The 57,671-nt window shown below is 47.2% G+C and carries 52 protein-coding genes (2 of these 52 only partly in view); 17 read left to right on the top strand and 35 right to left on the bottom strand.

The features are described from left to right. The 4 genes from L0Y31_RS17295 to L0Y31_RS17280 form a co-directional block, all read right to left on the bottom strand. Window positions 1-54, bottom strand: partial view of a TonB-dependent receptor gene (locus L0Y31_RS17295; RefSeq protein WP_234734336.1) — the 5' end (the start) only. The gene continues 2,934 nt to the left of window position 1, outside the view; 54 of the gene's 2,988 nt are visible here — the first part of the coding sequence; its start codon is at window positions 52-54; its stop codon lies beyond the left edge, outside the window. Between the two features lie 42 nt (window positions 55-96). Then, a complete protein-coding gene (locus L0Y31_RS17290; RefSeq protein ID WP_234734335.1) occupies window positions 97-429 on the bottom strand; it encodes a hypothetical protein in 333 nt (110 codons plus the stop codon). Between the two features lie 168 nt (window positions 430-597). Beyond that, window positions 598-2,100: an ATP-binding cassette domain-containing protein gene (locus L0Y31_RS17285; RefSeq protein WP_234734334.1), complete on the bottom strand. Its 1,503-nt coding sequence runs from the start codon at window positions 2,098-2,100 to the stop codon at window positions 598-600. 152 nt (window positions 2,101-2,252) lie between these two features. Next, window positions 2,253-2,720 (bottom strand): nuclear transport factor 2 family protein, encoded by a 468-nt coding sequence (locus L0Y31_RS17280; RefSeq protein ID WP_234734333.1) that lies wholly within the window; start codon window positions 2,718-2,720, stop codon window positions 2,253-2,255. Between the two features lie 275 nt (window positions 2,721-2,995). On the opposite strand from L0Y31_RS17280, the gene L0Y31_RS17275 reads away from it, so the two are divergent. From L0Y31_RS17275 to L0Y31_RS17255, 5 genes are all read left to right on the top strand, one after another. Then, entirely contained in the window at window positions 2,996-3,709 is a 714-nt protein-coding gene (locus L0Y31_RS17275; protein ID WP_234734332.1) for an Atg14 domain-containing protein, read from the top strand. Between the two features lie 15 nt (window positions 3,710-3,724). Continuing rightward, window positions 3,725-4,747 carry a hypothetical protein gene (locus L0Y31_RS17270; RefSeq protein WP_234734331.1) on the top strand — a complete coding sequence of 341 codons (1,023 nt, stop codon included), beginning with the start codon at window positions 3,725-3,727 and terminating at the stop codon, window positions 4,745-4,747. A gap of 48 nt (window positions 4,748-4,795) precedes the next feature. Beyond that, on the top strand, window positions 4,796-5,845 hold the full coding sequence (locus L0Y31_RS17265; protein WP_234734330.1) for an acetate and sugar kinases/Hsc70/actin family protein: 1,050 nt from the start codon (window positions 4,796-4,798) through the stop codon (window positions 5,843-5,845). A 48-nt stretch (window positions 5,846-5,893) separates the two neighbouring features. After that, on the top strand, window positions 5,894-6,397 hold the full coding sequence (locus L0Y31_RS17260; protein WP_234734329.1) for a hypothetical protein: 504 nt from the start codon (window positions 5,894-5,896) through the stop codon (window positions 6,395-6,397). Between the two features lie 84 nt (window positions 6,398-6,481). Then, entirely contained in the window at window positions 6,482-6,748 is a 267-nt protein-coding gene (locus L0Y31_RS17255; protein WP_234734328.1) for a hypothetical protein, read from the top strand. A 70-nt stretch (window positions 6,749-6,818) separates the two neighbouring features. On the opposite strand, the gene alaS is transcribed toward L0Y31_RS17255, so the two are convergent. Beyond that, window positions 6,819-9,473 (bottom strand): alanine--tRNA ligase, encoded by a 2,655-nt coding sequence (alaS, locus tag L0Y31_RS17250; protein WP_234734327.1) that lies wholly within the window; start codon window positions 9,471-9,473, stop codon window positions 6,819-6,821. Between the two features lie 396 nt (window positions 9,474-9,869). On the opposite strand from alaS, the gene L0Y31_RS17245 reads away from it, so the two are divergent. After that, complete coding sequence (locus tag L0Y31_RS17245) at window positions 9,870-10,202, top strand: MerR family transcriptional regulator (protein ID WP_234734326.1); 333 nt, start codon at window positions 9,870-9,872, stop codon at window positions 10,200-10,202. 65 nt (window positions 10,203-10,267) lie between these two features. Here L0Y31_RS17245 and L0Y31_RS17240 read toward each other — a convergent pair whose 3' ends face one another. From L0Y31_RS17240 to L0Y31_RS17140, 21 genes are all read right to left on the bottom strand, one after another. Then, complete coding sequence (locus L0Y31_RS17240) at window positions 10,268-10,681, bottom strand: hypothetical protein (RefSeq protein ID WP_234734325.1); 414 nt, start codon at window positions 10,679-10,681, stop codon at window positions 10,268-10,270. Between the two features lie 109 nt (window positions 10,682-10,790). Beyond that, entirely contained in the window at window positions 10,791-11,999 is a 1,209-nt protein-coding gene (locus L0Y31_RS17235) for a glycosyltransferase family 4 protein (RefSeq protein ID WP_234734324.1), read from the bottom strand. A gap of 152 nt (window positions 12,000-12,151) precedes the next feature. After that, on the bottom strand, window positions 12,152-12,901 hold the full coding sequence (locus L0Y31_RS17230; protein WP_234734323.1) for a glycosyltransferase family 2 protein: 750 nt from the start codon (window positions 12,899-12,901) through the stop codon (window positions 12,152-12,154). Continuing rightward, complete coding sequence (locus L0Y31_RS17225; protein ID WP_407084041.1) at window positions 12,898-13,518, bottom strand: WcaF family extracellular polysaccharide biosynthesis acetyltransferase; 621 nt, start codon at window positions 13,516-13,518, stop codon at window positions 12,898-12,900. Before L0Y31_RS17225 ends, L0Y31_RS17230 begins: the two co-directional genes overlap by 4 nt. Then, complete coding sequence (locus L0Y31_RS17220) at window positions 13,436-14,395, bottom strand: glycosyltransferase family 2 protein (RefSeq protein ID WP_234734322.1); 960 nt, start codon at window positions 14,393-14,395, stop codon at window positions 13,436-13,438. The genes L0Y31_RS17225 and L0Y31_RS17220 overlap by 83 nt, the downstream gene beginning before the upstream one ends. Beyond that, complete coding sequence (locus L0Y31_RS17215) at window positions 14,392-15,576, bottom strand: glycosyltransferase (RefSeq protein WP_234734321.1); 1,185 nt, start codon at window positions 15,574-15,576, stop codon at window positions 14,392-14,394. The genes L0Y31_RS17220 and L0Y31_RS17215 overlap by 4 nt, the downstream gene beginning before the upstream one ends. Before the next feature lie 10 nt (window positions 15,577-15,586). Then, the gene (locus L0Y31_RS17210) at window positions 15,587-16,783 is read right to left on the bottom strand and encodes a glycosyltransferase family 4 protein (RefSeq protein ID WP_234734320.1); all 1,197 of its coding nucleotides are present in this window, start codon (window positions 16,781-16,783) and stop codon (window positions 15,587-15,589) included. A 1-nt stretch (window position 16,784) separates the two neighbouring features. Continuing rightward, complete coding sequence (locus L0Y31_RS17205; RefSeq protein WP_234734319.1) at window positions 16,785-18,095, bottom strand: hypothetical protein; 1,311 nt, start codon at window positions 18,093-18,095, stop codon at window positions 16,785-16,787. A gap of 4 nt (window positions 18,096-18,099) precedes the next feature. Then, window positions 18,100-18,999 (bottom strand): glycosyltransferase family 2 protein, encoded by a 900-nt coding sequence (locus L0Y31_RS17200; RefSeq protein WP_234734318.1) that lies wholly within the window; start codon window positions 18,997-18,999, stop codon window positions 18,100-18,102. A 192-nt stretch (window positions 19,000-19,191) separates the two neighbouring features. Beyond that, a complete protein-coding gene (locus tag L0Y31_RS17195; protein ID WP_234734317.1) occupies window positions 19,192-20,190 on the bottom strand; it encodes a hypothetical protein in 999 nt (332 codons plus the stop codon). A 44-nt stretch (window positions 20,191-20,234) separates the two neighbouring features. Then, window positions 20,235-21,269, bottom strand: coding sequence for a glycosyltransferase family 9 protein (locus L0Y31_RS17190; RefSeq protein WP_234734316.1), 1,035 nt, complete (start codon window positions 21,267-21,269; stop codon window positions 20,235-20,237). A 90-nt stretch (window positions 21,270-21,359) separates the two neighbouring features. After that, window positions 21,360-22,343 carry a glycosyl transferase gene (locus L0Y31_RS17185; RefSeq protein ID WP_234734315.1) on the bottom strand — a complete coding sequence of 328 codons (984 nt, stop codon included), beginning with the start codon at window positions 22,341-22,343 and terminating at the stop codon, window positions 21,360-21,362. Further along, on the bottom strand, window positions 22,340-23,536 hold the full coding sequence (locus L0Y31_RS17180; protein ID WP_234734314.1) for a glycosyltransferase family 4 protein: 1,197 nt from the start codon (window positions 23,534-23,536) through the stop codon (window positions 22,340-22,342). The genes L0Y31_RS17185 and L0Y31_RS17180 overlap by 4 nt, the downstream gene beginning before the upstream one ends. A 73-nt stretch (window positions 23,537-23,609) precedes the next feature. Further along, window positions 23,610-24,263 carry an acetyltransferase gene (locus L0Y31_RS17175; RefSeq protein ID WP_234734313.1) on the bottom strand — a complete coding sequence of 218 codons (654 nt, stop codon included), beginning with the start codon at window positions 24,261-24,263 and terminating at the stop codon, window positions 23,610-23,612. A 47-nt stretch (window positions 24,264-24,310) separates the two neighbouring features. Continuing rightward, window positions 24,311-25,012, bottom strand: a complete 702-nt coding sequence (locus tag L0Y31_RS17170; protein ID WP_234734312.1) for a WbqC family protein — start codon at window positions 25,010-25,012, stop codon at window positions 24,311-24,313. 76 nt (window positions 25,013-25,088) lie between these two features. Then, window positions 25,089-27,119: an ArnT family glycosyltransferase gene (locus L0Y31_RS17165; protein ID WP_234734311.1), complete on the bottom strand. Its 2,031-nt coding sequence runs from the start codon at window positions 27,117-27,119 to the stop codon at window positions 25,089-25,091. Between the two features lie 76 nt (window positions 27,120-27,195). Continuing rightward, window positions 27,196-28,284: a DegT/DnrJ/EryC1/StrS family aminotransferase gene (locus tag L0Y31_RS17160; RefSeq protein WP_234734309.1), complete on the bottom strand. Its 1,089-nt coding sequence runs from the start codon at window positions 28,282-28,284 to the stop codon at window positions 27,196-27,198. Continuing rightward, entirely contained in the window at window positions 28,277-29,536 is a 1,260-nt protein-coding gene (locus L0Y31_RS17155; RefSeq protein ID WP_234734308.1) for an ABC transporter ATP-binding protein, read from the bottom strand. Before L0Y31_RS17155 ends, L0Y31_RS17160 begins: the two co-directional genes overlap by 8 nt. Before the next feature lie 51 nt (window positions 29,537-29,587). Next, window positions 29,588-30,418: an ABC transporter permease gene (locus L0Y31_RS17150; protein WP_234734307.1), complete on the bottom strand. Its 831-nt coding sequence runs from the start codon at window positions 30,416-30,418 to the stop codon at window positions 29,588-29,590. 62 nt (window positions 30,419-30,480) lie between these two features. Next, on the bottom strand, window positions 30,481-31,569 hold the full coding sequence (locus L0Y31_RS17145) for a hypothetical protein (RefSeq protein ID WP_234734306.1): 1,089 nt from the start codon (window positions 31,567-31,569) through the stop codon (window positions 30,481-30,483). A 27-nt stretch (window positions 31,570-31,596) separates the two neighbouring features. Beyond that, on the bottom strand, window positions 31,597-34,152 hold the full coding sequence (locus L0Y31_RS17140) for a polysaccharide biosynthesis/export family protein (RefSeq protein WP_234734305.1): 2,556 nt from the start codon (window positions 34,150-34,152) through the stop codon (window positions 31,597-31,599). Window positions 34,153-34,503: 351 nt separating this feature from the next. On the opposite strand from L0Y31_RS17140, the gene L0Y31_RS17135 reads away from it, so the two are divergent. Beyond that, entirely contained in the window at window positions 34,504-36,390 is a 1,887-nt protein-coding gene (locus L0Y31_RS17135; protein ID WP_234734304.1) for a DNA topoisomerase IV subunit B, read from the top strand. A gap of 183 nt (window positions 36,391-36,573) precedes the next feature. Here the strand turns inward: L0Y31_RS17135 and L0Y31_RS17130 are convergent, their stop codons facing one another. Beyond that, window positions 36,574-36,912, bottom strand: a complete 339-nt coding sequence (locus L0Y31_RS17130; RefSeq protein ID WP_234734302.1) for a hypothetical protein — start codon at window positions 36,910-36,912, stop codon at window positions 36,574-36,576. Window positions 36,913-37,464: 552 nt separating this feature from the next. On the opposite strand from L0Y31_RS17130, the gene pheA reads away from it, so the two are divergent. Continuing rightward, on the top strand, window positions 37,465-38,541 hold the full coding sequence (pheA, locus tag L0Y31_RS17125) for a prephenate dehydratase (protein WP_234734301.1): 1,077 nt from the start codon (window positions 37,465-37,467) through the stop codon (window positions 38,539-38,541). A 69-nt stretch (window positions 38,542-38,610) separates the two neighbouring features. Here the strand turns inward: pheA and L0Y31_RS17120 are convergent, their stop codons facing one another. Further along, on the bottom strand, window positions 38,611-39,537 hold the full coding sequence (locus tag L0Y31_RS17120; RefSeq protein ID WP_234734300.1) for a bifunctional riboflavin kinase/FAD synthetase: 927 nt from the start codon (window positions 39,535-39,537) through the stop codon (window positions 38,611-38,613). After that, the gene (gene truB / locus L0Y31_RS17115; RefSeq protein ID WP_234734299.1) at window positions 39,534-40,247 is read right to left on the bottom strand and encodes a tRNA pseudouridine(55) synthase TruB; all 714 of its coding nucleotides are present in this window, start codon (window positions 40,245-40,247) and stop codon (window positions 39,534-39,536) included. The genes L0Y31_RS17120 and truB overlap by 4 nt, the downstream gene beginning before the upstream one ends. Window positions 40,248-40,435: 188 nt before the next feature. Here truB and L0Y31_RS17110 point away from each other — a divergent pair, with 188 nt between their 5' ends. Then, entirely contained in the window at window positions 40,436-41,131 is a 696-nt protein-coding gene (locus L0Y31_RS17110; RefSeq protein ID WP_234734298.1) for a DsbA family oxidoreductase, read from the top strand. Between the two features lie 3 nt (window positions 41,132-41,134). Here L0Y31_RS17110 and L0Y31_RS17105 read toward each other — a convergent pair whose 3' ends face one another. Continuing rightward, a complete protein-coding gene (locus L0Y31_RS17105; protein WP_234734297.1) occupies window positions 41,135-41,497 on the bottom strand; it encodes a DUF1304 domain-containing protein in 363 nt (120 codons plus the stop codon). A gap of 232 nt (window positions 41,498-41,729) precedes the next feature. Here L0Y31_RS17105 and L0Y31_RS17100 point away from each other — a divergent pair, with 232 nt between their 5' ends. The 6 genes from L0Y31_RS17100 (at window position 41,730) to L0Y31_RS17075 (ending at window position 51,280) form a co-directional block, all read left to right on the top strand. Then, window positions 41,730-43,097, top strand: coding sequence for a Gfo/Idh/MocA family protein (locus tag L0Y31_RS17100; protein WP_234737195.1), 1,368 nt, complete (start codon window positions 41,730-41,732; stop codon window positions 43,095-43,097). Window positions 43,098-43,414: 317 nt separating this feature from the next. Continuing rightward, on the top strand, window positions 43,415-45,079 hold the full coding sequence (locus tag L0Y31_RS17095; protein ID WP_234734296.1) for a CTP synthase: 1,665 nt from the start codon (window positions 43,415-43,417) through the stop codon (window positions 45,077-45,079). 102 nt (window positions 45,080-45,181) lie between these two features. Continuing rightward, window positions 45,182-47,050, top strand: a complete 1,869-nt coding sequence (gene yidC, locus L0Y31_RS17090) for a membrane protein insertase YidC (RefSeq protein ID WP_234734295.1) — start codon at window positions 45,182-45,184, stop codon at window positions 47,048-47,050. 144 nt (window positions 47,051-47,194) lie between these two features. Next, the gene (locus tag L0Y31_RS17085) at window positions 47,195-48,922 is read left to right on the top strand and encodes an ABC transporter substrate-binding protein (RefSeq protein ID WP_234734294.1); all 1,728 of its coding nucleotides are present in this window, start codon (window positions 47,195-47,197) and stop codon (window positions 48,920-48,922) included. Between the two features lie 49 nt (window positions 48,923-48,971). After that, window positions 48,972-50,264, top strand: a complete 1,293-nt coding sequence (gene hemL / locus L0Y31_RS17080) for a glutamate-1-semialdehyde 2,1-aminomutase (protein WP_234734293.1) — start codon at window positions 48,972-48,974, stop codon at window positions 50,262-50,264. Between the two features lie 8 nt (window positions 50,265-50,272). Further along, window positions 50,273-51,280 carry a glycosyltransferase family 2 protein gene (locus L0Y31_RS17075; RefSeq protein WP_234737194.1) on the top strand — a complete coding sequence of 336 codons (1,008 nt, stop codon included), beginning with the start codon at window positions 50,273-50,275 and terminating at the stop codon, window positions 51,278-51,280. 58 nt (window positions 51,281-51,338) lie between these two features. Here the strand turns inward: L0Y31_RS17075 and L0Y31_RS17070 are convergent, their stop codons facing one another. Next, the gene (locus L0Y31_RS17070; RefSeq protein ID WP_234734292.1) at window positions 51,339-52,103 is read right to left on the bottom strand and encodes a class I SAM-dependent methyltransferase; all 765 of its coding nucleotides are present in this window, start codon (window positions 52,101-52,103) and stop codon (window positions 51,339-51,341) included. Between the two features lie 117 nt (window positions 52,104-52,220). Here L0Y31_RS17070 and L0Y31_RS17065 point away from each other — a divergent pair, with 117 nt between their 5' ends. After that, a complete protein-coding gene (locus L0Y31_RS17065) occupies window positions 52,221-52,589 on the top strand; it encodes a hypothetical protein (RefSeq protein ID WP_234734291.1) in 369 nt (122 codons plus the stop codon). A gap of 49 nt (window positions 52,590-52,638) precedes the next feature. Here the strand turns inward: L0Y31_RS17065 and L0Y31_RS17060 are convergent, their stop codons facing one another. Beyond that, entirely contained in the window at window positions 52,639-52,803 is a 165-nt protein-coding gene (locus L0Y31_RS17060; RefSeq protein ID WP_234734290.1) for a hypothetical protein, read from the bottom strand. Between the two features lie 186 nt (window positions 52,804-52,989). On the opposite strand from L0Y31_RS17060, the gene hisS reads away from it, so the two are divergent. Further along, window positions 52,990-54,351 (top strand): histidine--tRNA ligase, encoded by a 1,362-nt coding sequence (gene hisS, locus L0Y31_RS17055; protein WP_234734289.1) that lies wholly within the window; start codon window positions 52,990-52,992, stop codon window positions 54,349-54,351. 74 nt (window positions 54,352-54,425) lie between these two features. Here the strand turns inward: hisS and L0Y31_RS17050 are convergent, their stop codons facing one another. From L0Y31_RS17050 to pgi, 3 genes are all read right to left on the bottom strand, one after another. Next, window positions 54,426-55,295 carry a PorT family protein gene (locus L0Y31_RS17050; RefSeq protein WP_234734288.1) on the bottom strand — a complete coding sequence of 290 codons (870 nt, stop codon included), beginning with the start codon at window positions 55,293-55,295 and terminating at the stop codon, window positions 54,426-54,428. An 81-nt stretch (window positions 55,296-55,376) separates the two neighbouring features. After that, window positions 55,377-56,078: a PorT family protein gene (locus L0Y31_RS17045; RefSeq protein WP_234734287.1), complete on the bottom strand. Its 702-nt coding sequence runs from the start codon at window positions 56,076-56,078 to the stop codon at window positions 55,377-55,379. Window positions 56,079-56,210: 132 nt separating this feature from the next. After that, window positions 56,211-57,671: the 3' portion of a glucose-6-phosphate isomerase gene (gene pgi, locus L0Y31_RS17040; protein WP_234734286.1), read on the bottom strand. It continues 192 nt past the right edge of the window; the window shows 1,461 of its 1,653 coding nt (coding positions 193-1,653); the start codon falls outside the window, past its right edge — the gene reads right to left on this strand; the stop codon is at window positions 56,211-56,213.

The raw sequence follows: 57,671 nt of genomic DNA, 5'->3' as shown, positions 1-57,671 counted from the left end.
TGAACTGAATAAAGCATTTAAACAGACTATTCCACGAATGTGGCGATCTTTCATGATGCGTGAATGTAGATAGGTAACATTTGGTAGGACAGGGTATTACTTGTTTTCGCGGGGTGGGCGCTGGCCTCCACGGCCACCTGCCTGTTCTTCTTTAAATGCACCTTTCGCATCGAAAACCAGCCGCTTCCGCGTTGAGTCAGCCGCCACAACCATGACGTGATAATTCTCTTCCTTATCCTTAAAAGTCCGGCGAACGGTTACCTGGGGATATTTCTCTTTCACATAGGTTGTGATGGGAGCAGGTATAGCACTGGCTTCAACGGGGGTCATATCCCGAAAACGGCCACCGCCGCCGCCACCTTGTTGAGCATAACTTTCACTAACGACCAGCGCCAGAAGGAGCGCAGTACCTGCGATTACTTTTTTCATGGAGAAATTTGATTAAGGTTATACGGGCTTAGGTACGGGTTTGCCAGAAAACCTGCGGGTATTCTTAAAAAAATATTATTTTTCTTTGGAGCCACTGGGAATAAGTGGCTTACGAGACCGTTGTATTGCCTACTTTGCCAAATACTTAATCAATTTAGTTTAGGGCGATCAAAAGAGTTGAGTTTCTCCTTTACCCGCTTCCAGCCGCAAAACCTGGGTAACGCAGCGGGGAATTTCTTCGGGATAATGGGAGACATAGAGGAGTGTCCGTTCTGAAGACTGACAGAGTTCATCAACCAGATCGCGGAAACGGGCAATGTGCGCAGGATCGAGGCCCTGGCAGGGTTCGTCCAGAATGAGAAGGGGCGGATTTTTAACGAGTGCCCGTGCCAGAAGAACCCAGCGTTGCTGACCTGTAGACAGTTGCTCGAGTCGCTTGTCGCGGAGGGATTGGATACGCAGTAGGCTTAGCACAAAATCGGTCGATTCAGCCTGCTCCATAGTCAGTTTTCGAAACAAACCGGCGGTATCGAATAGCCCCGACGCGACCACTTTCCAAACGGGCTGCTCGCGGGGGAAATACAAATGAAGTTCCGGCGACACAAAACCAATGTTGCGTTTAATGTCCCAAATGCTTTCTCCTGTGCCCCGTTTCCGGTCAAACAGGTCGTAATCATTTCGGTAACCCTGAGGGTTATCAGCCGTAATCAGGCTCAATAAAGTCGACTTGCCGGAGCCGTTGGGACCCAATACGGCCCATTTCTGACCACGGAGAACTTCCCAGGTCAGGTTATCCAGAACGGTCTTATCGCCGTACCGGATCGTGACGTTGCGCATCCGAATGGTAGCCTCAAACGAAGTAGGCAAATTCGACAGCCAGCGGGGGAGTAAGCTGGGGTCGGTTAGCGATTCCGGTGTCGATTCGGTCAGGGCGGGCATCTCCGTTTTGGGGCCTTGCCAGCTAATGCTTCCGTCGGTCAGCTCAAGAACATGGGTGATGCAGTCTGGAATTTCGCGGGGCGTTGTAACCAGTATCAGCGCGGTTCCGGTGGTGGCGACGCGGTTCAGGATAGCGTGTAAGCGGGCACGACTGGCGGTATCCAACCCGCCAAACGGATTATCCAGCAACAGAACGGCGGGGCGGCGCAAAAGCGAACGGGCCAGCAAGGTCCGGCGGGTTTCGCCGTTCGAAAGAGAAGTCAGGCGGCGATCCAGAAGGTGAGAAATCTGCACCCAATCCGCTATTTCTGCCAGCCAGGTTTCGTCATAGGCCAGCGGCGGCAAGGTGATCGACTCGGCGTCTAAAGTCCCATACGGGCGCACCTGATTTTGCAGAACTTCCCAGACGGTTGGCGCTTCCGCAGCCGTATCGGAGGTATAGCGCTGCTGGTAAAACTGAGCTGCCGCTGCCACATTTCGGTCAAAACTATAGTCCGTTGCTACGCGTTCCACAACCTGGCGCAGCGGCCCGGTCGGATGCTGAAACTGACCGCTGTAGACGGGTAGGTTCCCGGCCAAGGCTTCGAGAAAAGAGGATTTTCCTGAGCCGGTAGCACCCAGAATGGCCCAGTTCTGACCAGCCTGGAGTGTCCAGGTTATGTTCTGTAAAACAGTTCCGGTTGGTCGGCGGATGATAGCGTTTTCTAGCTGGAGTAACGGAGTGGCAGGCATTGAAGGAAAATTAAACACGCATAATTGAGAGGGCAAAGATGCGATCAATTTTCTCTTTTTGGAAACTCAGGATTGGCCTTAATCCCAAACTGCTCGCTTGGAGAACATTATTTATACAGGTTCAACGAAATAAAAAACCAACGAGTGAGCGGCTAAAAGGGGTTTTGCAAAATAAATGCATTCCAGTCGAGGGTGGATTGATAGGTGTATTCCCGCCAGTTGCCAATCAGGCCGTCGCGAATTCGAATGCTAACCATTCCGTGGACGGTAGCGCCGTTGGTCAACGAGAATTCGCCCGAACCAACTTGCGCCTGTTCATCGAATGCTAAATGGTGCCAGATCATTTGCATGACTTTGGGTCGGCCTTTGTAACCGCCAAAAAACTCAAAAAGCCGGTCGCGGCCGCGGTAAATCTGCTTATTGGGTGGTTCGGAATAAATGGCATCCAGGGCAAAACAGTCAGCAGCTTTTCGGGCATTGTTTTCGTTCATCCCGGCGGCCACAGTTTGCATAAGCCGCATAAATTCTGCCCGACTGACCGGCTTCTGCCTGGTTGACTGGCCGACGCAAGTCGTCAAAATTCCTAGTGAAATGGTTAAGAAAAGTACGAGTTGTTTCATCGATCGGTGGTATCTCTTGTTGAAACGTCATTTTGCAGACTACAGTATTTGTAAAAGAGCAAAGTCAGTAATTGAGTAACATTTACGCCTCAACCCGGTTTTTATCAGCATCGTCAAGGCCGGTGACCGTTCATAGCAATCACTTAGGGGAATCGGTTACAAGGCCGTAATTTTGACTCATTAATCACTGAAAAACAGTCAATATTGGGTGTTATTCCTTGATTAGTTGGAAAATAGAACAGTTTCATTCTTATTTGAATCAGCAACTTATTTCTATGCCAGAACCAGAAAAAAATACCGACCTGGAAGGATTTGGGAAGAAAATTCTGAGCTTCTTTATCAAAGAAGCACCGGAACAGCCAAAGCCCGCCGCCGCGCCGTCAACCGCCCCGCCGCAGAACCCAGGACCGGTTATGCCGACGAATGTGCCTGAACCTCAGCCCCAGTCCCAGTCGGGAACAGTCGCTGCTAAATTCATCGAACATTTTGGCAGTGTTTTAGAGAGAACCAATTTGAAAGGGCCAGATTATTTTGAGTTTCGGGAAATTCTGAGCAACCTGTCTAATCTGGGCCTAAGCGAAGAAAAGCAGTTTCAGGCTGCCTGGGCAAGTTTTAGAGCGATGGCCGGACCAGCCGCTGGTGACGTTTCGGTGTTAACAACGGCGGCAGGGCAATACGTGGCGGCCCTCAACAAGGACCGCGAAGAGTTTCTGAAAAGCGTTGATACGGCCATTGCTGAAAAAGTGGGCGGGTTGCAAAACGAGCAAAAGAATCTGAAAGCCCAGAATGAAGAACTGGCCCGACAGATTCAGGAACTTCAGCAACGCATGAAAGCAAACGACGAGCGATTGTCGCAAATAAACGGGGAAGTGGACGAACAAAGCCACAAAATTACCCAAAACAAACAAGCATACGAGATGACCTTTGACACCTTCGTGGAACAGATCAAAGCAGACATCTTGAAAATACAGACTCATTTAAAAAGCTGACTATAACTAACCAACATGGCAACAACTCCTGATTTTTCACAACTGGGTGGTAATGCAGAAGGGGATAAGCGTTCGTTCTGGAGTCGTCCGGAAGGCATCGTTGGACTGCTCTTTATGGCAGCCATTGGGGCGATGGGATTGGTATATTTTAACCGGATTGTCGAGTTTTTGATCCGTGTTACCGAAAATACCTTGTACCTGGCGGGCTTACTGGCTGTATTGGGTCTTTTGATTTTTCTCATTACCAGCAAAGATGTTCGAACGGCGGTTTTCTTCCTGTTCAAAACGTTCATGCGCAAAATTGCGGGAACGGTGATTCAGCTCAATCCGATTGCGATTATGAAAATCTATGTTGATGATCTGAAAGACAAGCGCCGAAAAATGAACAGTCAAATTGATCAATTGGCGGGTCAATTGGTGAAGCTCAATAAGAAAATTGCGGAGAACAACGAGACCATTAAGCAGAAGTTTGCCGAGGCAAATCGGGCTAACACCATGACGGATCGACCCGGCATGCGCGAGGCGGCTTCGCTGGCAACCATCGAGGGCGCGGGCTTGCAGGAAATGAACGAGAAACTATTTCCGCTTCAGCGCAACATGAAAACGGTGCTGGAGTTCATGGAAAAAGTGAACAAGAGCGCCGACTATATTATCAAAGAAACGGAGATAAAAGTAAAACTGAAAGAGGTTGAATACCAGATTGTTAAAGAAAGTTCGAATGCGTTGCGCACGGCAGTAAGCATTTTCAAAGGCAATCCGGACAAAAAGTTTTACTTCGACGAATCGATGGAATACATCCAAGATGACATGAGCCGGAAATTGGGTGAAATGAAGCGAGCCATGGATCTTTCGATGGATTTTATCAACTCGGTGGATATTCAGAATGGCGTTTTGTCGGACAAAGGCCAGGCCATGCTTCAAGCGTATAATCAAGGACAGTTCAAGTTGATTCAACTCGATCATCCAGAGCCGCCGACAAGTACGCCAAAGTCGATCAATCCGCCTAAAGACGCGGGTTACCGCAACCTTTTAGATTAAATTTCTTGATCCCCAACCACTTATTCACACAATCCTAATTTCAAATCTATGCAACGACTAACTGTAGCCGGTCGGCTTTTAATAACCCTGTTGATTCTTGCGGGTATCTATTTTGGTTTACGCACGTTTGGCGGCATCGACTTGCTGAAAAGCCTGCAAGGAAAGCCCAACACGGAGCAGGCAGACGCCACAGCCACAGACACCGAATCGCCTGATTTAGCGACTGCGGAAGAGACAGGTAATTCATCGGAAGCATCCTCTTCGGCTTCGCCTAATGTGGCTACGGCTGACCGACCCACGTTTAATTTCACGCCGCCAGCGCCACAAAATGGTAAATTAAAAGGAGTGGTTGAGTTAGGGGCCAGTGGCTTCAATTCATTCATCATTCGCGTGGATGAGCAGAAAAACTGGAAGCTGGAAAAAGCTGATTTCGGCAATAGTCTTGTTCTGGAAAACATGGCGACCGACCTCGATATTCGCGAAGGTTTGAAGAAATACATTGCCGAGATGCTCAACTTTGGCGTTAGTGGTCGCGATATACACTTTGTAGTTAGCTCTGGAGCTGTCAAGGCGGAGAATACGCAAAAAATCATCAAGGCTCTGAAATCGCTCAATTACTTCGTCAATACGGTCACGGCTGAGCAGGAAGGTCGTCTGGCCCTGCGCTCAGTTTTGCCGGATGACTACAAAGACAAAGCTTTTGTGGTGGACATTGGCTCGGGAAATACCAAAATTTCGTGGGTGAATGGTGGGCAGACAAAGGCCTTGGAATCGTACGGGGCTAAGTATTTCCAGGAAGGAACGACCGACTCAAAAGTGTATGATGCTGTAAAAGCAGAGGCAACCAAAGTGCCGGAGGCAAACCGCAAAACGTGCTTCATTATTGGTGGCGTTCCATTCGAGCTGGCGAAACAAGTTCGTAACGGTAAAGAGCGCTACACCGTATTGAATACGCCCGCCAACTATAAAGGGGATAATGCCAAAAATAAAGCCGGTCTGAATATTTACAAAGCCATTGCCGACGCCACGGGCTGTGATCAGTTTGTTTTCGACTGGGACGCAAACTTCACCATTGGGTATCTTCTTACGCTGAAATGAAGAACAGGTGGCGGGTAATTTCTTTATTCGCCACCCTCCTTAAACCCCATGACGCTCCGCGATTTCTTTCAAGCTGTTTCCGCCCAACCGGCTTTACTCATGGTCTTGCTGCTGGCGATACCGGCACTGGCTATACTGGTGAATTTATGGGCGGGAGAAACAGCGGAGGCAATTTGGCGGTGGCGTTATGTTTATGCAGCATTGGTTTATCTGGCGTGTATTCCAGGTGTTTTTGCGATTACCCTGAATGCGTATCTGTTTCTGTTTGAACGGCAAAGCATTTGGTCGATGAACCTGGTGACGCAGGTGCTTCCTATTCTCACAATGGCGGGAACGCTCCTGGTTATTCGACGAAAAATACCGTTCAAATACGTGCCGGGTTTCGGGAAAATCTCGGGCTTTATGACCTTAATTGCCGCCGTGATGGGCATTTTATGGTTTATTGACCGGACGCGCATTTACGCCGTTACTTACATTCCCTTTGCGTACATCGCCATTGGTTTTGTGGGTTTGCTGATTCTGATTCGGTTTGCGTGGAGCAAGATTTTCTAGGGGCACCGAATAAGTGCTGACCAAGCGTCAATTAACTTTTTCTTATTGGCGTAGTTTATAAAATAAACGGGACTTCAGAATACGATGGAAAGAATGTTTATTGTGCACGTTGTCGCTACGGACGAATATGGCACCCAAACTGAGTCAACTATTCCGGTTAAGCTAACCGAAGATGCAGTTCAGCAGGAAATAGAAGAAGACCTGGACGAACAGTATCCACACTTAAAGCATCGCGTGACTAACATTGAGGAATTGAAAACGCCGGATGAAGTTGAAAACTGGCACAATTCGTACCTAGGCACGATTTTAGGACCAGAAAATCACCCGGAGGACCCGAATAAAAACGATTAACAAAAAGGGGAAAGACCATTTAGACGGTCTTTCCCCTTTTTGCTTTTATGGACTGAGAGAAGATTTGAAATTATAGTAAAATTTCTCTTCCTTTCGCCAGTGCTTTGTCTAAGCCTGAGGCATCAGTGCCACCCGCTGTAGCAAAGAAAGGCTGGCCACCGCCACCGCCCCGGATTTCTTTAGCTAGCTCTTTCACTACATTACCCGCGTGAAGGTTTTTCGTTTTAACCAGTTCGTCCGGGAACATAACGGCCAGTTGGGGCTTACCATTGATGTCGGCACCCAGCACCAGGGCTAGATTATCCAGCTTTGCTTTCAGATCGTAAGCCAATTGTTTCAGTGCATCCGCTGACGAAACCTCGACGCGTTCCACCAGGACATAATGCCCGTTCGATGAATGCACTTTAGTTAGCAAATCAGCTTTAACCTGCTGTAATTTATCGTTTTCAAGGGCTTCAATTTTCTTCTGTAACTGGCTACGTTCATCAAGTAAACTCTGCACCGCTTTCACAACGTCTTTAGGCGCTTTAAGAAGCTCCTTCAGTTCACTAATGACGGCAGCCTGCTCGTTAAGCAAAGTGAGGGCTTTTTCCGCCGTTACCGCTTCAACACGCCGCACGCCAGTGGCTACTGAACCTTCAGAGATGAATTTAAACAAGCCAATTTGACCCGTCGATGGAACGTGAGTCCCACCGCAGAGTTCAACAGAGTAAGCCGGATCAAAGGTAATGACCCGCACAAAGTCGCCGTATTTTTCGCCGAACAAAGCCGTAGCGCCCAGGTTCTTCGCCTCATCGATGGGGACGTTCCGTTTTTCATCCAGCGGAATATTCTCACGGATTTTCTCGTTTACGATGCGTTCTACTTCAGCTAGTTCACTATCGGTGACTTTAGAGAAATGGGAGAAGTCGAACCGCAGTACATCAGGACTAACCAGCGATCCTTTCTGGGCTACGTGCGTACCCAGTACGTCCCGCAAGGCGGCGTGCAATAGGTGCGTAGCGGAGTGATTGTCTTCAATAGCTTCCCGACGATTCGCATCTATTTTGGCGACAACGGCTTTATGATTAGCCAATACATCATCCAGATCCGTATCGTTGGAAATATGAATAATCAGGTCATTTTCCTTTTTCGTATCCGCGATGCGAACCAGCACGGTTTCGCTGCCATACTGCACTTCCAGCACGCCCGTGTCGCCAACCTGTCCTCCTGATTCGGCGTAGAAAGGAGTCCGGTCGAGCACGATCTGGTATTGCGTTCCCTGCTTGTTCTGCACTTTGCGGAAGCGCGCAATGCGCGCATCGGCTACTACTTCGTCGTAACCCAGAAACTCAACCCGGTCGATATCGGTCAACTCAGTCCAGTCGCCGGTAGAAGAAGCGGCGTCTTTCCGCGACCGTTCTTTCTGCTGTCTCAGCGCTTTTTGGTAGCCTTCTTCATCAATAGAGAACCCTTGTTCGCGGGCAATCAATGCTGTTAAATCGACTGGAAAGCCGAACGTATCATTGAGTTCAAAAACGGTTTCGCCATCGATCACCTTTGTGCCCGTGGCGGTCAAGTCTGCCGTAATTTTGTCGAGTAGCTTAAGCCCATTTTCCAGGGTTCGCAGGAACGAAGCTTCTTCTTCCCGAATCACCGTAGCGACAAAATCACGCTGGGCGTTCAGTTCAGGGAAAACGTCGGCAAATTGCATAGCTAGTGTGGGCACTAGCTTGGTCATGAATGGCTCGGTAAAGCCGAGGTACGAATAGCCGTACCGCACGGCGCGGCGCAGAATCCGGCGAATGACGTAACCCGCCCGAGCGTTGGACGGAATCAAACCATCCGCAATGGCGAACGAAACGGCCCGGATGTGGTCGGAAATAACGCGCATGGCTACATCGCTGTATTCACGTTGCGTACCGCCGTAGGTTTTACCGGAAAGTTCTTCAATGACCCGAATCGTATGCGAGAAAACGTCGGTATCGTAGTTAGACAATTTGCTCTGAATAGCCATGCAGAGGCGCTCGAAGCCCATGCCCGTATCGACGTGGCGGGCGGGCAGTGGCTCCAGTGAACCGTCGGCTTTGCGGTTGAACTGCATGAAAACCAAGTTCCAGATTTCCACTACTTGTGGATGGTCGGCATTGACTAACTCTTTGCCCGGTTGCTGGTCAATATCAGCCTGTGGCCGCAAATCAACGTGGATTTCGGAGCAGGGGCCACAGGGACCCGTGTCACCCATTTCCCAGAAATTGTCTTTTTTATTACCTAAAATAATGCGATCCTCGCCAACAATGGGTTTCCATAAATCCCAGGCCTCCTGATCAAAAGGAACGTTATCTTTGTCATCACCCTGAAAAACAGAAACATAAAGTCGGTCTTTGGGTAGTTTATAGACTTCCGTCAAGAGTTCCCAGGCCCAGGTGATTGCCTCTTTTTTGAAGTAATCCCCAAAAGACCAGTTCCCCAGCATCTCGAACATCGTATGGTGATAGGTGTCGAAGCCGACATCTTCCAGGTCGTTATGCTTACCGGACACGCGCAGACACTTCTGGGTATCGGCAACGCGCTTTGAAGGAGGCGTACCATTTCCGAGGAAAAAATCCTTGAACTGGGCCATTCCTGAATTATTGAACATCAGCGTTGGGTCATTCTTGGCAACCAATGGCGCTGAGGAAACAATCAGGTGTTCTTTACTGCGGAAAAAATCTAAAAAATGCTGGCGAATTTCACTTGAGGTCATTGCTGATAGGGGCAAAGTTTCGCGTGCCAAAGTGCAAAAACGGTAAGCCTGTTAACCCAGCCAACCTTTAGCTTGTAACTTTGTCACTAATTAGTTGGCAAATTTAAGCCAAATCTTGATTTCAACCTTGCATTCAGCTGGCGGAGATTGATTTAGTTGGCGGTTGAGGAGTAATAAATGAGTACGATCGTTTGATGACCGGGATGAGGGTGCTCGTATTTACCCTTTATTACCTGTTTTAAGAGTTATTGAAAGGTGAGTTAAAGAGAGAGCAAGCTAATAGACTGTAGCTGCAGTGCGTATTACGCCTGATGGTTTAGCGGCGTTGCGGCAGGAAGAATGAAAATGTAATTTTTTTTGCTTGCGTTTTTTTTCGATTACCTGCAAGTTTGCTGTATGGAGGAGTTGACCAAGCGGTATTATGGCATTCGGGAAGTTGCCGATATGTTCGGGGTGAAGATCTCGAAGTTGCGTTTCTATGAAAAAGAGTTTCCCATGCTCAGTCCGCGCAAAAACCGCGCGGGCGACCGGATCTATACGAAAGAAGACATTGATCAAGTTCGCGAGATATTTGAACTAGTCGAGGAGAAAGGGTATACCCTGCCAGGCGCGCGGGAGTTTCTGAAAAGTCGGTCTTCCCGCCAGAGTGAGGTAAAACAAATGCTAAGCAAATTGCAGGAAATTCGGGGCTTTCTCGTGGAAATGCGTGACGACCTGGAAACCAAATAAGGAAAAGTAAAATAAAAGGTCTATTTACCATAGACCTTTTGGAAATATACTCAGTACTGGAAGTTCTATGAACGACTCTCCTGATCTAATTTTCTAATCTCCTCATCCGCATCAATGTCGATGGTCAAGTCATCGGCTTCGCCATCATAAGCGAGCGAATTAGAGCGTTGCTCTGCTGTATTGATTGCCGTATGCGTGTCAACGTGGAGAATCGTGTCGATTGCTTCGTCTCCTCCCTGGTTGTATGGATCTTCGCTACCCATTCCTAAATCAGTGAACATCGGAGCTGTATCAGCTTCGGTTAGGGGTGGTAGCTCATTTTCGGGCAGTTCCTCATAACGATCTTTGCCAGAGCCGTCAGAGTCTGATTGGTTTTGTCCGTAAGCTCCTGAATAAGTATCGGTTTGATAGGTACCTCCCTGTTGGATCGTTCCTTGCTCACTTGGTGGATTTGAGCTGTTGTCTTGTTGATTTTCCATAATGGGTTACATCTAAATTGAATGTTTGTTAAACCCAGTAAGGCTGAAAATGTTCACACATAAAAAAAGTCTGAAGCACAGCTCCAGACTTTTTCAATTACCTAAAAATCTATAAATGTTTTAGTAAACTTCTCCGGAAGAATGAGCTTTGCAATTGGCGTATGAGCAGTCCTTTTCGACGGGTTTTGTCGATTGCCAGCATCCGAACCCGCATTTTCAGGAGCATACCGATTAGCAGATAAAGCATAAACATTCCAATCAGGATAAAAAGTGATTCGGTATTGCTGATATCCCGATGGAGTAAGAAAAACAAGATTGTATTAAGCAACGACATGCTACACAGAACAATGGTAGCACCCGCATGAGATAAGCCATTATCAATCAGAATGTGGTGCATGTGGTTCCGGTCTGCCGAAAATGGAGACTTGCCCGACAGAATCCGTACCAGAAAGACCCGGAGCGTATCAAAAATCGGAACAATAAGCACTACAATGGCAATAATTGGAGCGTTAAAAAAGGCGGTGGGGTCGAAGCGGTAAGTATTATTTAGGTTAATGAACCGAACGGCGAAGAAAGAGAGCATGAACCCCAGAATCAGCGATCCGGTATTGCCCATAAAAATCTTGCTGGTACGCGAGAAATTAAAACGCAGGAAGCCAACCAGAGCACCTGCCAGCGTAAAGGCCAAACAAGCCATGGCGAAGTGATTGGTCAGCAGAAACCAACCACCAAACGTAACGCTAGCCAACATACCAATTCCCCCGGCCAGCCCATCAATTCCATCGATCAAGTTGATGGCGTTGATCAAGACGATGAAGATGAAGCAGGTAATGGCAATCGCAAAAAAATCATTGATGTGGTGAAAACCAAAAATGCCGTATAAGTAATCAATCCGCAGATCACCGAAGAAAATAAGAATCAGGGATGGAAGAACTTGGAAAAAGATTTTTTTATTCGGATCGATGCCAGCTAGATCATCTTTAATCCCAATAAAAAAGAGAATCGTCATGCCCACAATCGACAAATTCGACCGGTAGATATCCGTTTGATCAATGGCTGGCCAGAGAAAATAGCTAATAAGCATGGCTGCGAAGACTGCTATCCCCCCAAAGGTTGGCGTTGCTGTTTTATGCGAAGACCGCACGCCTGGTTTTTCCATCAGGTGCTTAATCTCGCTAATTTTTATAACAACGGGTATAGAAACAACAGCAACAAAACAAGCAACCAAAAAAGACAGTAAACATTGGTATAAACCAAGTTTGAACAGCTCGTCAAGTAGCTTATTCTCGATATAGGCAAATAGAAGATCTAAATTCATACGTATAATGTCTAATTGAGACAACTAGGACAAGCTACAACCACGGAAACCAACGAAATGTAACCTTTTCTCAATTTTAGTACAATGTATTCTTATCCAATGATTGCTTAAGCATTACCAATACTTTTTTTATTTAATGGTCCTGGTGGTTTTTACTTAAGTATAAACTGAAACACCTTCCTTAAAGGCTTGAGCCACAAGGTGAAAAAGTAGGGTTTTAATTGGTTAACTTCCCATGCTGCTTTGTCCTCCCGATTGGCAGCTAATCTATTTTTTACGTTGCGGTTACTAACGCCTCCGGTACGCATCACGACTAACACCTCCTTTAGGTAGCTGGTTTTGACTTTGTACTTGTGTAAAAACCGTAGCATCAGCTCGTAATCGGCAGCACTGCGAAATTGCTGGGTAAAAAAGCCGTATTGGTCGTACAACTCGCGCCGCACGAAAAAAGTAGGATGGGGCGGCATCCATCCCCACAAAAAGGCACCATCCTGATAATTGCCCGCTTTCCAATAGCGAGTTACGCGGTTTGTGTCTTTCTGATCTACATACACCAAATCGCCATATACGGCATCACTGCTGTTTTGCTTAAAAGTGGTCACTACCTTTTCAATGACGCGGTCGTGGCGATAAAAATCATCCGCATTCAGAATGCCAACCACATCGCCGGTTGCCAGCCGCAGCCCTTTGTTCATGGCATCGTATAAACCCTTATCAGGTTCCGAAACAACTTGGGCAATTTTGGGGCCAAATGATCGAATGATTTCAAGGGTGGAATCCGTAGACTGTCCATCAATGATAATGTATTCGATATTGGCATAACTCTGCTGCAACACAGACCCAATACAGTCTCGAATGGTTGCAGCTCCGTTGAAAACTACGGTAATTATAGAAACCTTCACGCGCTAATTTCTCTTGTTCGAACTTTTACCGCTGGATTACCTTGGTAGATCCCGTAAGCTTCCAGCGATTTGGTAGCTACCGAGCCAACAGCCAGCACGGCATGGGAGTGGCAAACAACCCCCGGGCAAACGACCGATTGAGCTCCAATCCAGACACCCGTTTCCAGCGTAATTGGCTTTACAATAAGATCAAACTTTTGCCGGCGGTAGTCATGATTACCAGTCAAGAGCATAGCGCCCTGGGAAAGACAGGCATTGGCGCCAATTTTGATAAGGGCCAAATTGTCAATCCAAACGTTTTCTCCTATCCAGACTGAGTTTTCAATAAAAAGTAACCACGGATATTTAATATTTACGCCCGGTTTGATCATTACGCCTTTTCCGATCGTAGCACCGAACAAACGAAGGATACTTACCTTGATAAATACCGGAATTGGCAAATGATTGTGGACGAAGAGGATATTGCAAATAGCCCAAAGTACAATTTTCCACTTTGGCCCTGGTTTGTACCAACTGTTGTCGTAAGCACTCAGATCAACCTTGCCCAGCGACGGGGTTTCGCTCGCCCGTTCGCGCTGCATCTGGGTGCCGTCCGACGGGCTGAAGGTCTTTTCCATATTCCGTTCTGAAAAATTCAATGATTGCTTCTTTATCTTTTCCTACCCGATGATACACTTCATACAGCTTGGCATCAACTAAAAATCGGTACCAAAGCCCCTGTAAAAAGTGCCAAATGAACCCTTTGCGGCCATCCAGAAAACCTAGTCGTACAAAGTAACGATAAAAAAAGTACAAAATAGGTCGGGTAAACAAAGGAAGTGAGGCATAACGGATTTTCAGAAAGCGTGTCCGCTCAGCCTGCGATCCAAAAAAGGCCGGCTTCACCCGTTCCGACTCGTCAAAGTTATAAAGTATATTCAGGATATCAATCACTTCCCGGATGGCGTAGTTGTTATGTTTTTGCGTCCACCAGGTTAAATTATTGAGTGTGTGATCGACAATATCGTGCTGAAAGTTCAGCGTGCGGCCTGAAGAAAGTTTAATGTGCTCGTCCATCCAGGACTCTTCACAAATGCCCTGACCGCTACGCCACAAACGCAATAGCCAGATCGGATAATAATCGCCGTGCCGAATCCAACGATTCATGAAAATAACCCGGCGTTTGACGTAGATGCCGCTTACATCGGTGGGAAGCGTAGCGAGGCGGTTCCGAATTTCGTCGGCTAGTTCAGGGGTGACGTATTCGTCGGCATCCATCCGCATAAGCCACTGGGTCTTGAATGGAATGTTACGAATGCCGTAATTGAACTGGGTCGCGTAATTTACCCAGGGATTTTGCACCACCACGGCGCCCATAGACCGGGCAATTTCAACAGTCTGGTCTGTTGAGTAAGAGTCAACAATGAAAATATGTTCGGTAAAAGGCTTCAGGCTGGCAATACACCGGCCAATGTGCTTTTCTTCATTATGCGTTAAAATAATAACCGAGATCATGAACGTGTGGCTGGATGGGCGGCTCGTGGTTGTTTTGTTGATAGAACCGATTCGTACTTTGCTAGTAATTGTTTCCCAACTACTTCAATATCGTATTTTTCCCGAATCAGTCGGGGGGCATTTAACCGCAATGTTTGCCGATAAGCTTCATTTTGCAGCATGTTTGATAAGCCAGCAGCAATCTGTTCAGGATTTGTCTCCACAACGCAGGCTGCCGTCTCTTCCGCTAGAATAGAACCATAACCAACCCGGTTGGAAACCAGTGACGGCACGCCAAATAGGAGCGCTTCCAGGACAGCCATGGATTGGCCTTCGGAATAGGAAGGCAGGGCAAAAATAGTAGCGTCTGTTAAGGCGGCCCGTTTAATTTCACCCGTTAAAATGCCTACAAGTCGAATGTGATCCTGTAATTGATACTGCTGGATAAAAGATTCAGTTTGAGCCAAATAGCCATCATCGGAACCCGCAATGACTAACAAGGCTTCCGGCTGACTGGAAATAATTTGCCGGAAACCTTCCAACAGAATGTCAAGCCCTTTTTTATGATTAATCCTGCTCAGAAACAGAACGATAGGGCGAGTGTCCGGGATGCTAAACTGCCGACGGAATGTTCCCTTTAACGGAGGATTATCAGCTTCGGCTAACTGAATACCGTTAGGAATTTCAATAACATTGGAAGGAAGGTAGCCAAAATAATCCGCTAATTGCTGGGCTTCTTCTGGATTGAACACATGAATCAGTTGGGCCTGAGCCAGAAATTTCTTCTGCATCAGCTTATCCATCAGGCTTTTTTTCCACTGGCTTTGCTGACGCGCCCACGGATCGAGAACGCCATGAATGGTTACAACAATCGGTGGCGTATCTTCAAAGAAAAAAGGAGCGATGCTGGCCCAGTGCCAAAGTCCGTGGCAATGAATGATATCATACTGTTTCCGGTTTTTTTTCAGAAACTGATAAAGCTCAAGCGAAAACTCCCGGAAAAAGCGACTGATGGGAAGCGTTCGTTGGCAAGTAAACAATCGGCTGCCGGTTGGGGCTGGATAAGGTTTGTCGTTGGGAGAAACCGGACTTAAAATATCGACCTGATGGCCCTGTGCTACCGCCACCTGGGTGTGGTCGTGTATCATGCGGGCCGGGCCTCCAATATCCCAGGTGTAACTACAAATATGTAAAATGCGCATGGCAGCAAGATTAGTGAGAATCAACGAGTCTGGCAGACTGAACCCCTGATTTACGCTGAATGCCCAAAAAGCCATCCGCCATTTCGTCGGCTACATTTTCGGGCGAATAGGGAGCAATCATTTGACGTGATACGGTGCCCATGGCGCCCAAATGGTGCTCTTCCGCAAAGCATTTTGCCAATAATCCCGCTAATTCTTCTTCCTTATACGGATCAAAAGTATACCCATTTTCTCCTTCCTGCACCAAGTCAGGAGCGCAGCCACAACGATTGGAAACCAGCACCGGCAGCCCACAGGCCATCGCCTCATTAACAACCAAGCCCCAAGGCTCAGAATAACTTGGCAAAACCAATACGTCGGCCAGCGCCAGATAGGCCGGAATTTGGTTCCAGCTAACACCCGGTCTGAAATTGACGTGAGGTATGGCTAGCTGGCGAACTTTTTCTTTCAAGGCATCACTGTCCTCCCCATCACCGACAATCAATAATCCCCAGTGACTAGCGTTTGGGGTTTCCTTGGCTTTTTTGAAAGCTGTAAGAAGCGTACTGATGTTCTTCAGGCGGTCAATTAACCGACCCACAAAAATGATGTTTTTCTGAGGTAGGTTCTCTTTATAAAGCGTTTCTTCCCGATTTTGTAAAGCCTGCTCATAAAGCTGTTGGTAGACCGCAATATCGATTGAGTTTTTTCGGGAAAGAATCTGTTCCGGACGCGCACCCAGACTAAGCATGTATTCAGCAGCTAAAGATCCGTAGCAAAAAAAGCCGTCTGCTTGTCGAATAATCAGCTTTTTAAATGATTCTTTGTAGGATTGCCGGTGGTTATCGGACTGGGTAGAATCAATCGATAGAATAATTTTTATGCCCTTCAGTTTAAGGATGGGAAATAGCAGGAGCATAGCCGGATCAAAATAACCCGTTAAATTAATCACATCGGGCTTAAAATCACGAATAGCCTTTAAAACACCCTCAAAGCGAGCTTTGAATGGCATATCTTCAATACTACCCGGAGAAATAACCTGATAAGGATACTGGTGAATGGAGTCATCAGGGCCGCCTAAACTGGCCCGCGAACGTTCACTAACCGCCAGATGGACCACCAACAAGTCAGAGGGGGTATTCTTGTTGCTCAAACTCTGAAAAAGCGCCGAATAAATACGGGCTTTATAGTGAGTCCAGAGGGTCGTGTGAACAATAAGAATTCTCATGTTATACGTTTGGGCTAAGTAAGCGGGCGGGAAGCAAGTTTTCAACGCCCATAAACCGGCTCATTAACAAATAAGGAAACCAGAAAGTATAATCATACGGTCGGCCATTCGTGAAAATGACGACGAACAGATAGAAGTAAAAATAGCCCAGGAAGGTGGAAAAAGGATGCAAATTCAAGCGAATGGAACGAATTGCCAGAATGAGCAATAAAACATTCAAGCCTGCAAACAGCACAAAACCGAGAATGCCGTGGTTTACCAGCGCTTCCAGCACCGGGATATCAAGGTAAATAAATTTGTAGCCCTGGCCCAGAATTAACCAGTGAAGGTGTCCCTGGTAAACTGCTTTGAAAAAGTCCAAACTAATTGTTCGTTGGACCGAAGAGGCATCAAAAGTAGCTACCTGATTATTCACTTTCATCCCAAGCAGCGCGTAAACATTGTCAATGTTCTTGGTAATGAATGTATCCACATAACCAGAAAGAATGTGGTAAATTGTCATGTTGCGGCGAATGAAAAACACAATCACGCCAAGAGCAATCGCCATGACAAACAAGGAGGCTGGCCGTCTCAGCATCCGGAGGGCTGACCGGATCTGCGGCATCCGAACATTAAAGATGCAAAAGATAAAGACCATAAGTGCCAAGGCCACAAAGCTGGATCGCACCAGGGTCAGAAGCTGAACACCAAGGTTGAAAACGGCACTCACAAGGCACAGTGTTCTAATGTAAGCCGGCGTTTTGGGCCTAGACGCCCAAACCAGCGAAGCAATCAGACCTATCAGTGCATTTTTGGCGAAAGGGTGAGGGTTACCGCTGTGATCGTCATCGGTACTATAGGAAATAGAAGCTCGCTGACCTATGTGCCAAAATGGGTCGCGTATCAGCGAGTAAATCAGCGCAAAATTGGAGACAATGGCAAAGAGAATAAAAATTGGGACTATATCTTTCAGGACTTCATTAGGAACGTTGATCAGCAAAAAGATAAAAATCAGTGAATAGGCTACATAAATCAAATCCGTTGCTTCTCGCGTATAAGCATAGCTCATAAAAAAGAAGTAATAAAGCAACGTTAGAAAAAGAAACCCCAGCGAGAGCATCAAAGCCAGGTAATTTGGCTTGTAAAGCTTACGAAGAAGAGTAAATGGAACCATTAAAATTAAGCCCAATGCTAGAAATGCAGCCGTAAAAACGCTGCTTCCCGGGGCCAGCTTCAAGGTTTCCTTAAAGAAAAAGATGAGCGGATTTCCATCAACAACGATGCAGATTCCGGCTGCCATCCGCATATAATCCAAACGGGATATGGATAACATACAATTATTTTAGAGTTAATCGGTGCCAGATGTACCGGATGTTGCCTGCCGCGACAAATGCGGTAATTTTTCGGATACGGCAGTACTGGCGCCAAAAACGTTCACTTTTAGAACTAGTCAACAGGGGTCGGTATTTTTCTTTGATGATCTTGCTTTCCTGATCGCCAACTTGTGAAATGGTCGAAGATTTGGCATTATCGTGATCGCGAAAACCGCCCCAGAGTTTTGTCAAACGTTGCATGCGCACGTCTGGCTGAAGGCCATAACGCGTAATGACTTCGTAATCAAAGGCAAACCGAAAGGATTCGTCAAAGTAGCCGTAGCGATCAAGCAACGTCCGCTTAAAAAAGAACGACTGATTATGAACCTGCATGCCTTCGTAGATTTGGCATTCGGCGCAGAAAGGAAGCTGACGCAGCTCTTCTGTAATGGAATCGTGCTCGTCAATCTTATAAATATTACCGAAAAATATATCTACATCCGGTGACTGGCGATAGGCGTCGGCAACGGTTTGAAAAGCGTCGGGTGCAAATAAATCGTCTGAGTTCTGGAAAGTAACAATCTCACCCGTTGCCCGGCGAAATCCTTTATTGATGGCATCCACCTGTCCCTTGTCTTTCTCACTAACCCATCCCGCCAGATAGCGTTCGTATTTGCGAATGACCTCCACGCTATGATCCGTTGAGCCGCCATCCATGATAAAATACTCCAGATTCGGATAGTTCTGATTCAACACGCTCAGAATGGTTCGCTCCAGAAAATCAGCCTGGTTATAGGAAGGAGTAACTACGGTCAGCTTCGGATACGAGCTATCCTTTGCCAACAACCGTTCCGGAGTAAAGAGCGGTTTGGTAACAAAGTCTCGTAGCGATCCTAACGATTTTGAAGTAGCGATGGCAGTCACGAAGCAAAAGTTAAAGCAAGCGGTTGCTGACAGAAGCGCAGAAACCAGATTGTATTTTTTGAATAACTAGGACAAAGGTAATGAACCTGATAGAGAATAACGAATCTAGCGATGCATCGGCTTCCACGAATAACAAGTCCTACCAGAAACTTTTGGAAAACAAATGCTATTCATAAGTTCTGCCGTGTTTGATTATCTTTTTCGTGGAACGTAAACCGTTTCGATATAGTGTACCGTTTGCCGTAATTTGGTAACTAGAGCGCCCCGTAAACCACTTAACGGATACCGATATTGCATTGGCTGCTTGCCATAAGCCGGTGAAATTTGGCTTAATCCCGCATCATATTGACGGAGTGTCGCCTGATAATCGCGCAAAAGCGCCTGAACGTCGGGGTACTGGCTGGGCTGAAAACGCGTTTGCTGGCTAAAAAGGACGGACTGATTGATTAATCCTTCAAAATTTACAAAAGCCAACGGGTGTTTGTTTGCCGCAAAACCATTCGCCGTTCGTTGCACGTTTCGTTCGGGAAGATTCCAAAGACCGACTTGCCAGCCTGGATTTTTAACGATCCCCACCGAATTGTAGAAAACCATGGTGAGCATAAGCCAAAGCTGGTCGAGGCACATGGCCTGGCAATAATCAATGTAAGCCCGCTCCGGCACCCGGCTAGACCACCAGCTTACAAAATGATTGGCTTCGTCTGACCGACGTAATGCCAGAAATCCGCTGTGGAACAAGCCCACATTTTGGAGGTGCTTTTCGTCGGGATGTTGCTGGTCACCGGGCGGATTAAGTAAATGCGGAGTTAGTAAAATAGCCTGATCCTTGTACGTGGTTTCTAGTTCCGTCAGAGGCTGGTACAGAAAAACAGTCGGATCGAGGTAAACAAATTGATGGATGTCCGAATAGTGTTGCCAGAAATGAGCCAGGAACAAAGGCTTACTGGCTTTTAGAAATTCAACCGGATTATATTGTTCAGATAAAGTACTCCAAGTCAGATTTTTAGGCAAAGAAATAGCCTGGAGCGCTATGATTTCCACATCTGTTTTAAAGCCAGCCGGTAAGTTCGCTGGCTCGTCGCAAAGGCCAATCACAAAACGATCATTCGGATGATAGCGCTTCAAGCTCTCGCGCAACGCCAGAGCCTGGGGTAATTGCTGAATCGTCGCTATCGAAAAAAATAAAGTCATAATGTCAGAAACGTGTGGACGACCAAAAGCCAATCCGTTCGCATTTAGTTAGCAACGGCTTGTTGCAATTTTTCTTCCACCGCCTGTTGAACCCATTCGTACGGTAAATCGGCGCAGGGGTAGCCTACCCGGTTCAAAATAGTAAGTCCTTCGCCTCGTTTGTAACGCCCGGAATACGGCATGTATTCGGTGAAATCGCGGGTTTTTCCGAGTAAAATAATGGCATCAACGCCGGTTGCATGGGCTAGGTGAGCGGGGCCACTGTCAATGCCAATAAATAACTGGCTGTGCCGAATGACCTCCGAAGTTTCCAGAATCGTAAGCTGGTTACACAGGTTGATGTAACGCGGATGGGTCAACGTAATCTGGTTTTCCAGGCCAATCTCAATAACCGGATAGGGAAACGTGTCCAGCAGCCAGGCAACCAGCTGATTCCAAAGCTCCGGACGCCAGCCGCGCTCGGCATAGCTGGGGAGGCAGTGAACCACAATGGCGTTGGTAGGTAAATTCAGTGAGGCTACTTTCTCGCGAACTGCTTTGGAAGGGTACAATTGCGGTTGTCCTTCCAGGGCAGGGAGTCCGGCGGCCTGCGAAAAGACATGCAGCAAGTCGCCGTGAAAATAATAATTGGCGTATGTCAGGTTTTTGGCGTCAGCGATGGGATTCACGTGGTCGTCGCCACAATAGTAGCAATTCCGGTGCGAAAGATGCAGGTTGTAGTACTTGTCAAAAATACCCGACTGCATTAGCTTGATCCGATGACTCACGCAATACTCAACCAGATAGCCATTGATGTGCGGATTGCGTTCGACCAGTTCAACGTAGGGTTTACGCACCACCCAGATAATATGGTCATTGGGGTGAAGCTTTCGAACTGCTTCTGCGATGGGTTCGCAGGCAACAATATCCCCAAATTGTTCACTTAACAGAATCGCGATTAATTTACGATCACCAATGCTTTCTTTAAGGCGGGATAATTCAATGTAATCTCGTCCAAAAAGGTAATATTTATTCGCAATATGGTTGATTTTCTTCCGACGGTGTGTCCATAAAGCGCTAAACCGTTGCCAACTTGTCATAAATAAACGTGCCTGCTATTTCTATCGTCTCATACCCGGTGGGCCACACAAAGGTCTTCTTTAAACACAGAGGAAGCAATAGAAATTTCCCTAATGGTTTTCTAAAGTGGAAATTAGCTTGTTCAGCGGTGATTTTAAAGCTTTTCGGATTTGTTGATAATAGAGAATCTTAGGTGGCTTGATGTAAACGCAGGGATACGTTCGGTATACATCATTGCGGTTGTTGAGTAAGCGCTGTCGGTATAAATCGAACAGAGGTGCAATGTCCGGCCGGTTTTCAAAGGTAAAGCGATTCTGGTATTTCGACACATCCTGGGGCTTGTATGGACCATAGCCGCTGTAGTGGAAAAATTGCAAATCAACTTCGCCATTAACACGCCAGACGCCCTGTTCTTCACTGAAAAACCGCTCGTGCAGGTTCCAATAGGCGGCGTTGTAGCCGGGGTGCTTTTCAATCCAGACGCCTTCGTGATAAATAGGCGCAAAATTAACCCAGTGCTGATCAACGAATAAGCCTTCGCAAAGGTCTATTCGGCACTCGTAGACGAGGCGCTGCTTCCACCAGTTGACAAACCGCTGGCTTTCCGTTGTTTTCTGTAAGCCTATGAACCCCAGATTAAAAATCCCCGTGTTAAGGTGGTGCATCTCATTGGGGTTCAGCCAGTCATTCACGGGGGAGCAAATATGGGGCGTTAAAACCATGTTATACTCCGTGAGGTGCTGGCTCAACCGAGTGAGCGGCTGAAATATAATAATATCTGGGTCGAAATAAATAACCTGGGTCGCTTCCGGGTGATTGCGGAAGAAGTAATCAATATAGAAAGGCTTGACCGCCGTATTTAATTCGGTGATGTCGTAGCGATCGCACATCCCGGCAAAATCCTCGATTTCAATCTGATCCACTTCCAGCATGGGGTAGGGCGGAATGAGTTCAGCGGGTAGATTAGCCCCATCCAGTTTGTCAACCAGCCCAATGACGTATTGCCAGTCAGGATTTGTCTGTTTCAGGGAATCGCCCAGCGTGCGCGCTTGAGCCAGGTAATTTATCGAGCAAATAGTAAATGCCAGTGTCATAGTGCTTTAGCCGTCAGTTGATGAATCAGGTCCAGGAGTTGCTGCGTACTTTGGTTGCTGGAATGGCGCTCGATTACTTTCTGTTCCAGGCGTTGGCCCATTTGCTGTTGCTGAGGGGCGTTTTCGGCTAGATGCATAATGCGCTCAGCCATTCCGGCCAGATCAAGATACGGGACCACATATCCGCCATCGTCGCCAACAAGTTCGGGAGCACCGCCTGCTTCCGTAAAGCAAAGTACCGGAACCTTACTCAAGCCCGCTTCGAGCACTACCAGCGGATACGGATCTTCGCGGGAAGTCAGGGCCAAAACAGAGAAATGCGCCATGTATTGCAGAACAGCCGGTGTGGGAGCTACCAACCGGATACGGTCGGTTAAACCTGCCTTTTGTACATCCAGCATGAGCTCGTCGTGCAGATTTCCCTCGGGCATTCCCACCCAGACAAAATAAATAGGTAGCTTACTTTTACGAGTTACTAATGCGGCAAGATTAATGAAGAGGTCATTGCCTTTCCGCCACTCGGCATTGCCGCAGCCTCCCACAATAAACGCGTCGGCCGGAATGCCCAACTGTCCCATCGGATTTGGTAACTGTCGAGCCTGAGAAATCTGCTTTTGCAGACTGGGTAGATCAATCAGCGTGAACAGCACAATTTTGTCTGCCGGAACACCGTGCTGGGTCTCATAATAACGGGCGGTGGCCTTTGAAACCGTCAGTACCCGATTGGCGCGTTGAAGCAGATGACGAAGCTCAGCCGCTTGCGTATACAAGCGCACGGACATGGCTAGTTCGTGCACAAAAGCAATAACCGGAATCTTATCGGAAAGTGCTAATTGCGCGAACCAATGTCCACTCGTAACGGTGTTGACCAGAACCAGATCAATCTGATCGAGCTGAAGCGCTTGCTGCAACTGAGCTCGTTGACGAGCCTGTTTTTTTTGCCAGAGCGGTTGCCAAAGCCCTAGTTTCCCCAAAACTTTATCCGTAAATGGTCCGGCTAGGGTTGGGCTATTAGTGGCAGGTTGAATGGTCACCGAAGCCAGTTGCTTGTATTCATCCAATAGTGGACCGCCCTCGCCCAGCAGTAAATGCATCTTGATGGACTGATTACTGAGCAACCGCATGAGTTGCAGCAAAACTAACTGCGCGCCCGCCCGGTTAGCATCGTGGCCGATAAGAAGTAGGTTCAACACAATTGAATGGAATAAGCCATAGCAGAACGAATTCTGATTAGCTTCTGTAAGCTCCGTAAATGAATGGGACTAATTAATAGACTTCGTAACTAGGCTTGGGTAACTTTTTGGGAGGGTTTCCCATGTAAACGCCCCATTCCTCGGTCGGTTTATAAATCGCGGAAGCCATACCAAGCAGCGTTCCCTGCGCCACGTGTAAATAATCGCGAATGGTGCTATTAACGCCAAAAAAGCAGTAAGGTTCAATCACGCAATGCCCCGACATAACGACGTGTGAGGTGAAAAAAACGTGATCTTTTATCTGGCCGTGGTGGCCAATGTGATTGCCGCTCCAGAGCACAACATTATTGCCAATGGTGGTGAACGGTTGAATCGTGTTATCTTCCAGAATAAAACAGTTCTCCCCAATTTCATTCCCAAACAGCGTTGCTTTTGAGCTGACGTAAGAAATAAACCGATATCCTTTTGCTTTGGCCTCCAGATACACTTTTTCCCGGTTCCGGTTCATGTTCCGAGCGGTCATCGGGGCAAAAAAGTGATACTCCTCCGGCGAATACAGATTCTCTACATCCTCGAAAGGAACAACTGGTAAGCCACGGAACTGCGTTTCTTTCAGGTATTCCTGATTGACAGTAAAGGCCACAACCTCGTGTTCAGAATCATGAGCGAGGTAAAAATGGGCCAGTTCAGCCGTATCTAAAACTCCAAAAATGACAACTTTAGCCATGTGAATAGGTATGGATTAGCGAATGAAAACAACAGGTATCTTTCTGTTTAAACAAGCTCGAACTCGTCTAACATTTTCCGAATGGCGGGCACATCGTTATGCATAAGAATGTCAATGATGGACAACCAGGGAATAAATTCGCTGGCACCAGCCTGCTGGTAGGTTACCCGCTTTGACTGCAAAAAAAACAAATCAATGCCAGAATCAGCAAATAGCGATTTATCATAAAGCTCCATCCCGCCAATTGGATTGATATACCGGTTTGCTTTTTCCTGTTTACAAATGTCCAGAATGCGTTCCTGCGCCTTCAAATGATCATTTCCATAAACAGTAGAAGTAGGAATTATTTTTGTGTTAATTCCCAGAAATTGATTCAGCGTAACAAAACCTTCCTGAATATAAGCCGCAATGTTAGGTGCTTCTTGATTAACAATTTTTTCTAACACGGGAAAAACAGCCGCATAATAAGGCGCTTTCCGGTAGCTCTGCTCCATTGTTTTCAGCAGTTTGGAGCGCCATTTAGCATCACTGCTCAGTTCAATTTCGCAGATTCGACGGTTCTGGCTAGCATCTTTGAGCGGGATGGTAAAGAGAAAATCTTTGCCATTCACCAGAATCCGGTTTCGGTTAATCCAGCCTCGGTTGATAAATGCCACGTCATCATAAAAGACAAACGTATCAACGGTATTCATTAGCTGAAGATAACCAATGTACGGCAGGAAATATGGCTGCATGATAGCCAGTGTCATAGTGTGGTGGGGCAGGTTAATCACCTAGGCCGAGTTCGAAAAACAAAGTGCTTTACGAAAGGACAAAAGTGGGAGCCTATTTTAGTTTGCGTAAATAATAATCTTCTCCGGGCACAATCAGGCCGTGGATGGTTGTATCCGTTCCAAGACGTATATCACCGGGCTGCGGTTTAATTACGTTTTTCGAGAAAAACAGGTAATCAGCCTCACGCGGAATGGGTTGAACGCCTTGTTCAAACGGATTAATTGTAATCAATCGCCGCGATAACGTTTTGCCGTATAGCGGGTACTCGAAATCATCGTTGATTGTTCCCAATGCAACCGTCGCCGAATCAGGAACTAACTCGTCGAAACGTTTATAAGGCGTATAAATGTCGGGTCGGTACAAGGTCATTTCGTAGATACGTTCCCCGGCAAATGCCGACGGGCGACCGAATGCAGGGAACGGCAGGCAACGCTCGTTCAAAAAGACTGCCAACACCCCGGAAATGCTTCCCAATATAACGACTAGACCTACGTAAATCTTGCCGAGAAGGCGACCCGGACGGCTAATATCCAGCCGGGGACTGGCGAAAATCAGTCCCAAAAATAAAGCGCCTAACAACCCTGTTCCTACAAAATACCGGCCTTTAAACGGGTCGTATGGGGCCGAATAGGAGAGGGCGGCAAAGTGTAACAGCAGGGCAGCAGCAATAAATAAATGGGCTTTTGAGCGCACCACCCCAATTAGCGTCAGAAACAGCAACGGAAAGATCAAGGCAAAGCCCAGAACACCCCAGTACGGATTGACATTATAAAAGTCAAAGCGCCGGTTAAAGGTGAAAGGAACAATGGTAAAATCGGTTTCCTCGTCCAGACGCAGATGAAGCGTATCTTCGAGCCAGACGAGCGGTTTCCGCATGGCGACATTCATGTCTAAGCCCCATTGCGTATTACGCAGACCGTCCAGATTGACATGGTCATAGCCGTAACGAACAAAATTGCGAGAGCCTTCTGCCAACAGATTACGAAAACTGCCTGCCCGCTCAACCGACTGGTGCTTCAAGGCTGTTGGTGGCCCAATGGGGTGTCCAAATGCAGAAATGTTTTTCAAATACCCCGTTGGAAACGTCCACAGGCACATGCCTACGGCAATAGACAACGCCAGGCGAAGGGTACGATTAAAGAAAATACGCAGGTCGGGTGCCCAGAATACCGTGTAAATCATGATCACAAACACCGACGGAAGCAGAAGCGTGAACGTAACCTTATGGCCATACGCAATGCCGAAAGCGGCCCCCGCCAGGTATAGATAGCGATAATCCCGACTGTTGTGGTAAGAAAACAGGAAATACAACAGAGTACCCATGTAAGCAGTCAGCACAATATCGGTTTCGGTTGTGGTAGCCTGCATCAATACGTCTGGAAACAGGGCGTAGGCAAGTGCCGCAAAAAAGCTGGCCGACAAGGAGCGTGTAAGGCGTTGGGTACTACCAAAAACCGCAACAGCGGCCATCCAATAAGCAAGGTGATGAATGAGCTTAAAGGCGTTTTCAAACTTCCCGGTGATGAGATATGAATAAATCTGAAGCGTACAGACGCTTTTAGGATAAGTATCTATATTCCAGTTTGTTCCCCCAAAATGCTTCATTGAACCCCGCTGGATATACTGCATTACCCGGTTTAAATGCCCGGTCATGCTGTCCCATTCGTTGGGAACAGTAAAGAGAACCAGCAATAGGTTCGTTATGGCGATAATGCTTAGCGCAAGAAATAAGGTACCAAAGATAATTTTCAGGTAAGTGGATAAAGAGCCGTACCAATCCCGAAAAGTCCCGCGACGTTCCTGAAGCAATTCACGAATAGCCCAGCGCTCCTGATTAGGAACCAGCTTACTAAAAGCAAGACGAAGAAGGGTTGTCGTCAGAAAAACGGAGACAGCCCAGGCAGGCGTAGTTGCCGTTAAAGAAAGCCCCGAAAGAACAAACCCAGTTAGGATAACGCTTCCAGCGAACAAGATAAACGAAACCAGAATCCATTCGGTAAGCGAACGCCGAGCGATACCGGCTGCTGTGTTGCCAATGTAGAAAAGGAAAAGGGCAAATGCGAGCAGGTAGAGGACTGTCATAGATAATGGGCAATAGTAATTAAAGACAGACTTCACGAACAGAAACTGCTGGTGAAAGCCTGTCTTTAATCACTTACTAGAAACTCTTGTTAATAATGGTACAAATTCGATCAACATCCGTTCTATCCAGATCAGGATACATTGGCAAACAAAGCACCCGTAGCGACATATCTTCCGAAACCGGACAGGGCTGATTGGAACGACTGCCGTATGCTTGAATAAAAGGCAACGTATTCAGCGACGGATAAAAATAGCGCCGAGGAAAAATCTTCACTTCATTCAGCGCATCCCGTGCTGCCAGCAACTCAGCTTCCGTTGTGAAGGTGATCGGGTAGTAGGCGTAGTTGTAATCAAGGCCTTCAGCTTGCGCAGGTTTGCTAAGCTTATCCCAGTTCAGCTGGGCATCATACCAGCTGAAACGTTCTTTTCGGGCGGCAATCAGATCAGGAACTTTTGGCAGGACACAAAGGCCCATCGCCGCGTGGAATTCCGAGTTTTTGGCGTTGATTCCAATATCGAAATAATCATCATTGCGGTGGCCAAAGCTCCGGTACAAACTCAATTTTTCGGCCAAGGCATCATCGTGGCAGATAATAATTCCACCCTCCACAGTATGAAACACCTTGGTCGCGTGAAAGCTGCACGTAGACACGTCTCCGTAAGAAAGCAGCGACTGGCCGTTATAGTTTGCTCCAAATGTATGGGCGCCGTCGTAAATAACCTTAAGATGGTGCTTATCGGCTATCTTCTGAATGGCTTCAATCTGGCAGGCGTTTCCGTAAACGTGAGTTGCCAGGATGGCTTCCGTATCCTCTGTAATAACCCGCTCAATTTGCGCCGGATCGATGGTGTAATCCGAAGGGAGTATGTCAGCAAAAACAGGCGTGCATTGCTCCCAAATAATGGTATGGGTCGTGGCACAATACGAAAAAGGCGTTGTAATCACTTCTTTCGTAATGTTCATGGCCTTAATCGCCATCTGAAGAACGACGGTACCGTTACTGCAAAAAAACAAGTGTTTTACACCCAGGTAGTTTTTGAGCTGCTCTTCTAGTTCTTGGAGAAGTGGCCCATTATTGGTTAAATGGACGCGTTCCCAGATGCCTTTTAAATAGCCGACATAATCGTCTAAATCGGGCAGGTATGATTTTGTTACGTTAATCATTCAGAATTTTTTCTTCTACCGACTCCATATGAAATTGAAACTGTGGCCGAACATAACCCGGCCATTTACCGTACCAGGCTACATTTTCGCGGTAGTCTTCGATATCAAAAACAAGTTCTTCTTCCAGATTGAACAGCGGTGTAACGGTGTCTTTCACAATCATAACCGAGACGGTGTAACTGCCATCGTTAAGGAAGTAACCCGGCACCCGCAATTCGCCACTGATCAAACCCTTGTTATACTCCTGGGAGGGTGTTCCAACGTTGAAAATACACTCGCCAGTCATGGAGTTGAGATGCAGACTCAGGTTCAGATTCGCCTTGTCCATCATATTCCAGAACTCGACCTGGATGCGGAACGGCGTGCGAACGTCAATATGGGTCAGGTTGTCTTGATAATCGGGGATTAATTCGATGCGCTTGATGCGAACCAAATCGTTGCCCGGCGCTTCACCAGGTGTATTCCAGGTACGAACCAGACGAGTTTTAGAAACTTTACTCAGGTAATTGGCAAGTACCTGGTTGGTTTCGCCCTGCTCGATCAACTGCCCCCGCTCAAAATAGAATGTTTTATTGCAAAGTGCCTGAACGGCCGTCAGGTTATGGCTAACAAACAGGATAGTTCGTCCACTGGCTGATACATCGCGCATTTTACCCAGCGATTTCCGCTGAAAATCAGCATCACCCACGGCCAGTACTTCGTCGACAATCAGAATTTCAGGATCGAGGTGGGCCGAAATAGCAAACCCCAAGCGCACATACATCCCGGACGAGTACCGCTTTACGGGTGTGTCCAGAAATTTATGCACACCAGCAAATTCAACGATTTCGTCGAAGGAGCGCCGGATTTCGCTGCGGCTCATGCCTAAAATGGCACCATTGAGAAAAATATTTTCCCGGCCCGTTAATTCGGGGTGAAAGCCGGTTCCAACTTCCAGAAGACTGGCTACCCGGCCCCGGATACGAATCTGCCCGGTAGTAGGTTCAGTGATTTTACTCAGCACTTTGAGAAGGGTAGATTTCCCCGCTCCGTTGTGCCCAATGATGCCTACACGGTCGCCCTGCTCAATTGAAAAGTTGACATCACGTAGCGCCCAGAATTCTTCTTTTGCCCTTTCCTCTTCGCTCTTTTTGCCTTTGAATAACCGATCCATCTGATCAGAAAAAGCATCCCGAATACTCTTGGGTCCCTTGCTTTTCTTATGATCAATAATGTATCGTTTGCTGATGTTTTCTGCAGAAATAACAGACATAGTTTTTGACGGCGTTAAACAAACAGAGTAGCAATAGCTACTAAGTCTGCATTAAATTTCATCCACAAATGTGTTTTCCCGTTTACGGAAAATGTAAATGGAAATGAATAAAAATACGGCAATAAAGATAGCGGAATACAAAATGCTATTAGGATCGAAAAAGGCCCGATCTCCCAAAAGCGACCAGCGAAAACCGTCGATGATACCTACCAATGGGTTTAAGATGAAGTATTTGTAATACCAATCATTGGCAATATTCCGGCTGGTATAGGCAATCGGACATAAGTAAAAACCAACCTGTACCATAAACGGGATCAGGTGGACAATGTCGCGGAAACGAACGTTTAAAACGGCAAAAAACAACCCAATCGAAACGGCCGCCATGAGAGCCATCCCAATAAAGAATGGAAGAAAAATAAGGTGCCAGTCGGGCAGATATTGATAATATATGGCCAAGAGAACAAATAAGCCCAAAGAAACCAGAAAGTCAATAAAGCTGACAACGATGGAACTTAGGGGCATGATCAGGCGCGGGAAGTATACTTTCGTTACCAGATTCGCGTTGGCGGTTATGCTGGTACTGATCTGCGTAAAGGCGTTGGCAAAGAAGGTCCAGATTGTGATACCTGCTAGTACGGTCAGCGGATAGGGGATACCAGGATCGCCTTTAAGTTTTGCAACAGAGCTAAAGACAAAAACCATGATGATCATCGTGGTCAATGGCCGAATAACGCTCCAGGATGTGCCCAGAATGGTTTGTTTGTAGCGGACCGAAATATCCCGCATGGCAAGAATGTAGAGCAGCTCCCGATTTTTCCAGAGGTCTTGCCAGTAATGTCGCTGGGCCCGGCCGGCCTGTATAACAACTTCGTGATTTTTCACGTAAAATTTAGTTTGCCGTTCCTTGCGGTAGTGAGATGGCCCCAATGCCGCAAGGAACGTAGTTATGCTTCATTCATGATACTCCGGAACGTTTCCCGGAAGAAAATAACAACAACGCCTAGAATAAGCCCTAGTATAATACCGGCTTCGGTTCCACGCGGGTCGGTTACATCTTTAACCAACGGCAAGGAAACCGGCTCAATTACGGTAAACAGGGGAGCTTCTTTGATCAATGACAAGCGCAGGTTATCAACTTGCTGGAGCGCTCCCAAGTACTGGGATTGCAGGAAGGTTGAGTTCCGGCTAAGACGGGTCTGCTGAATCTGCCCTTCCGCAACGACCATCTGCTGGTTTTGGTCGATGTAACGCGCGAGATTGCTTTCAGTACGATTTAATAGCCGCGCCAGAGAGTCGGCTCTGTGCGACAGCACATCGTACATTTCGCGCGTTTTCTTCGTTTGCTTGACTTTGTAATCTTCCTCAATGGTTGTCAGAAGATTTTCAGCAAAAACCTTAGCTAGAAATTCCTGTTCCATCCCGACCCGTAACTCAATGAAGGAGGACTTACGGTCAGGTTGGTAAAGCGTTGTTTCTCCTTTGATACGTTCGAAAATCTGCCCCATGGCGATGTTTTCGAGTAGCGTAAACTTTGCGATTGGTTTTTTAGTGAATCGAATATTACGCAGCGTATCGTCGTCTTCCCATTCATCTTCGCGAATGCCGCCTTTCTCAATGTAATAATTAACCAGTAGATTCTTTTTTCCGTTAACGGTCACTTCTTTCAGCAACGTTTTTTCAATTACCGGCCGTGAACGAGAATAAACCAGGAAGTTATCTCCCGTGAAAATGTTGGCATCGGGAGCGCCACCTGCCAGACCAAAAGCACCGGCTAATGCACCCAATTCACCAAAGGAAGAAGAGCCGGAACTACCTCCGCCAAGGTTAAATGTAAGAACAGCCGTGTATATCGTTTTCTTTTTGGTGAAATAGTCGAGGATAAAACCTCCAATTCCACCAATAACCATGAAAATAATAATAAGCTTCCAGTTACGGAGAACGGCATTCTTGATTTGAATGACCCGCATAATAACCGCTTTAGGCGAAATTTGGTCGGGCGGTAACGTATTTACGGGCGGATTTGAATTCACCATGAGTGTTTTAAATCTGGGTACGGAATGCTATCTAAGGGTTCTGAACAAGAGAACAGTTGTCAAGAGCGCCATGACCGAGCTAGCAATTCCCGTTGCTTCGGACAGAACCTGGCGGGCTGTTAACTCATTCGTTGCTTTCTGCGGGATAACGATTGATGCGCCCGGCTCAACCCGTGGGTAGATGTTAAAGAAGGCAAATTTGCGGGTCCGGTCAGCCGATCCGTTGGCGTAAACGACATAAGCACGTTTGCGGGCAGAGCGCGACGTAAAACCACCCGCCTGTGAAATGTAGTCCTGGAAAGTCTGGTTGTTCCGGAACTTAACCGTAGTTGGCAGTAAAACCTCGCCACCAACGCTTACTGTTTCCAAACGCTTTGGAACGCGAAGAACATCACCTTCCTGAAGCAGCATGTCTTCCGAAGAGCCGGGGCGTTCCATGATTCGTTTCAGGCTGATGCCAATAGGTTCCTGTTGGGCTGAATCCCGGGTAACAACATTCACCGTTGCCCGCTGGCTGTCGTTGGCTAGCTCATTGATGGTTTGCTGGCGCATGCTGGCTTCCTGTTGGCTTAACGTTACCGTCCGAAGCAGGGTAGCACCTTCTACGTAAGCATAAGGCGTCAAACCACCGGATAGTTTGATAAGATCCGATACGCGTTGATCTTTGCTTCGAATCGGGTAAGCGCCCGGCGTGATTACTTCGCCTTCAATGGTTGCAAAAGTTTGCTCCATGTAATTAGGTGAGCGGCGAACAATAACCTGATCGAAAGGCTCCAGGTAAAACGGAGTTGCGCCCTGCTTGAGGCTCAAGTCACGGCCTACATCAATTCGGTAAATCTCGGCAATTTGAGCGGTCGTCGACGTAGGGTCAACGTCTTTTTTACGACGAGCTACCTCAATTTGAGAAGCCGCCGCGGCCTCTTTCAAACCACCTGCCTTAATAAGCAGATCTTCGAGGGTCATGTTAGCCGTGTAAGGAACTTCCTGAATCGGAATGTTTACCTCACCTGTGATGCGAATAAAAGCCAGTTCCGTCATTTCAAATTTCGACGGAATAACCACTTGGTCTTCCCGCTGTAATTCTACGTCTGGATCAACGCCGTTGATGATGTTGGCCATGTTCAGCGAGATGTTCTCTACTGCCATGTCTTCCCGCGTCCGGACAAGACTAATGCGTCCTGTAAAGGCATCGCCCCGCAACCCTTCGGCGCTTTTGATGAGCTGGCGTAACGTTTTATTCTGATTCAACGAGTAATTGCCAGGACGGAAGACGGCTCCGGTAATGCTTACCTGATTTTCATACCGATCCAGCAACTGCTCAACGGCAACGTTATCGCCATCTTGCAATGTAAATGTTTTGTAATCTTCCTCCGTTACATCCAGAACTTTCAGTTCCTTATCTGTGAACCGGGTTACTTTAAGGCGTGAGCGGTAAGCGTTGCTGGAAAATCCACCGGCTAAATCGATCAGGCGTTGCATGTTTTCGCCCGGAAGCAATTCGAAAATGTTGTTGCGGCGTACGGGGCCTGTAATTTCAACGTGAGATTTAAACGTGGTGAAACGCAGTACGTCGTTATCTTGTAAGCGGAGGTTGTTACGCTGCACGCCCATGGTCAGGAAGTCGTACAAATCGAGCGTTGCAGCTACCCGGTTGTTCCGAATTAACTGAACGGCTCTGTAAGAACCAACCTCATTGGGACCACCCGCGTCATAAATGGCATTCAAAGCCGTTGACAGTGAGGAAAGTGTATAGGTTCCTGGCTTCACGGCTTCACCAAGTACCGTTACCCGGATGCTGCGTATATCGCCTAGCGTTACGGTCATAAACGTGTTAGCTGGACCGTAAGCACTGTTTTTTAGTCCTACATAGATTTTTGACATCCGATCGCGCAGCCGGGCTTTCGCTGTTTCGATGGTTGAACCCGCTACTTGTACAGGCCCAATTCTTGGAATAACAACAAAACCGTCAGGATTAACCGTTAGGTTGTAATCCATTTCTGAACGGCCATATACATTGATGTTAAGCTCATCATCGGGACCAAGCACATAACCGGCGGGTGTGGCAATGCGCAGGTTGGGTTGAAAGGTCGTCTGGAAGTTTGGATTATTGAATAACTCATAACCAAACAACTTGCGGCGCTGGGCCAGTAATTCGCGGCGGCGGATCGCTTCGTAGGAATCGTCATCAAATAAAGGATCGCCATCTACATTATTGCGTTGGCGTTCGTTCACAACGCTATTGTCAGTGGCATCGCCATTGGCATTTCCCTCGGAACTTTGCTGCGTGGTGGTTTGGCCGACCTGAGAGCGGCCACCTTGTTGATTGCTCTGCGTAGTGGTCGTTGTTGTTGTTCCAGTTCCCTGCTGCGACTGCGACCGCGTTCCTTGTTGTTGCGCGCCGGGCTGCGACCGTGTCCCTTGCTGCTGAGCGCCGGGCAGACCACGGGGGCCTGTACCCTGCGAATTAGGTTGCATTGTTCCGGGTAATTGACCTGGTCTGGAGATGCCACCGGGAAGTTGCGCAGGACTTGCTGGAGCCGGGACCGCCTGTGAATAAGCGTTCAGGACTGTAGTTGTCAACATAATCCCAAGCACGATACGCCGTACTAATTGCATAGAAACAGAATGGAAAGTTTTTAATTTAAAATGCTGAAAATTTGAGAAATTTTGCATATTTTTAAGATATGGTAAGGGCGTTCGGGCAGCGTCACCTTACATTACTCATCAACGGAAAAGTGGATTATGTAGTATCTGAATAATTTCGACCGACAAAGTAAGTGAACTTTTTAATCAAATTAAACAGTTTTCTCTTGTGCGGTTAATTTTCACAATTTGCAATAGGGTTCTATAACTTTTCCGATGAATTTGTGAAATAACTAAGAATTATTTTCATAGTATACATTTCTTAAAAACTGGATACAACGCATTTACTAAATGGCAGAATTAAATCAGGTACAATATACAGAAGACAGTATTCGGTCACTTGACTGGCGGGAGCACATTCGGTTACGACCAGGGATGTATATTGGGAAGCTCGGCGATGGGTCCGCCGCAGATGATGGAATTTATGTCCTGATCAAAGAAGTGATGGACAACTGTATCGATGAACATGTCATGGGACACGGAAAAACCATCGACATAAAAGTGACGGATCACCGGGTGGAAGTACGGGATTTTGGCCGGGGTATTCCACTGGGTAAAGTCGTCGATGTGGTTTCTAAAATTAATACGGGGGGTAAATATGATTCAGGTGCCTTTCAGAAATCAGTAGGACTAAATGGGGTAGGTACCAAAGCCGTCAATGCCTTGTCTACCTATTTTCGGGTGCAGTCTTACCGGGAAGGAAAAACTGTCTGGGCTGAATTTGAACGAGGAATTTTAAAGAACCAGGGTGAGGATTCTACCAACCAGCGCAACGGCACCGGGGTGGTCTTTGAACCCGATAATACCGTATTTAAAAATTTCCATTTCATTCCGCAGTATCTGGAAAACATGATCTGGAACTACTGCTACCTGAATGCCGGACTGGTGGTCAGTTTTAATGGGCAGAAGTACGTTTCGCAAAATGGTCTCCTCGATTTATTACAAAATAAAACCGATGCGGATGCCCTGCGTTACCCAATTATTCACCTGAAAGGGCAAGATATCGAAATTGCACTTACGCACGGAAACCAGTACGGAGAAGAATACTATTCGTTTGTCAATGGGCAGTATACCACCCAGGGAGGAACGCATTTAGCGGCGCTGCGGGAAGCCATCGTAAAAGCCGTTCAGGAGCACTTCAATAAATCGTATGAAGCCTCCGATATTCGGGCCTCCATCATCGGTGCTATTAGTTTGCGGGTTCAGGAGCCAGTCTTTGAATCGCAGACAAAAACAAAATTAGGGTCGCTAAACATGGCGCCTGATCCCGAAAGCCCGACTGTGCGTTCATACGTGGGGAATTTCGTTAAAGAATACCTCGACAACTTTCTGCACATGAATCCTGCTGTTCGGGATGCCATGAAAAAGCGGATTGAACAGTCGGAGCGCGAGCGTAAAGAGCTGGCCGGTATCAAGAAGCTGGCCAACGAACGGGCGAAAAAAGCCAATCTGCACAACAAGAAATTGCGCGACTGCCGCAATCACCTGCCCGATGCCAAGTCTGACGACCGGTATAACACCACCTTATTTATCACAGAAGGGGACTCGGCGAGTGGTTCCATTACTAAATCGCGGAACGTGCAGACCCAGGCGGTGTTTAGCCTCCGTGGAAAACCATTGAATTGTTTTGGCCTGACTAAAAAAGTTGTCTACGAAAACGAAGAATTTAACCTCTTGCAGCACGCGCTGGATATTGAAGATGGGCTGGATAGTCTGCGCTATAACCGCATCGTGATTGCAACCGATGCCGATGTCGATGGCATGCACATTCGCTTGCTGATGCTCACGTTCTTCCTGCAATTTTTCCCGGATCTGGTTCGGAATGGCCACCTTTATATTCTGGAGACGCCCCTGTTTCGCGTTCGAAATCCGAAAAATCACAAAGAAACCATCTATTGCTATTCGGAGGAGGAAAAACTACGCGCAATGGATAAGCTGACCAAAAGTGGAAAGAAAATTGAAATTACCCGCTTTAAAGGCTTGGGCGAGATTTCACCGGAGGAATTTGGGCTATTTATTGGCGATAACATGCGCCTGGAGCCAGTAATCATGGAGAAAGAAACGTCGATACCGAAATTGCTGAGTTATTACATGGGAAAAAACACTCCGGATCGCCAGCGTTTCATCATCGAAAATCTGCGTCTTGAAAAAGACATTGAAGATGTGGCCTTAGTTTAGTTGAGAAGTTTCGGGTTTGAACAAGGACTAGCCGTTCCTTTTCCGAATTCCAATGCTAAAAAAAAGGGTGCCTTTCCGCCGTCATAAGCTGCGTTTCCAGAAAATAGGAGCGGGTTTGTGGCGGCGTTTAGTTTTGGCCCCACTTAGAGATAGGCTTACATTAAGTAGTTTTAAATCAGCAGTTTACTCCTTTTTCTTGTCCAAATTAGGGCGTTTGTCTACTCCTTTTGGGTTGAGGGTATCTTGACGTTCACGCGGTAAATTTTTTAGGAATTCCGGCGAGATTTGGGGCAAATTATTCCTGGAAGAAAGAGCAGGGTTTGAATCAAGAACTCGGGACGTGGGCATATCAGCAGCATTCCCTTTGCCGTTTCGGATGGGCATGTCGGCCGCTTTACCATTATCTTTAACGACGGGCATGTTGTCCACGTTGGCGATAGAATCAGTAACGGCATTCGACGGCTGCTGAGCAAAACTTTTTGCCGTCAACAGAATAAAAAGAAGTGGGACAAAGAATTTCATGGCCTGATTATTAGTTGAATAAAAGACCACGTTGAATCAGAAAGGGTTGCACCGGGAGACTTTTGAAGAGAAATTAAGTGGTCTTATAAACCGCGAGGCCTGTTTGCTGTGTATATCTAACCCGAATTTAGCGTCAGGATTTTTGAACTACATCCTACTTCTAAACCGATTAAAGAGCCTGAAAGAACGTATCGATGCCGAAGTGATGAGGTTATGGTACGGCGGTGCGAAAGAAAACCTGAAAGGGCAACTTACCTGGCGTTTTTCCGGGCTACGATGTGAGCGGAAATTTTTGTGATCCAGGCGAGCGAAGGCGTTCTAGCCCAAATAAGCGGGTGAGGTCATTGGATTTTTTTATAGATTAGCCACGTGAGCCAGGGCAATTTTCTTCTACTTTTGCAGGTATGGCGATAGGGTTTAGCAGAATTTTCTGATTAATCATACAGTAAATTTCTGGTAATTCCTTTTAACTAACTGATAAATAGTCTTTTGGAATATATAGGTTTTGGGTTTTATTGTTAAGCCCGAACCCCAAAATCAGAAAACGAACGAATGACCCTCGAATCCCTCCGTAATCAGATCGATGCCCTTGACAATCAACTGCTGGACTTATTAAATCAGCGGATGGAACTAGTACGGCACGTCGGCGAAGTCAAAAAATCCAGTAATGCCATTATTTACCGCCCGGAGCGGGAAAAGCAAATTCTGGATCGGCTTCACCAGCAAAACAAAGGCTTGCTGACTCCGGCGGCCATTGATGCCATCTTTCTGGAAGTGTTTGCCGTTTCCCGGAACCTGGAAATGCCCGAACGCATCGCTTATCTGGGGCCGGAGGGAAGTTTTACACACCAAGCTGCGGAAAGTCGTTTCGGAGCCATGAGCGAATACATGGTGCTGCCAACCATTCGGTCGGTATTTGAAAGTGTTGAGACAGGGCGGGCGCGGTTTGGCGTAGTCCCCATCGAGAACAACCAGGAAGGCGTGGTGAATGAAACCATTGATCTGCTCTACGAAAAAGACTTACTGATTGCTGCCGAGGCCCAGATTCCGGTTCACTTTACGTTTGCTTCCCAAACCGAAACCCTGAGCGAAATCACGCATATTTACTCCAAAGACATTGCCTTTGGCCAGTGTAGCAAATTTTTGCGGGAGTATTTTGAGGGCTTACCGGCTGAACTCGTACCCGTTGAATCGACCTCAAAAGCGGCTAAATTAGCCGCTCAGCAACCCAAAGCGGCCGCCATCTGCTCGCATATTGCGTCCAAGCTATTCGGCGTTCCTGTTTTGTTTGATAATATTGAAGATACAGACCTAAACCGGACCCGCTTTCTCATTCTGGCAAAAGACTTTAAAAACCAGAAAAGCGGCAATGACAAAACGACCATCGTAGCCCGGCTGCAAAACACAAACAAGCCAGGAGTACTGGCTGCCTTTTTGCAGGAATTTGACGCTCGAAACATTAACCTGACGAAAATCGAAAGTCGGCCTTTGCGGGATGGAGCGACGTTCAAATATTGGTTTTTGATTGAATTTGAAGGGCACGCCAATGACCAGCCTGTGCAGGACATTTTGCAGCGGTATGCTTCCGACGTGAAATGCCTGGGAAGCTACGTTCGGGCGCTGTCCTGAACAGCGTTGACCAGCTATAAAAAGAGAGACGCCAGAATCTACATTTGCTGTGGATTCTGGCGTTTTGCTTTACTGAAGCAAGAGTTTCGCCTGCTCCACGTCCATTTTCATTTGCTCGACCAATTCGGGCAGACCATTGAACTTGAGTTCAGGCCGAAGATAGTGACGAAGGTGAACCGTCAAGTGCTCCCCGTAAATATCCAGATTAAAGTCAAAGATATACACCTCGATAGTTCGATTGATGCCAGCAACGGTGGGTCGGGTTCCGATATTCATGGCTCCTTTCAAAAGCTGGTCCCGGTAAATGACATCAACCGCGTATACGCCGTTAGCAGGAATTAACTTAACCGGGTCGTCTACCTGAATGTTGGCCGTTGGATACCCGATGGTACGGCCTAATTGGCGACCTTTAACGATGGTTCCAGTCAGACTGTAAGGGCGCCCTAAAAACTGCGTAGCCGTGCGAAGGGCGCCTTCCAGCAACGCCCCTCTAATTTTTGAAGAGCTAACGCCGACCGCATCAATGTCTTGGCGGGGAATCTCTTCTACTTCGAAGCCATATTCGTGTGCATGACTGCGGATATAGTCGAAGCCCCCTTCTCGGTGGCGCCCGAAGCGGTGATCGTAGCCAATCACTAGCTTCTTCGTCCCAATTCGATCAATCAAAATTTGCTGGATGAATTCAGCCGAGGTTAATTCGGAAAACGACCGCGTAAACGGAATGACCACCAGGTTATCCACGCCGGCCTTTTCTAGCAACTCTATTTTTTCGTCTAATGTAGACAGTAATTTCAAATCCAGGCTGTCGTTGGAAACCACCGTGCGCGGGTGCGGCCAATACGTCAGCACAACGGTTTGGCCCTTGTTCGCGCGAGCAATTTCAGTAAGCCGGTTGAGTATTTTCTGGTGACCTAAATGGACGCCGTCAAAAGTGCCACTGGTTACAACAGCGTAAGAAAGTGGCTGAAACGTATCAATACCGTGGTAAACGTTCATGAAAGTACGGATCCTCTAAACTTCGCAATAAAATTTTCGATGGTGTCGGCATCTTCTACCCGAAATTCGCCAATTCGGGTACGGCGCAGCGCCTTTAGGTAAGCACCGTTTTGAAGCGACAAACCTAAATCACGAACCAGACTGCGAATATAAGTGCCTTTGGTACAGATGATGCGGAAATCGACTTCCGGAAAACGGGTGGTATCTACCTCAAAAAGCGAAACCGTAACGGTGCGGGATTTGATGTCGGCCGTTTCGCCCCGGCGTGCCTTCTCGTACAGGCGTTCACCGCCAACCTTGACGGCTGAATAGATAGGAGGAATCTGCTGAATTTCGCCCGTTAATTGCTGAGCCGCTTCCTGCACTTGTTCCGGGGTGATGGATGATACGTCAAATTCGGCATCAAAATCAGTTTCCAGATCAACGGAAGGAGTGGTTTTTCCCAGCACCAGTGTGCCCGTATATTCTTTTTCCTGAGCCTGATACTGGTCTATTTGTTTGGTTTTTTTACCGGTGCAAAGGATAAGCAGTCCGGTTGCCAGGGGGTCAAGCGTCCCGGCGTGACCGATTTTCTTGAATTTACAGGCATAACGCAATTTGTTGACCGCATCGAACGATGTCCATTCAAGGGGCTTGTCGATCAACAGAACCCGGCCTTCATCAGGGACGGGATTTGCGTCGGGAGTTTTTTGATTGGTTGTTGTACTCACGATGAAAAATTTTCACAAAGCTACAAGGTATCAACAATAAACGGTTTCATAAGGCTCATTTAATAGCTATGTAGCCACCAAGAAGCGAACTGAGCGCCAAACGAACTTGTTAGAAAGACACTCAACTAGCCTTGTCAAAAAGAAGAAGGCAGGTATTATTAATCAAAAACGCTCCTAAAAATACAACGATGAAAGTAGAAATCTGGTCCGATATTATGTGTCCGTTTTGTTACATCGGAAAACGGAAGTTCGAAGCCGCTCTGGCTGATTTTGACCACAGTGATAAAATTGAAATAGTCTGGAAAAGTTTTCAGCTCAACCCCGATATGGAAACTGATCCGAGCAAGAACATCAACCAGTATTTGGCGGAAGCCAAAGGCTGGTCACTGGATCATGCCAAGCAAATGAACGCCCATGTTACGGGCATGGCCAAAGAAGTCGGGTTGCAATACGATTTCGACAAAGCAGTCCTGGCTAATTCATTTGATGCGCACCGGTTGATTCAGTTAGCGAAAAAACACGGTAAGGGCGATGCCATAGAAGAGCGCTTGTTCAAGGCTTATTTCACCGAAGGCGAAAACACGGCTGACCACCAAACGCTGCAACGACTAGGCGCTGAAATAGGTCTGGATGCCGATGAGATTAGCCAGGTTTTAAGCAGTGATCAATACGCGGAAGCAGTCGATCGGGATATTTATGAAGCCCGGCAGGTAGGTGTGCGAGGCGTTCCGTTTTTCGTTTTTAATCAGAAATATGCCGTTTCGGGTGCTCAGGGCAGCGAGGTTTTCCTGGGTGCATTAAACAAATCATTTGGCGAATGGGAGGAGCCCAAACTGACGGTTATTGAAGGGCCTGCCTGCACTCCCGATGGTGATTGTGCCTAAAAATTAGAACAAAAGAACAAGAACGAGCCCAATAAGAGCGGGGAGCCCCTGCACGAAAAAGATGCTTTTTTGCGCCGTTAAAGCCCCGTAAATACCAGCGACAAGCACACAGCTGAGAAAAAAAGTGGCTACGTGATCGCTCCAAACGGGATCGCTAATCAGCAGAGACCAGATTAGTCCGGCTGACAAAAATCCATTGTAAAGGCCCTGGTTCGCTGCCAGGGCTTTTGTTTTTTCGAACAAATCCGGCGGGAGTGATTTAAACGTTTTTTTGCCTTGCGTAGTCCAGGCAAACATCTCAATCCAAAGAATATAAAGATGCAGCAGGGCAATGGCAGCAATAACGAGCATAGTAATGATGTTCATTTGGATCAGAAAGCGGTTGGTAGATGATGGAAGCGATGGTCTTATTATTGGATTTGGTAAAGCTAAGTTATAATTTTCTCTTGCATCAATTCTGCAATTATTTTTGTCTAAAGACTTTTTGACTTAGCTTGCTACCCGAAAGAAAAGCGTAAAATTCAGCGCTTCGGTAGGAGTATTTATGTAAATAATGGCTCTTACTGAACGCAGAAGCCTAAACACCATCACCTTCAGTATGCATACGTTTCACATCAATCGCCGCCATTTTTTGCAAGGTGCCACTGCTTCGCTCGCCCTTACCGCATTCGGAGCCCATGGAATGGATATTATTAATCCAACAAAAACGCTCCGGGTGGGATTGATTGGAACCGGATGGTACGGAAAAAGTGACTTGTTTCGCCTGATTCAGGTGGCGCCCGTCGAGGTGGTAGCCCTCTGCGATGTCGATAAAAACATGCTGAATGAAGCCGGAAAACTGGTCAGCCAACGGCAGAAATCGGGCAAGACGCCGCGTCTGTACGGCGATTACCGCAAAATGCTGGCCGACAGTAACCTGGATATTGTTTTGATTGGTACGCCGGACCACTGGCACGCCTTGCAAACCATCGACGCGCTGAAAGCTGGCGCCCACGTTTACGTGCAAAAACCCATTAGTGTGGATGTGATGGAAGGGGAGGCGATGGTGGCCGCCGCGCGAAAATACAAGCGAGTGGTTCAGGTCGGGACGCAGCGTAAAAGCACGCCCCACCTGATCGATGCGAAAAAGAACATTGTGGATGCAGGTTTGCTCGGCAAGGTGTCGCACGTAGAGATGTGCTGTTATTACCACATGCGGAATAACGGAAATCCGCCGGTGGTGCCGGTCCCTGATTTTCTGGATTATGAAATGTGGACGGGGCCCGCTCCCTTGCGCCCGTATGATGGGCTGCCACACGTGCGTTGGTGGCGGACGTTCATGGAGTACGGCAACGGCATCATGGGCGATATGTGCATTCACATGTTTGATACGGTGCGCTGGATGCTAAAACTAGGCTGGCCGAAACGCATAAGTTCAACGGGCGGTATTTATGTCCAGAAAGAAGGAAAGTCTAATATTTCGGATACCCAGTCGGCCATTTTTGAATACGACGGCTTAAACTGCGTGTGGCAGCACCGGAGTTGGGGAACTCCTGCCAACCCGGAATACCCCTGGTCGTTCACCTTGTACGGCGAGAAAGGTACGTTATTTGGGAGCACCATGTCCTACGATTTTGTTCCGCAGGGCAAAGGCGAGAAAATTCACAAAGACGTGGTGTATGAGAAGGAAAAGTACCCAGAAGACTTGAAAGAAGACAGAATTGAGTTGAACGCCGCACCGGCCACTCGGTTGCACATGCTCGATTTTCTGGCAGCTATCGAAGGAGGTACAAAACCCATCGCCGATATTGAAGAAGGCCATATTTCGACGGCAAGTTGCATCTTGGCTAACTTATCGATGCAGACAGGTCGCCCGATTGTGTATGACCCTGGAAAACGGGAAATTGTTGGCGACCGGGAGGCAAATGGGTTGCTTCAGCGCCCTTACCAACAGCCCTGGACTCATTCCGACCCAAAGCGCGTATAGGATTTTGTCCATTTCACGGGGCAAAGAAAAAAACAGATGTGGTAAAAACACTATTGGGGCGTAGAAAATAGAAGTCTTTTTGGCGGCTTCTAGCTGAATGATTGGTAAAAGTAGAAGACTGTTGATTTTCAACGTAAAACCAGAAAAAATATTGCTTTCAGGCCCAATATAAATTAAATCTGCCAAGGTTATTTATCAGCGTTCTGACAGCCAGATATTTACTGGTGATTATTGACTTTTTCCTACTTTACTGTCTCTTTTTCTCCTTAAGTTTCCGTACCTTTACATCCCGTAACTACGACAATAAGTTTTCAGACATGGCTATATCCGGTCAGAAAACCGCTAAGTACATCTTTGTTACGGGCGGTGTGACATCTTCATTAGGCAAGGGCATTATTGCTTCTTCGCTGGCTAAATTGCTTCAGTCTCGTGGCCTTTCGGTTACGATTCAAAAATTTGATCCATACATTAATATTGATCCCGGAACGCTCAATCCGTACGAGCACGGAGAATGCTATGTTACCGATGATGGGGCGGAAACCGACCTTGACCTCGGCCACTACGAGCGCTTTCTGAACATTCGTACGTCACGGGCTAACAACATCACCACCGGGCGAATTTACAACAACGTAATCACCCGCGAGCGCAAAGGCGACTTCCTGGGACGGACGGTGCAGGTGGTACCGCACATTACCGATGAAATCAAGCGTAATATTCGTTTGCTCGGCGAAACCGGCGAGTACGATATTATCATCACCGAAATCGGTGGTTGTGTGGGCGATATCGAGTCGTTGCCCTTCGTGGAGGCGGTTCGCCAGTTAAAGTTTGAACTGGGCGAAAAAGATACGCTGGTTATTCACCTGACGCTGATTCCTTACCTGCAATCGGCGGGAGAGTTGAAAACCAAGCCGACGCAGCACTCAGTTCGGATGTTGCTGGAAAATGGAATTCAGCCGGACATTATCGTGTGCCGGACCGAGCATCCTTTGCCCCCAGATATTCGCCGTAAAGTGGCGTTATTCTGTAATGTTCAGCCAAGCTCGGTAATTGAGGCCATTGATGCCGAAACAATCTATGACGTGCCGCTGCTGATGAAAAAGGAAAAGCTCGATCAGCGCGCGCTTTACATGCTTGATTTGTACAACGATCAGGATGCTGAACTGGATTCCTGGAAGGATTTTCTGGGTCGGTTGAAAAACCCCAGCGATTCGGTCACCATCGGTTTGGTGGGAAAATACGTTGAACTGCGGGATGCCTACAAGTCAATTGCAGAAGCATTTATTCATTCAGGAGCGCAGAACGAATGTAAAGTGAACATTGAATGGATTCAGTCGGAAACACTGGCGAACCCAGATCACTGTCACGAGCGTCTGCGGGATCTGGACGGCATTCTGGTGGCTCCCGGCTTTGGCGAGCGCGGAATCGAAGGCAAAATTAATACCATTCGTTATGCCCGCGAAAATGGCGTTCCCTTCTTTGGAATCTGCCTGGGGATGCAGTGCGCCGTTATTGAGTTTGCCCGCAACGTGTTGAACCTGCCGGAATCCCACTCCTCAGAAATGAACCCCGAATCTCCAAATCGGGTTATCGACATGATGGAGAGCCAGAAACAGGTGAAAAACCTGGGAGGTACAATGCGTCTGGGCGCTTATCCCTGCAAGATCAAGAAAGATTCGCAGGCGTATAAGGTATACGGAAAAACCCAGATCAGCGAGCGTCACCGCCATCGTTACGAATTTAACAGTGAGTATCAGGATCAGTTTGAAAAAGCAGGCATGATCGCTACGGGAATTAATCCCGATACAGGCCTGGTCGAAATTGTTGAGCTAAAAAACCATCCCTGGTTCGTCGGCGTTCAGTTTCACCCTGAGCTGAAAAGTACCGTGATGAATCCGCATCCGCTGTTTGTGCATTTTGTTCGGGCATCCCTGGAGTATTCTCAACAGAAACGCCTTGTGGATAGTCCGGTGAATGTTGGTTAAGCAAACGGAAAGGCGTAATTTTGTGCCTCTTTGTACCGCACAGTCCTAAATCTGTGCTTTTCTCCCGCACAGCAAGGATGCTGTGCGGTACACTTTTAAAAAATGGATCGTAATCAAGTAATTGGAATTGTGTTGATTCTGGTGATGCTGCTGGGCTATCAACTCTTAGTACCAAAGCCGCAGCCGGAGAAAGAACCAGAAAAGAAAAGCATGCAGTCGCAGCCGTCAAAAGCCGCGGTTCAACAGGCTGAAAAAGCCCTTGATAGTACAACGGCCAAGGCGCTGTACGGTGATTTTGCTTCTGCGGCCATCGGTCAATCCCAGAATCTGGTGGTTGAAAACGCCGACATTCGCCTGACTTTTAGTACAAAAGGAGGCCAGGTTACCTCGGCCCTGCTGAAAAAGTATAAAACCTACGATGGCAAGCCTTTGGTGCTATTTGACGAAAAGAGTTCAAGCATGGTTCTGGAACTGCCAACCAGACGAGGTATTGTCAATCTGTCCAATCTGTTTTTTAGCACGGATACGCCCGCACAGACAATGGTTCAGGGTAACGCCCAGAAAGTAACATTCCGCCTGGCGTTAGCGGGTAACCAAACGATTGAGCAGACGTATACCATTCCGGCGGAAGGCTACGCCGTTGAGTATGATCTGAAGCTGTCGAATCTGGATGGAACCGTTACGAACGACAACGTTCGGTTTGCCTGGCAGGATAAAATGCGGCAGCTTGAAAATGATCTGAACGAGAACCGGAAAGAAGCAACCATCCATTACCTGACTGCCGACGAAAATTTTGAAGAGCTGCCGAAAGATGCCACGGGCAACCGTGAGCAGGTAGTAGAAGAGCCAGTTCAATGGTATTCCATCAAACATAAATACTTCTTAGCCAGCTTTATCGCTAAAAATAGCGCTTTCCCAACGGCTACGTTCAAAACGCTGGTAGATCCAACCGACAGCTCGGTAGTTAAAACGGCCATTGCGAACATAACGCTTCCGATGACGGATATCAAAGGCGGAAAAGGAGCCTATCGTTTCTTTTTCGGACCAAACGATTATCAATTGCTGAGTGACGTAGCTCCCGAATTTGACCGGAACGTTTATTTGGGTTACGCTTTCCTGAAGCCAATTAATAAATACTTCTTTGTGCCGGTATTTAACCTGCTGGAAACATTCATCAGCAATTACGGCGTATTGATTATTGTGCTCGTATTGTTCGTGAAGCTTCTGCTGACGCCTTTGACCTATCGCTCCTACATGAGCATGGCTAAAATGCGTTTGCTGGCACCGGAAATGGCCGAAATCAAAGAAAAAGTAGGCGATGACATGGCCAAAATGCAGTCGGAGCAGATGAAACTCTATCAACAGGTAGGTGTTAGTCCACTAAGTGGCTGTATTCCGGTACTGGCAACCATGCCCGTGTTGATGTCGTTGTTTTTCCTGTTTCCGAACCTGATTGAACTACGTCAGAAACCATTCCTGTGGGCCAATGACTTATCGACCTACGATGCATTTATCAAATTGCCGTTTAGTTTGCCTTTCGCTGGAGATCACATTAGCTTATTTACCTTGTTTATGACGGCGTCCAGCTTGGCGTATGCCTGGTACAACAACCAGATGACACCAGCCACGGCGCAACCGAATACCCCCATTAACATGAAAGCGTTAAGCTACGTCTTCCCGTTGATGTTCATGTTTGTGTTGAACTCGTTCCCGGCAGGTTTAACGTTCTATTACTTCGTTTCCAACGTTGTAACGATCGCGCAACAGCAGTTAATTCGTCGCTTTGTGAATGAAGACAAGATCCGCGCCGTACTAGACGAGAATAAACGGAAGTTTGAGCGGGGCGAAGGAGGTAAGAAATCGAAATTCCAGGATATCTTGCAACGTTCATTACAGCAGGCTGACGAAGCGCGTAAACAGGCCGAAGAAGCCAAAAAACGGGCCGAACAGCGGAACAAGAAGAAAGACTAAGAGGAGCTTGCCTTAAACTTATGGGCAAAGCCGTTTAATTTTACCATTAAGGGATTAGCTGTGATGACTCGGTTTGAGGGCGAAAATCATGGCTAATCCCTTAATTGGTTTAGACTAACACCTATCCAAATTTGTTACTACTACATGAAGAAGCTATTGTTGGTTATTAGCATCATAAATCTGTTGCTCTTCTGCTCAACCGTTGCCGTAGAGGCACAGTCTGATGCAGCCGAGCGCCGTTATCGTGCCGGTATCCAGTTAATTCGGGAAGGTAATTACGAAAAAGCCAAGCAGGAGCTGGCACCTTTAACCGAGCGATCAGGCGGCGGGGTAGTGCCGTATGCGTATTTCTACCACGCACTAGCCGATTTCAAATTGAAGAATTATACCGGGACTCAACTCGTTATTCGGCAGCTTTTGGAGCGTTTTCCAGACTGGGAAAAAAGAAACGATGCTTATTATTTGCAGGCAGCTTCTTACCTGGAACGAAAAGAATATGACAAAGGCCTGGAAAGCCTATCGCAAATTATAGAAGCATCCGCCTCCCTGAAGGCGGATATTGCTAAATTGGAATCGTTTCATTTCAGCCAGATTACCGACGTAAGATACCTGAAAAGCCTTCAGCGAGATTTCCCCAACAACCGGGGTTTAGCCCTGGCCCTCATTGACCAAATCCAGAAAACATCCTCCGACAAAGCCGATCTGGAATTGTCGGACCGGCTAACCAATCGGTTTGGTATTCCAGCAGCTACCGTCGTTCGCAAGACCGTTATCGTAGAGCCTGACGCTCCTCGGGATGCCGCGAATTTGCCGACGGAGCGGAATCGGAATCGGGGTTATTTTAATATAGGTATCTTATTTCCTTTTCGGGTCAATGAACTGGCTTCAACGGAGCGGGCACGTACCAATCAGTATGCGCTGGATCTGTACAATGGCATGAAGCTGGCGAAAACGAAATTGCAAAGTGAAGGGATTACCGTGAATTTGTTTGCTTACGATGTCGATAACGACACGACGAAAATGAACGAAATTCTCAATAATCCGTCATTCATTCAAAATGACCTTTTGTTTGGACCTTTGTACGCTGAACCAAATCGGCTTGCTACAGAATTTGCGACGCAAAACAGAATGGTTCTGGTGAATCCAATCTCAACCAGCGGGGAGTTGATTGCCAATCAACCAATGGCTTTCCTGGCCCAGCCGTCCCTAAACCAGCAGGCCCTGCAAACCTTAAATTTTGCCCAAAGTTTAGGAACCGGCAAAAAAGCAGCAGTCTACTACGGAAATAATCGCAAGGATTCTACGTTGGCTGCTACCTATCTAGTAGAACTAAAACGCGCTGGTTTCCAGCTTATTGAAGCTAAAAAATTAGTGGCTGATACGGAAATAATTAAGCTTACCGAAATCAATACGCCGGGTCACGTTTTTCTAGCGTGTAGTAACGAAGCGATTGGCCCGAAGCTTTTGAAAACACTTTCTGCTCGCAAGGTCGCCGCACCTGTTATTGCGACGGCGAGTGCCTTTGATTTTAATAAAGCCCCATTGTCAACCTTTACCCGAAGTGAATTATATTTAGTCTCTCCAGACTTTGTGGACAATCAACGTTCTGAAGTAGAAGCGTTTAACAATGAGTATCTGGAACAGCGTAATCTTATTCCATCGGTTTACGCCTACCAGGGCTACGACATGGTACTTTTCTTTGGTCGGATGATGGCGCGCAATCGGGGGCAGCTTCCAGGTCGGTCTCAGCTAAAATCGGACGGCCAGACAGATTACCTGATTTCGGGCTTTAACTATACTACTTCCAACGAAAACCAAGTAGTCCCAATCGTTAAATTCGAGGAAGGGCGTTTTGTTATTGTCAATAAGTGATTGATTGAATAAGATCAAGTTCAACCCATTACTTACTAACTAATTTAAAATGAGTATAAGCCAGCAACTTTTTGAGAAAGCCAAAACCCTGATTCCGGGTGGGGTTAATTCGCCGGTCCGTGCCTTTCGGGCAGTAGGGGGAAATCCAATTTTCATCAAATCGGCCAAAGGGCCATACATCTACGACGAAGATGGCAAGCAATACATTGAGCTAATTAACTCGTGGGGTCCTATGATTTTGGGCCACGCCTTTGAGCCGGTGGAAGAAGCCGTTCGGGAGGCAATTCAGCATTCTTTTTCGTTTGGAGCACCAACGCGCAAAGAAGTTGAAATGGCCGAACTGATTGTGGACATGGTGCCTTCCATCGAGAAAGTTCGCATGGTTAATTCAGGAACAGAAGCAACGATGGCCGCTATTCGGGTGGCCCGTGGGTTCACCGGCCGCGATAAGCTCATTAAGTTTGAAGGCTGTTACCACGGGCATGGCGACTCATTTTTGATTGCGGCTGGTAGCGGAGCCGTGACGATGGGCGTTCCCGATAGCCCTGGTGTTACCAAAGCAACTGCTCACGATACGTTAACGGCACCATACAACGATTTGCGCGCTGTCGAAAAGCTAATTGAAAACAACCACAACCAGATTGCCGCCATTATCCTGGAGCCGGTAGTGGGTAACATGGGTTGCGTATTGCCCGAGCCCGGCTTCCTGGAAGGGTTGCGCGATTTGTGCGATCAAAACGATATTCTACTGATTTTTGACGAAGTGATGACTGGTTTTCGCCTAGCCAAGGGGGGCGCTCAGGAGCGATTCCGCATTCGCCCTGACCTGACAACGATGGGTAAAATCATCGGTGGAGGCATGCCGGTAGGAGCTTATGGCGGTCGGAAGGAAATCATGGACATGGTTTCGCCGGCAGGACCCGTTTATCAGGCTGGAACGCTTTCGGGAAATCCGATTGCTATGTCGGCAGGTTTAGCCATGTTACGCTACTTGAATGAACATCCGGAAGTGTATACTCGTCTGGAAGCAACGGGCGAGCGATTGACAACGGGTTTTCAAGCCAGCTTACAAAAGCTCGGTCTGAATTATACCATCAATCACCTTGGTTCAATGTACACGCTGTTCATGACCGAGAATCCGGTTATCAACTTTACGGATGCTAAATCCTGCGATTTAACTTTGTTCGGAAGTTATTTTCAGGCCATGCTAAAGCGGGGTGTTTACCTGGCTCCGTCGCAGTTTGAAAGCCTGTTTCTTTCGGTTGCGTTGACAGACGAGCTGGTTGATCAGGTGATTCAGGCCAACGAAGAATCTTTGGCAGAAGTACTTCAGACACGCTAGAAAGCATGATGCGCTTTTCGGTCATCATACCTGTTTATAATCGCCCCGAGGAGTTGCGAGAGCTGCTGGAAAGTCTGGTGGCGCAAACCCGTTTGCCCGATGAAGTGGTAGTCGTTGAGGATGGCTCAGTCGATAAGGCTGAAGCCGTCGTCAACGCATTTATGGATCGATTGACCATCTATTATTACTTCAAACCTAACACCGGGCAGGGATTTACACGTAACTACGGATTTGAGCGGGCTACGGGCGACTATTTCATTATCTTCGACTCTGATGCCATTGTTCCGGCAAACTACCTGGAACTGGTTGAAAAACACCTTCAGGAATCTAAGCTGGATGCTTACGGAGGTCCTGATGCGGCGCATCCGCAGTTCACGCCCATCCAGAAAGCCATTAGCTATTCCATGACTTCGCCGTTTACGACGGGAGGGATCCGGGGCAGCAAAAAAAACCTGGGGGGTACGTATCATCCCCGCAGTTTTAACATGGGCTTTTCGCGGCGGGTATACGAGAAAATTGGAGGCTACAAGATTAGTCGGATGGGCGAGGACATCGAGTTTGCCATTCGGATTATTGAAAACGGGTTTAAAACCGGACTGATCCCCGAGGCGTTTATCTACCACAAGCGACGCACGGATTTTCAGCAGTTTTACCGCCAGTTGCGTTTCTTTGGGCGGGCCAGAATTAATATTTCTCGTTTCTTCCCGGCAGAATTGAAACTGGTACATGCGTTTCCCGCCTTATTTACGCTTTTTTTGGCCTCGATTCCGGTTTGGGCGTTCACGAGTAAGCTACTTTTTAGTCTGGCAGTGGGGGTACTAAGTATTTTTTCGCTGGCGATTCTCATTGATGCCAGCCGGAAAGAAAAAAGCCTGAAGGTAGGTTTACTGAGCGTAGTAGCAGCGTATGTGCAGCTTACGGGCTATGGAATGGGCTTTTTATTGGAAGGCTGGAAGCGCCTGCGTGAGCCGAAAGAACACAAAGAAACGGGGGAGTTTATGGAATATCCTTCCTAAATAAATCAGCAAAGGGCCACGTTGTAAAATGGGGATGTGTCCCTTTGCTGTTTCAAGCTTACTTCTTGCAGAAGTAGATAATCTCTCCGCCGGGCAGGGCAAACTTGGCAACTTCTTCCTTCGGCATTTCCATCACAAACCGATCTTCCTTCACGGTGAAACCACCTTTGGCGAGGCGTTCAGGGTAGTCCTGCCCAAACAAACGGAGGTGATCGCTCTGCCAGAAATGTTTCTCCCGTTCGCGGGGATCCGTGATGCTCGGGTCTTCGTAGGTAGTCGTGCGGCTGTAATCAATAGGTGACTGGATGATTGCCCAGCCGCCGGGCTTTAGCACCCGATAAAGTTCACTGCTCGCCTTAATGTCGTCGTCAACGTGTTCCATCACGTGGTTACAGAATGCAACATCAAACGTATTGTCGGGAAACGGAATCTGGTGAATATCCATTTTCACTTTGGCCAATGGCGACTCAATATCAGCCGTGATGTAATCCAGATTTTTTTGTTTTTCGAACCGGTCGATAAAGCAATGCTCGGGAGCTACGTGCAGGACTTTAAGATTATCCCGGAAAAAATTTGTGTTACGTTGGAGGTAAAGATACATCAATCGGTGGCGTTCCAGAGAAAGGCAATCCGGGCAAAGCGCATTTGGACGGGCGGGCATCCGGCCATAGGGTAAAAATTCCCGGAAGTGGTTATTGCAAACCGGGCAGACAACATTATCACCCCGATAAAACAGGGCCATTATTTTCATCCCATAAGGGCTAATGCGTTGCAGAATAGGGCGTGGAATGTACCGGAGAACTAGACTGATTAGTTGTTTCATAGGGTTATTTTAACCGAATAACCGGCAAGAATACATCAAAATGATAACTTTTTCTTAACAAGTAGTGACTAAATGTAGTTAGGCTCATACTTTTGTTGATTAAATAATCTAGATAGTATGGCAAATCCAGCAAAACCACCCGGCCGTCGATTGGTGAAACGCATGAGTACGCGAACAAAATGGCTCCTACTGGCTCCCATAAGTCTGGTACTGATTGGCTATGGACTTTGCGTATTCAGTGAAGCGGCTTATTTAAAAAATACAGGAGAACCCTTTAGACGCTGGTTTTTGCTGGGTACCTATAGTCTGATAGTCATCAATACCGGAATTTCTTTGTTTGGACAGTCCGTTATTTACCGGGCGCAATTAACAATCCGCCGGGAATACCGCCGACGTATCCGGAAAGAAATTCGGGAACACCTGAAAAAAGAAAACCCCGTTCGAAAGCCGGAACGAGGTAAACGAAGTGACATTGAAACGAAGTGACAAAGAAATAGTTACAGATCTTTGTCACTTTGAATGCGGTAACTAATCATTAAGCAGCTGCTTGCCCTTTTTTCTCCGCAAACGAAGCTTTGATGGCTTCTACGTCTACGTTTTTGATATCTGGTCTACGCAGTAATTGCTTAATTTTTTGCTGCTTATTGTTAGCGCGAGCCTTGTTCTTACGGTCTTTACGCTTTAGTTCAGTAACTCCCATCGTTGTATTTATTAGGTATCTATATCAAAAGAGTCCGCAAAATTAGCAGAAAGAAGGCAATTATACCAGTCATTTGCGGATAAAAGTCAACAGTTTTTCTGATCCGTTAGGGCGAGAACGAAATATTTTGTTAGCTCCGAGCCACATGAGCGCGGCAAACTGCCTGCACCTTTTTATTTTTGCAGCATGCAAAAACCAAGTGTACCTCGTGGCACCCGTGATTTTGGCCCGGAGCAAATGAGCAAGCGCATGTTCCTGCTGGATACCATCCGGCAGACATTCCGGCGTTATGGATTTCAGCCACTCGAAACGCCTACCCTCGAAAACCTGTCCGTCTTGATGGGTAAATACGGTGAGGAAGGAGATCAGCTTCTCTTTAAAATTCTGAATTCAGGTGATTTCGCCGGGAAAGTAACTCCAGCAGATTTAGAGGAAGGCTCAAAAAAACTAACGCTTAAAATTGCGGAAAAAGGACTTCGGTACGATCTCACAGTGCCTTTCGCCCGTTACGTAGTAATGAACCGCCACGCGTTGACGATGCCTTTCAAGCGTTACCAGATTCAACCTGTGTGGCGCGCAGACCGGCCCCAGAAAGGCCGCTATCGGGAGTTCGTGCAATGCGACGCCGACGTGGTAGGTACGGAATCGCTCTTGTGTGAAGCGGAAATTGTGCTCATGCTGCATGAAGCACTCCGCAACCTGGGTATTCAGCATTTTACAGTAAAGATCAATAATCGGAAGATTCTAACCGGTATTGCTGAATTCATTGGTGAATCCGGGCAGGAAAGCACACTGGCGGTTGCCATCGATAAACTGGATAAAATCGGGAAAGAGGCCGTTGTAGAAGAGCTGCGCCAACGAGGTTTCTCAGACGAGGCCATTAACCGTCTGGAGCCCATGTTCAATTTCCCCAACGAAACAAAAGCAGCTTTCGCGCAGCTAAAAACGTGGCTGGCGGATTCAGAAATTGCCCAGAAAGGATTAGCTGAATTGGAAGAAGTGTGGCAGCTAGTAGAACAATACGGATTACAAGCGCCGCAAATGCAGTTTGACGTGACGTTGGCCCGAGGACTTTCGTATTATACGGGGGCAATTTTCGAAGTGAAAGCAAATGGGGTGCAGATTGGTTCAATCAGCGGGGGAGGGCGTTACGACAACCTGACGGGTACGTTTGGTATGCCGGGATTGTCGGGCGTTGGAATTTCACTGGGTGTTGACCGAATTTACGATGTAATGGAAGAGCTAGGACTTTTCCCAGATACGCAACTGCAATCAACGCGCGTTTTAGTCATTCACATGGACCCGGAAGCAAAGGCAGTCGGGTTGCCGCTGTTGACTAAACTGCGCGAAAAAGACATTGCTGCGGAAGCCTACCCAGATTCGGCAAAGCTGAAGAAACAACTGGATTACGCCAATCAGAAATACATTCCGTATGTTGTTCTCATTGGGTCAGAGGAAATGCAGACGGGCCTGCTAACGCTCAAAAGCATGGTCACTGGTGAACAGAAAAAGCTGTCTGTTGAGGCTATTGTAACTGAAGTTCAGTGAACGCAGCGCTAGTATACTATAAAATAAAAAAGCAGCTTCGTTGGAAGCTGCTTTTTTATTAAGAGTGGGTACTCTTAGAATTTAAATCCGACGTTTACACCCAGCGAACGACGTTGTGAGTCGTTGAAGCCACGTACAGCGCCTGAGAATCCATGGTGATATACGAGGTCAATCAGCAGGGGACCGATATCGAAACCAAGATTAGCCAAACCTAAGAAGGCACCGCTTTTTATCTCTGCTTCGTTTACACTAACGCTGCTGCTTGAGCTTAGGCGGTTCGCATACTCAGCACCAACGGCCAAACGAATGGCCGAAATACCACGGTCAGACTCAACCAGTTTAACACCAAGATAAACCGGAATCTGCAACCATTTTACATTGATACGCTCCGTAATGTCCTGTAGTGAAGAACCATCACCTTCCCGGAAATAATTTGAGCTGGAAGCAAAGTATTCAGCCCCGATTTGGCCGTAAATACGACCACCACCGCGTACAAAAACACCAGCCTGATAGCCTAAACGACCTGACAGGTTATCTCCATCAACATCTTCACCCCGATAACGAGTTGTGTTAGCACCTACGTAGAAACCACCCGTGAACGCTTTGTAAGCTTTTTCGGCTCTTGGGCGTGAAGCACGGCCTTCGCGGTAACCCTGGTCATAAGAAGAGGTGCCAGTAGTAGACGAATAAGTGCTTGTGCTGGAAGTGGTGCTCATCGGTGTCGTTGAGCTCGAATAGTTGGATGTACCGGACGTGTAGGGCGAACTTGTGCTTGTATTAGTCGGCTCCGTTGGTGTAGTTGTGTACGTTGAGGTCGTGCCGGTTCTTGATGGATCCGTCGTGTTGGTCCGAGACGTATCAGATGAGTAAGACGTGCTTGTCTGGGCGAATGCGCTCCACGAACCTATCAAGCACAGGGCAAGCAAAGTACTACTGCGTTTCATGTTCATAACGTTTTTAAGTGTAATAAAAAAAGGTGCATGATCACTCATACACCTCTAATAACAGCTTAATTTTAGGAATGTTTAAAACTTGAATCCTACGCTTGCACTAGCCATCCGGCGTTTGGCAGAATTCTGATTTTTTAAAACATCAGCAAATCCATGATGATAAGTCAGGTCGATTGTAAACAGGCCAATATCAAAACCAAGGTTAGCCAACGCGTTGAGCGTTGAGTTATTAAAATTTTCCTTCTCAAAATTAAATTTATTATTATTTACGTCTAGTTGATGCGTAAATTCTGCGCCTCCAGCCAATCGGATAGCCGACGTCCCGCGTTGGGATTGAAGCAATTTGAAACCGATCAAGGCGGGAATCTGAATGTATTTCAGGTCGATTTTATCCTTTATATCAGAAATCGTTGATCCGTCTCCCTGCGTGAAAAAATTTGAAGAAGAAGCTAAATATTCTGCACCAATCTGTCCATATAGCCGTCCGCCGAACCGGGTGAAGATACCAAGTTGGTACCCTAAGCGACCCTTTAAATTATTTTTATCAAGACTTTCTTCGCTTTTAAAACGAGTCGAATTAACACCCGCGTAGATCCCTACTGTAAAGTTTTTATAGTTGGCTTTCTCCGCCGTTCGGGATGAAGTTACTTCAGGATGATGGGTTTGAGTAAAGGTCACTCTAGACGAAGATGTGTGCTCCAAGGTCCAAGAATCTGATTGAGCTACGGCTACATGGGTTACTAACAAGGCACTTGCAATTCCAACGTACAGTTTCATCGTGATATGGTTTTAAGATAGAATAGTGAATGCTTTATTCTATGACGTTGGAAGTGGCCGTTTGTCAACAATCCATAAAAAAAGGGGAAGAATTAATTCTTCCCCTTTTGGATAAAATAAGTTATCTATGAGTTATTTCCGCATCGCTTTGTAGGCATTGATTAGCCCATTGGTAGAGCTATCGTGCGAATCGATTGGCTCATCGTCAGCGAGTTCGGGTAAAATCCGATTGGCTAGCTGCTTGCCAAGTTCTACGCCCCACTGGTCGAAACTGAAAATATTCCAGATAATGCCCTGCGCGAAAATTTTATGTTCGTACATGGCAATCAGACTACCCAGTGAGCGTGGCGTTATCTGCCGCACCAAGATGGAGTTAGTAGGTCGATTGCCCGAAAAGGCCTTAAATGGAGTCAGGAAAGTGATTTCTTCTTCGTTTTTTCCTGCTTTCCGCAACTCTTCTTCAACTTCGTGCCGCGTTTTACCATTCATTAGGGCTTCCGTCTGGGCAAAAAAGTTAGACAGCAGCATTTGGTGGTGATTGCTTAGTGGCCGGTGGCTAATGGCGGGAGCTATAAAGTCGCAGGGAATCAACTTTGTACCCTGGTGAATCAGCTGGTAAAAGGCATGTTGGCCGTTTGTGCCGGGTTCTCCCCAAATGATTGGCCCAGTTTGGTAATCAACAGGCTGCCCGTTCCGATCTACGGATTTGCCATTGCTTTCCATGTCACCTTGCTGGAAATAGGCGGCAAAACGGTGCATGTATTGATCGTAAGGCAGAATGGCTTCTGATTCGGCGCCGAAAAAATTATTGTACCAGATACCCAGAAGTGCCAGCGTTACCGGAATGTTTTCTTCGAAAGAGGCGTGCCGAAAGTGGTTATCCATTTCGTGGGCACCAGCGAGTAGCTGCTCAAAGTTCTCGAAACCGAGGTAGCAAACAATCGAAAGACCAATGGCCGACCAGAGCGAATAGCGACCGCCTACCCAGTCCCAAAAAACGAACATATTATCGGCATCGATACCGAATTTCTCTACCTCAGATTTGTTCGTCGAAATGGCCACAAAATGTTTTGCAACAGCACTTTCGTCACCTGCTTTATCAATAAGCCATTGCCGCGCTGAATGGGCGTTTGCCATGGTTTCCTGCGTGGTAAACGTCTTCGAAGCGATCATGAAGAGCGTCGTTTCCGGATCGACCGTTTGCAGGGTTTCGTAAATATGTACCCCATCGACGTTTGAAACAAAATGAACGTTCAGATTAGGCTTGGCGTAAGGCTTCAGCGCTTCTGTGACCATCACCGGGCCGAGGTCAGAACCCCCAATGCCGATGTTGACAATATCCGTAATGGCTTTGCCGGAATACCCTTTCCAATCGCCGGAAATGATGCGCTCCGAAAAACCTTTCATCTTGTCAAGCACCTCATTTACTTCGGGCATGACATCCCGACCGTCGGACAAAATTGGCTCGTTAGACCGATTTCGCAGGGCAACATGGAGTACGGATCGATTCTCCGTAGCGTTAATTTTGTCGCCCGTAAACATCTTTTCAGTGGCTTCGTGTAAGCCAGCTTGTCCAGCCAGTGCGCGAAGTAG

Origin of the sequence: Tellurirhabdus bombi (genome assembly GCF_021484805.1) — a bacterium.
Lineage (GTDB): Bacteria > Bacteroidota > Bacteroidia > Cytophagales > Spirosomataceae > Tellurirhabdus > Tellurirhabdus bombi.
Note: the sequence above shows the minus strand (reverse complement) of the source record. Positions and strands in the feature narration are given on the sequence as shown.

Coding starts and splice junctions, on each gene's coding strand:
- L0Y31_RS17280 (WP_234734333.1), bottom strand. CDS start 2,720: ATGAAACAACTCGTACTTTTCTTAACCATTTCACTAGGAATTTTGACG.
- L0Y31_RS17120 (WP_234734300.1), bottom strand. CDS start 39,537: ATGAACGTTTACCACGGTATTGATACGTTTCAGCCACTTTCTTACGCT.
- yidC (WP_234734295.1), top strand. CDS start 45,182: ATGGATCGTAATCAAGTAATTGGAATTGTGTTGATTCTGGTGATGCTG.
- L0Y31_RS17070 (WP_234734292.1), bottom strand. CDS start 52,103: ATGAAACAACTAATCAGTCTAGTTCTCCGGTACATTCCACGCCCTATT.
- L0Y31_RS17235 (WP_234734324.1), bottom strand. CDS start 11,999: ATGAATTTAGATCTTCTATTTGCCTATATCGAGAATAAGCTACTTGAC.
- L0Y31_RS17160 (WP_234734309.1), bottom strand. CDS start 28,284: ATGATTAACGTAACAAAATCATACCTGCCCGATTTAGACGATTATGTC.
- L0Y31_RS17085 (WP_234734294.1), top strand. CDS start 47,195: ATGAAGAAGCTATTGTTGGTTATTAGCATCATAAATCTGTTGCTCTTC.
- L0Y31_RS17060 (WP_234734290.1), bottom strand. CDS start 52,803: ATGGGAGTTACTGAACTAAAGCGTAAAGACCGTAAGAACAAGGCTCGC.
- L0Y31_RS17195 (WP_234734317.1), bottom strand. CDS start 20,190: ATGACTTTATTTTTTTCGATAGCGACGATTCAGCAATTACCCCAGGCT.
- L0Y31_RS17205 (WP_234734319.1), bottom strand. CDS start 18,095: ATGTTATCCATATCCCGTTTGGATTATATGCGGATGGCAGCCGGAATC.
- L0Y31_RS17155 (WP_234734308.1), bottom strand. CDS start 29,536: ATGTCTGTTATTTCTGCAGAAAACATCAGCAAACGATACATTATTGAT.
- L0Y31_RS17140 (WP_234734305.1), bottom strand. CDS start 34,152: ATGTTGACAACTACAGTCCTGAACGCTTATTCACAGGCGGTCCCGGCT.
- alaS (WP_234734327.1), bottom strand. CDS start 9,473: ATGACCTCAAGTGAAATTCGCCAGCATTTTTTAGATTTTTTCCGCAGT.
- L0Y31_RS17290 (WP_234734335.1), bottom strand. CDS start 429: ATGAAAAAAGTAATCGCAGGTACTGCGCTCCTTCTGGCGCTGGTCGTT.
- hemL (WP_234734293.1), top strand. CDS start 48,972: ATGAGTATAAGCCAGCAACTTTTTGAGAAAGCCAAAACCCTGATTCCG.
- L0Y31_RS17270 (WP_234734331.1), top strand. CDS start 3,725: ATGGCAACAACTCCTGATTTTTCACAACTGGGTGGTAATGCAGAAGGG.
- L0Y31_RS17245 (WP_234734326.1), top strand. CDS start 9,870: ATGGAGGAGTTGACCAAGCGGTATTATGGCATTCGGGAAGTTGCCGAT.
- hisS (WP_234734289.1), top strand. CDS start 52,990: ATGCAAAAACCAAGTGTACCTCGTGGCACCCGTGATTTTGGCCCGGAG.
- L0Y31_RS17045 (WP_234734287.1), bottom strand. CDS start 56,078: ATGAAACTGTACGTTGGAATTGCAAGTGCCTTGTTAGTAACCCATGTA.
- L0Y31_RS17170 (WP_234734312.1), bottom strand. CDS start 25,012: ATGACACTGGCTATCATGCAGCCATATTTCCTGCCGTACATTGGTTAT.
- L0Y31_RS17215 (WP_234734321.1), bottom strand. CDS start 15,576: ATGCGCATTTTACATATTTGTAGTTACACCTGGGATATTGGAGGCCCG.
- L0Y31_RS17225 (WP_407084041.1), bottom strand. CDS start 13,518: ATGGAAAAGACCTTCAGCCCGTCGGACGGCACCCAGATGCAGCGCGAA.
- L0Y31_RS17105 (WP_234734297.1), bottom strand. CDS start 41,497: ATGAACATCATTACTATGCTCGTTATTGCTGCCATTGCCCTGCTGCAT.
- L0Y31_RS17130 (WP_234734302.1), bottom strand. CDS start 36,912: ATGAAATTCTTTGTCCCACTTCTTTTTATTCTGTTGACGGCAAAAAGT.
- L0Y31_RS17255 (WP_234734328.1), top strand. CDS start 6,482: ATGGAAAGAATGTTTATTGTGCACGTTGTCGCTACGGACGAATATGGC.
- L0Y31_RS17190 (WP_234734316.1), bottom strand. CDS start 21,269: ATGACAAGTTGGCAACGGTTTAGCGCTTTATGGACACACCGTCGGAAG.
- L0Y31_RS17110 (WP_234734298.1), top strand. CDS start 40,436: ATGAAAGTAGAAATCTGGTCCGATATTATGTGTCCGTTTTGTTACATC.
- L0Y31_RS17145 (WP_234734306.1), bottom strand. CDS start 31,569: ATGGTGAATTCAAATCCGCCCGTAAATACGTTACCGCCCGACCAAATT.
- L0Y31_RS17285 (WP_234734334.1), bottom strand. CDS start 2,100: ATGCCTGCCACTCCGTTACTCCAGCTAGAAAACGCTATCATCCGCCGA.
- L0Y31_RS17220 (WP_234734322.1), bottom strand. CDS start 14,395: ATGATCTCGGTTATTATTTTAACGCATAATGAAGAAAAGCACATTGGC.
- L0Y31_RS17075 (WP_234737194.1), top strand. CDS start 50,273: ATGCGCTTTTCGGTCATCATACCTGTTTATAATCGCCCCGAGGAGTTG.
- L0Y31_RS17260 (WP_234734329.1), top strand. CDS start 5,894: ATGACGCTCCGCGATTTCTTTCAAGCTGTTTCCGCCCAACCGGCTTTA.
- L0Y31_RS17065 (WP_234734291.1), top strand. CDS start 52,221: ATGGCAAATCCAGCAAAACCACCCGGCCGTCGATTGGTGAAACGCATG.
- L0Y31_RS17275 (WP_234734332.1), top strand. CDS start 2,996: ATGCCAGAACCAGAAAAAAATACCGACCTGGAAGGATTTGGGAAGAAA.
- pheA (WP_234734301.1), top strand. CDS start 37,465: ATGACCCTCGAATCCCTCCGTAATCAGATCGATGCCCTTGACAATCAA.
- L0Y31_RS17185 (WP_234734315.1), bottom strand. CDS start 22,343: ATGACACTGGCATTTACTATTTGCTCGATAAATTACCTGGCTCAAGCG.
- L0Y31_RS17165 (WP_234734311.1), bottom strand. CDS start 27,119: ATGACAGTCCTCTACCTGCTCGCATTTGCCCTTTTCCTTTTCTACATT.
- L0Y31_RS17175 (WP_234734313.1), bottom strand. CDS start 24,263: ATGGCTAAAGTTGTCATTTTTGGAGTTTTAGATACGGCTGAACTGGCC.
- L0Y31_RS17050 (WP_234734288.1), bottom strand. CDS start 55,295: ATGAAACGCAGTAGTACTTTGCTTGCCCTGTGCTTGATAGGTTCGTGG.
- L0Y31_RS17265 (WP_234734330.1), top strand. CDS start 4,796: ATGCAACGACTAACTGTAGCCGGTCGGCTTTTAATAACCCTGTTGATT.
- L0Y31_RS17100 (WP_234737195.1), top strand. CDS start 41,730: ATGCATACGTTTCACATCAATCGCCGCCATTTTTTGCAAGGTGCCACT.
- L0Y31_RS17095 (WP_234734296.1), top strand. CDS start 43,415: ATGGCTATATCCGGTCAGAAAACCGCTAAGTACATCTTTGTTACGGGC.
- L0Y31_RS17210 (WP_234734320.1), bottom strand. CDS start 16,783: ATGAGAATTCTTATTGTTCACACGACCCTCTGGACTCACTATAAAGCC.
- L0Y31_RS17135 (WP_234734304.1), top strand. CDS start 34,504: ATGGCAGAATTAAATCAGGTACAATATACAGAAGACAGTATTCGGTCA.
- L0Y31_RS17240 (WP_234734325.1), bottom strand. CDS start 10,681: ATGGAAAATCAACAAGACAACAGCTCAAATCCACCAAGTGAGCAAGGA.